The 54423-nt window shown below is 65.6% G+C and carries 45 protein-coding genes and 1 tRNA gene (1 of these 46 running past the window's edge); 16 read left to right on the top strand and 30 right to left on the bottom strand.

Annotated features, from left to right (window positions below):
* Positions 1-1016 precede the first annotated feature (1016 nt).
* Positions 1017-1901, top strand: coding sequence for a basic secretory family protein (locus tag N2652_12495; GenBank protein ID MCX7820005.1), 885 nt, complete (start codon positions 1017-1019; stop codon positions 1899-1901).
* A gap of 146 nt (positions 1902-2047) precedes the next feature.
* On the opposite strand, the gene N2652_12490 is transcribed toward N2652_12495, so the two are convergent.
* Genes N2652_12490 through N2652_12470 form a run of 5 tightly spaced genes read right to left on the bottom strand, consistent with a single transcriptional unit; the run spans position 2048 to position 8894 of the window.
* On the bottom strand, positions 2048-5494 hold the full coding sequence (locus N2652_12490; GenBank protein ID MCX7820004.1) for an FAD-dependent oxidoreductase: 3447 nt from the start codon (positions 5492-5494) through the stop codon (positions 2048-2050).
* Between the two features lie 40 nt (positions 5495-5534).
* Complete coding sequence (locus N2652_12485; GenBank protein ID MCX7820003.1) at positions 5535-6293, bottom strand: hypothetical protein; 759 nt, start codon at positions 6291-6293, stop codon at positions 5535-5537.
* Positions 6294-6337: 44 nt separating this feature from the next.
* Positions 6338-7630 carry a Gfo/Idh/MocA family oxidoreductase gene (locus tag N2652_12480; GenBank protein ID MCX7820002.1) on the bottom strand — a complete coding sequence of 431 codons (1293 nt, stop codon included), beginning with the start codon at positions 7628-7630 and terminating at the stop codon, positions 6338-6340.
* On the bottom strand, positions 7627-8136 hold the full coding sequence (locus N2652_12475; protein MCX7820001.1) for a hypothetical protein: 510 nt from the start codon (positions 8134-8136) through the stop codon (positions 7627-7629). The genes N2652_12480 and N2652_12475 overlap by 4 nt, the downstream gene beginning before the upstream one ends.
* 32 nt (positions 8137-8168) lie before the next feature.
* The gene (locus tag N2652_12470) at positions 8169-8894 is read right to left on the bottom strand and encodes a DUF1080 domain-containing protein (protein MCX7820000.1); all 726 of its coding nucleotides are present in this window, start codon (positions 8892-8894) and stop codon (positions 8169-8171) included.
* 146 nt (positions 8895-9040) lie between these two features.
* Here N2652_12470 and N2652_12465 point away from each other — a divergent pair, with 146 nt between their 5' ends.
* The gene (locus N2652_12465) at positions 9041-9790 is read left to right on the top strand and encodes a metallopeptidase (GenBank protein ID MCX7819999.1); all 750 of its coding nucleotides are present in this window, start codon (positions 9041-9043) and stop codon (positions 9788-9790) included.
* 24 nt (positions 9791-9814) lie between these two features.
* Here N2652_12465 and N2652_12460 read toward each other — a convergent pair whose 3' ends face one another.
* From N2652_12460 to N2652_12450, 3 genes are all read right to left on the bottom strand, one after another.
* Positions 9815-10909 (bottom strand): hypothetical protein, encoded by a 1095-nt coding sequence (locus N2652_12460; protein ID MCX7819998.1) that lies wholly within the window; start codon positions 10907-10909, stop codon positions 9815-9817.
* 255 nt (positions 10910-11164) lie between these two features.
* Positions 11165-14014 carry a glycosyl hydrolase gene (locus N2652_12455; GenBank protein ID MCX7819997.1) on the bottom strand — a complete coding sequence of 950 codons (2850 nt, stop codon included), beginning with the start codon at positions 14012-14014 and terminating at the stop codon, positions 11165-11167.
* A 443-nt stretch (positions 14015-14457) separates the two neighbouring features.
* On the bottom strand, positions 14458-15840 hold the full coding sequence (locus N2652_12450) for an MBL fold metallo-hydrolase (GenBank protein MCX7819996.1): 1383 nt from the start codon (positions 15838-15840) through the stop codon (positions 14458-14460).
* A gap of 55 nt (positions 15841-15895) precedes the next feature.
* Between N2652_12450 and N2652_12445 the strand changes: the two genes are divergently transcribed.
* The 4 genes from N2652_12445 to N2652_12430 all read left to right on the top strand — a co-directional run bounded on the left by N2652_12445 (position 15896) and on the right by N2652_12430 (position 18981).
* The gene (locus N2652_12445) at positions 15896-16597 is read left to right on the top strand and encodes a hypothetical protein (protein ID MCX7819995.1); all 702 of its coding nucleotides are present in this window, start codon (positions 15896-15898) and stop codon (positions 16595-16597) included.
* A gap of 354 nt (positions 16598-16951) precedes the next feature.
* Positions 16952-17179 carry a twin-arginine translocase TatA/TatE family subunit gene (gene tatA, locus N2652_12440; protein ID MCX7819994.1) on the top strand — a complete coding sequence of 76 codons (228 nt, stop codon included), beginning with the start codon at positions 16952-16954 and terminating at the stop codon, positions 17177-17179.
* Between the two features lie 147 nt (positions 17180-17326).
* Positions 17327-18064 (top strand): prolipoprotein diacylglyceryl transferase, encoded by a 738-nt coding sequence (locus N2652_12435; GenBank protein ID MCX7819993.1) that lies wholly within the window; start codon positions 17327-17329, stop codon positions 18062-18064.
* On the top strand, positions 18028-18981 hold the full coding sequence (locus tag N2652_12430) for an RluA family pseudouridine synthase (GenBank protein ID MCX7819992.1): 954 nt from the start codon (positions 18028-18030) through the stop codon (positions 18979-18981). The genes N2652_12435 and N2652_12430 overlap by 37 nt, the downstream gene beginning before the upstream one ends.
* Here N2652_12430 and N2652_12425 read toward each other — a convergent pair.
* Together N2652_12425 and mnmE are read right to left on the bottom strand one after the other, a co-directional pair.
* Positions 18973-20859 (bottom strand): tRNA uridine-5-carboxymethylaminomethyl(34) synthesis enzyme MnmG, encoded by a 1887-nt coding sequence (locus N2652_12425; GenBank protein ID MCX7819991.1) that lies wholly within the window; start codon positions 20857-20859, stop codon positions 18973-18975. The two genes, N2652_12430 and N2652_12425, sit on opposite strands and share 9 nt — an antisense overlap.
* Positions 20856-22421, bottom strand: a complete 1566-nt coding sequence (gene mnmE, locus N2652_12420) for a tRNA uridine-5-carboxymethylaminomethyl(34) synthesis GTPase MnmE (GenBank protein ID MCX7819990.1) — start codon at positions 22419-22421, stop codon at positions 20856-20858. Before mnmE ends, N2652_12425 begins: the two co-directional genes overlap by 4 nt.
* 37 nt (positions 22422-22458) lie before the next feature.
* On the opposite strand from mnmE, the gene N2652_12415 reads away from it, so the two are divergent.
* From N2652_12415 to N2652_12405, 3 genes are all read left to right on the top strand, one after another.
* Positions 22459-23547 carry a hypothetical protein gene (locus N2652_12415; GenBank protein ID MCX7819989.1) on the top strand — a complete coding sequence of 363 codons (1089 nt, stop codon included), beginning with the start codon at positions 22459-22461 and terminating at the stop codon, positions 23545-23547.
* Positions 23548-23601: 54 nt separating this feature from the next.
* Positions 23602-24894, top strand: a complete 1293-nt coding sequence (purB, locus tag N2652_12410; GenBank protein MCX7819988.1) for an adenylosuccinate lyase — start codon at positions 23602-23604, stop codon at positions 24892-24894.
* 233 nt (positions 24895-25127) lie between these two features.
* Positions 25128-25592, top strand: coding sequence for a hypothetical protein (locus N2652_12405; GenBank protein ID MCX7819987.1), 465 nt, complete (start codon positions 25128-25130; stop codon positions 25590-25592).
* Between the two features lie 210 nt (positions 25593-25802).
* Here N2652_12405 and N2652_12400 read toward each other — a convergent pair whose 3' ends face one another.
* Both N2652_12400 and N2652_12395 read right to left on the bottom strand, forming a co-directional pair.
* Positions 25803-26975 (bottom strand): MFS transporter, encoded by a 1173-nt coding sequence (locus N2652_12400; protein MCX7819986.1) that lies wholly within the window; start codon positions 26973-26975, stop codon positions 25803-25805.
* Positions 26975-27946 carry an NAD-dependent epimerase/dehydratase family protein gene (locus tag N2652_12395; protein MCX7819985.1) on the bottom strand — a complete coding sequence of 324 codons (972 nt, stop codon included), beginning with the start codon at positions 27944-27946 and terminating at the stop codon, positions 26975-26977. Before N2652_12395 ends, N2652_12400 begins: the two co-directional genes overlap by 1 nt.
* A 97-nt stretch (positions 27947-28043) precedes the next feature.
* Here N2652_12395 and N2652_12390 point away from each other — a divergent pair, with 97 nt between their 5' ends.
* The gene (locus N2652_12390) at positions 28044-29627 is read left to right on the top strand and encodes an FGGY-family carbohydrate kinase (GenBank protein MCX7819984.1); all 1584 of its coding nucleotides are present in this window, start codon (positions 28044-28046) and stop codon (positions 29625-29627) included.
* Between the two features lie 610 nt (positions 29628-30237).
* On the opposite strand, the gene N2652_12385 is transcribed toward N2652_12390, so the two are convergent.
* The 15 genes from N2652_12385 to N2652_12315 form a co-directional block, all read right to left on the bottom strand.
* Entirely contained in the window at positions 30238-30591 is a 354-nt protein-coding gene (locus tag N2652_12385) for a hypothetical protein (GenBank protein MCX7819983.1), read from the bottom strand.
* A gap of 142 nt (positions 30592-30733) precedes the next feature.
* The gene (locus tag N2652_12380; GenBank protein ID MCX7819982.1) at positions 30734-32242 is read right to left on the bottom strand and encodes a sulfatase; all 1509 of its coding nucleotides are present in this window, start codon (positions 32240-32242) and stop codon (positions 30734-30736) included.
* Positions 32243-32305: 63 nt separating this feature from the next.
* Positions 32306-33094: a TIGR03915 family putative DNA repair protein gene (locus N2652_12375; GenBank protein ID MCX7819981.1), complete on the bottom strand. Its 789-nt coding sequence runs from the start codon at positions 33092-33094 to the stop codon at positions 32306-32308.
* Positions 33091-34314 (bottom strand): putative DNA modification/repair radical SAM protein, encoded by a 1224-nt coding sequence (locus N2652_12370; protein MCX7819980.1) that lies wholly within the window; start codon positions 34312-34314, stop codon positions 33091-33093. The genes N2652_12375 and N2652_12370 overlap by 4 nt, the downstream gene beginning before the upstream one ends.
* 9 nt (positions 34315-34323) lie before the next feature.
* Positions 34324-35277: a GTP-binding protein gene (locus N2652_12365; protein ID MCX7819979.1), complete on the bottom strand. Its 954-nt coding sequence runs from the start codon at positions 35275-35277 to the stop codon at positions 34324-34326.
* Positions 35278-35461: 184 nt separating this feature from the next.
* The gene (locus N2652_12360; GenBank protein ID MCX7819978.1) at positions 35462-36856 is read right to left on the bottom strand and encodes a thioredoxin family protein; all 1395 of its coding nucleotides are present in this window, start codon (positions 36854-36856) and stop codon (positions 35462-35464) included.
* Between the two features lie 45 nt (positions 36857-36901).
* Complete coding sequence (gene ilvC / locus N2652_12355) at positions 36902-37999, bottom strand: ketol-acid reductoisomerase (protein MCX7819977.1); 1098 nt, start codon at positions 37997-37999, stop codon at positions 36902-36904.
* Positions 38000-38133: 134 nt separating this feature from the next.
* Positions 38134-38550, bottom strand: a complete 417-nt coding sequence (locus N2652_12350; GenBank protein MCX7819976.1) for a secondary thiamine-phosphate synthase enzyme YjbQ — start codon at positions 38548-38550, stop codon at positions 38134-38136.
* A gap of 64 nt (positions 38551-38614) precedes the next feature.
* Positions 38615-39259: a pyridoxamine 5'-phosphate oxidase gene (pdxH, locus tag N2652_12345; protein MCX7819975.1), complete on the bottom strand. Its 645-nt coding sequence runs from the start codon at positions 39257-39259 to the stop codon at positions 38615-38617.
* A 52-nt stretch (positions 39260-39311) separates the two neighbouring features.
* Positions 39312-39800, bottom strand: coding sequence for a preprotein translocase subunit SecG (gene secG, locus N2652_12340; GenBank protein ID MCX7819974.1), 489 nt, complete (start codon positions 39798-39800; stop codon positions 39312-39314).
* 33 nt (positions 39801-39833) lie between these two features.
* A complete protein-coding gene (gene tpiA / locus N2652_12335) occupies positions 39834-40598 on the bottom strand; it encodes a triose-phosphate isomerase (GenBank protein ID MCX7819973.1) in 765 nt (254 codons plus the stop codon).
* 107 nt (positions 40599-40705) lie between these two features.
* Positions 40706-43855: a non-lysosomal glucosylceramidase gene (locus N2652_12330; GenBank protein MCX7819972.1), complete on the bottom strand. Its 3150-nt coding sequence runs from the start codon at positions 43853-43855 to the stop codon at positions 40706-40708.
* A gap of 176 nt (positions 43856-44031) precedes the next feature.
* The gene (locus tag N2652_12325) at positions 44032-45072 is read right to left on the bottom strand and encodes a glycosyltransferase (protein ID MCX7819971.1); all 1041 of its coding nucleotides are present in this window, start codon (positions 45070-45072) and stop codon (positions 44032-44034) included.
* A gap of 13 nt (positions 45073-45085) precedes the next feature.
* Positions 45086-46237, bottom strand: a complete 1152-nt coding sequence (locus tag N2652_12320) for a hypothetical protein (GenBank protein MCX7819970.1) — start codon at positions 46235-46237, stop codon at positions 45086-45088.
* Positions 46237-46575 carry a BON domain-containing protein gene (locus tag N2652_12315; GenBank protein ID MCX7819969.1) on the bottom strand — a complete coding sequence of 113 codons (339 nt, stop codon included), beginning with the start codon at positions 46573-46575 and terminating at the stop codon, positions 46237-46239. The genes N2652_12320 and N2652_12315 overlap by 1 nt, the downstream gene beginning before the upstream one ends.
* Positions 46576-46730: 155 nt before the next feature.
* On the opposite strand from N2652_12315, the gene N2652_12310 reads away from it, so the two are divergent.
* From N2652_12310 to N2652_12290, 5 genes are all read left to right on the top strand, one after another.
* On the top strand, positions 46731-47498 hold the full coding sequence (locus N2652_12310) for a hypothetical protein (protein ID MCX7819968.1): 768 nt from the start codon (positions 46731-46733) through the stop codon (positions 47496-47498).
* 18 nt (positions 47499-47516) lie between these two features.
* Positions 47517-48164, top strand: coding sequence for an RNA 2',3'-cyclic phosphodiesterase (thpR, locus tag N2652_12305; GenBank protein MCX7819967.1), 648 nt, complete (start codon positions 47517-47519; stop codon positions 48162-48164).
* The gene (recA, locus tag N2652_12300; protein MCX7819966.1) at positions 48136-49197 is read left to right on the top strand and encodes a recombinase RecA; all 1062 of its coding nucleotides are present in this window, start codon (positions 48136-48138) and stop codon (positions 49195-49197) included. Before thpR ends, recA begins: the two co-directional genes overlap by 29 nt.
* A gap of 103 nt (positions 49198-49300) precedes the next feature.
* A complete protein-coding gene (locus N2652_12295; protein MCX7819965.1) occupies positions 49301-49840 on the top strand; it encodes a hypothetical protein in 540 nt (179 codons plus the stop codon).
* Between the two features lie 15 nt (positions 49841-49855).
* Entirely contained in the window at positions 49856-50803 is a 948-nt protein-coding gene (locus N2652_12290) for a glycosyltransferase family 9 protein (GenBank protein MCX7819964.1), read from the top strand.
* A gap of 132 nt (positions 50804-50935) precedes the next feature.
* Here the strand turns inward: N2652_12290 and N2652_12285 are convergent.
* Positions 50936-51010: transfer RNA gene (locus N2652_12285), tRNA-Val, on the bottom strand.
* 96 nt (positions 51011-51106) lie between these two features.
* On the opposite strand from N2652_12285, the gene N2652_12280 reads away from it, so the two are divergent.
* Positions 51107-52129: a thiamine-phosphate kinase gene (locus N2652_12280; protein ID MCX7819963.1), complete on the top strand. Its 1023-nt coding sequence runs from the start codon at positions 51107-51109 to the stop codon at positions 52127-52129.
* Here the strand turns inward: N2652_12280 and N2652_12275 are convergent.
* Positions 52089-53093: a hypothetical protein gene (locus N2652_12275; GenBank protein ID MCX7819962.1), complete on the bottom strand. Its 1005-nt coding sequence runs from the start codon at positions 53091-53093 to the stop codon at positions 52089-52091. The two genes, N2652_12280 and N2652_12275, sit on opposite strands and share 41 nt — an antisense overlap.
* 16 nt (positions 53094-53109) lie before the next feature.
* A protein-coding gene (locus N2652_12270) for an MBOAT family protein (protein MCX7819961.1) crosses the window boundary here: on the bottom strand, positions 53110-54423 show its 3' portion. 126 nt of this gene lie beyond the right edge of the window; only the last 1314 of its 1440 coding nucleotides appear in the window; its start codon lies beyond the right edge, outside the window; it ends in the stop codon at positions 53110-53112.

Here is a 54423-nt window from a genome sequence, read left to right as displayed (position 1 = left end):
TCCCCGACCGCGTGGCGAGCCCGGCCGAATGTGCCCGCAGGCACGGGGAGTGCCGGCGTGGGAGCGAACCCTCCACGTGTGGTCGTGGAGGTCTACGGATGGCCCGTCCGTATGGAGGGTCGGCTTCCACGCCGACCGGGCGCCCCCTCATGGGTATCTTACCCGTGGAATAGAGAGGGACAGAGACGCAAACCTCGTTCGTGTCTCCAACGCCAGGAAGCGACCTCCGAGCCCGAAGGCACCTGTAGCACGATGAACAGCCTCCATCAGCATGGAAGCGAATGACTCGGCACGAAGCCAACGGTCAGGGTCAGATCGCTTCCACCGCTTCCCCCGGATTTCTCCCGCAAGGGAGGGCTGTTCTCCCTTGCGAAGGACCATCATCCTCCGTGGCTAGGACTTCCCATAATCACGCATGGGATTCAAGCGGTCAGGGTATCCTTGACCGTCTTGCATGATTTCGCCACTCGGACGAAGATGCGGCAAACCGCATTTCTGCTTGAAGCGAGGAAGCGATGCGCCTACATCTGAAATCTCGCGGACTGTGCCGCATCACTTCCTGTGCCCTTGCGTGTTGCTGCGCCTCAGCAGGAGAAGGTGTCCGGGTAGTCGCCGAACGACAGGCCGAAGCATCCGGATCAACTCCCTTCACCTTTCAACAGGTGCCGCGGCCATCCCGCCAGGACTCCGCCACCCACGCTTCCTTTAGGATTTTGCAGGGAGAGCAGGACGACAACAGCGGGCCTTTGGAGGTCCTCCAGGACGGCAAGACGCCGACTCAGCCGGACGAGCCACCCGCGAACTTCTTTTTTGCTGCAGGGACGCCGGGCGGCCAGATCGTTGTGGATTTGGGGCGGCCTACCCCGATTTCGTACGTGGCCACATTCTCCCGCCATCCCGACATGCGGGGGCCTCAAGTCTACACGCTATACGGCGCCACGGGAGACGAATCCAGAGTTCAGCTTTCAAAGGATCCGGGTTCCACCAACCGACCAGGATGGATCCTCATCGCCTCTGTGGATACGCGGGGCGTCGGCGCCCAAAAAGGTGGAATTTACGGCGTACTCGTCACCAATATGTCAGGCGGACCGCTGGGACGTTATCGGTACCTCCTGTTTGATGTTCGAGCCACGCAAGCACATCACCCCTTTGCGAACACCTTTTACAGCGAAATCGATGTTCAGAGTGCGGAACCCGACTTTAGAGCCGAGTTTCCAGCAGGGGTCCGCGGGCCAGATCCTTTCAGCGTCCGAACGCCGGACGGCCAGTTCACATTCGCGTTCGATGTCCGGCACGCTCCGGAGTTGGAATCTTGGGTGCGCAAACGTTTGAGCCCCGCAGTTGTGGAGTGGTACCCGAAACTGGCGGAGATTTTACACGTCGAGAATCTGGCGCCTCCCGGCCATGTGCAAATCATCCTGCGCCCGGGGCGCGGTGTCGCAGCCACCAGCGGGTCCCGGATCACGGCCAATTCGAGATGGATTGACCGCGAGCGCAATCGTGAAGCCGTAGGGGCGATCGTGCACGAGCTGGTGCATGTTCTGCAGCAATACGATCATCGTCCGCCTGGTACGCCGCCACCGCCGGGATGGCTGGTCGAAGGCATTGCGGACTATCTCCGATGGTTTGTTGTTGAGCCGGAAAGCCATGGAGCCGATCTGATCTGGCTGCGGCGGCAGCAGGGCGTTCAGCTCCGGCACGATGCAGGTTACCGGATCAGCGCCAACTTTCTCGATTGGGTTATCCGGCGGCATGACCCAGAACTGATACGGCACCTCAATGCCGCCCTCCGGATGGGACGGTACGAAGAGACGCTTTGGGAAAAGTGGACCGGCCGAACCTTAGAGGACTTGGCCCGAGCTTGGCGTGCGGAGACGGAGCAGGCGCTCCGTGCCCAATGAGGTGTTGGCGTTCCGCGCATCAAAGTCGGCCGAGCGGGATGTGCAACACCGCGCTCCTTTGCGCGCGCAGCGGCTCAAAGGGTTGGCTTCCACGCCGACCGTCCGAACTGAACCGGCACCCTGACTCCCCGCATCAGTGATGGGCCTTAGGGCGCCGCTCGGGTACGCCCAAGTACCGTCCGAGCGTGCCGCGCATAATGACCGTGCAAATCATCCGCATACCGTTCGAGAATGGAGCGGCCAAGTCCCTCGTGATCGCCGCACCGATAGAGTGCTCGTGCCAGCGAGATCTCCCGCAACGCATCGCGCCGCACGCGGGTATCGGTACCGCCGGAGAGCCGTCGCGTTTTTGCTTCGGTCGCGGTGGTCACCCAATGACCGCTCATCCCCGGCCGTCGGAGCACCTCCGCCAGCACGGGTGCCGCCCGGGGATCGCCGAGGCATTCCAGCGCAAGTGCGACCGCTCGGTGATGGGAAAACGCGACATTCGCGTCCAGCGTCCTAGCCTTTTCCAGCAGCGGTTCCAGGGCCGCGGCCGCCCGAGTACGACCCAACGCGATGATCATCGCATCCAGGGGTGCGAGGCTGGGCCCGAACTGCCCCATCGCGCGATACTCCCAACCGCCCTCCCACGATCGCGCCCGTACCGCGGCGATGAGTGTGTCGACACCAGTGGGGTCGCCGAGCATGCCGAGCGTCATCGCATACACCAGCCGAACATCATCATTCGTCGCCGCAGCCCACGCCGTGCGCAGTCGCGGAAGAGAGCGGTTGGTGTCGGAGAGCACCACCTCCAGACCCGTCCAGTCCTCCGGCAGCGCACGCACGGCCCACTCGAGCCGGCTGTCGGGCACCGGTGGGGAGTCCAGATCGGTCAGCGCCGTGTCCGGTACGATTCCCTTGTCGATGAGATGACGCTGCAGCACGCGGATGTCCAGCGCTCGAAGCGGCCGGTTTTCGCGGGCGCACCACGCCGCGGCGACGCCGGCTGCGTAACCGTGATTTTGGATGTCGGGCTGCATGCGCAGGACCGGTAGCGCATCGCGATGCGCGCTGATGGCCAGCCCAATGACCAGCAGCCGTTCGAGATCTCTCGGCAGCAATGCGCGGAATGGTACCGGCACGGTGATCGAACTGCGGTCGGGTGGGCGCAGCGCGAAGATGGGATGTACGGTGAAGCCGTGGGTATCGAAATTGCTTTGCGCCAGCGCGATCGTGTCCCGCCAAGTCCGCCCGAGGTAGAGGTCAAGCGGCGAGATCTCCACCTCGCCGACAATGCGCCGCCGCTCCCGCGTATCAATGAGCCTCGAAAGGTCCCACGCTTCCGAGAACAACTCACGGCCGACAATGAACGCGCGCCAGATGTCAACGATGTCAGTGTCGTCCACAAAGGTGTAGTCGGTGTTGATGTACTGGCGGGTCAAACTGCGGGGCGAGAGTCCGGTGCCCTGTACCGCAACCTCCGCCTCGTCGCTCCAGACACAGCGCGCGCCGGCCGCGGCGGCGATGTCGGCGTTCCCGGTCGCATCGACCACACATCGTGCAAGGGCAAGAAGGGGGCCCTCGGGCGTCACCACGACGACGCCGCGCACCTCGTCGCCATTCACAATCGCGCCCACCCCCCGGCAACCGAACCAGATCGCCGCACCGGCCTCCCGGAGCGCACGCCGGAGCCACTCGCTTTTGTGTTCGACGTTCCACTTGTGGGCGGGAGAGGTCTGACCGGCAAGCGCTGCGACCCCCGCATCGATTTCGGCGGTGAAGCCCTGCCGGTAACCGTGGTAGTACGAGGCGATTTGGCCCCAGGTGCCGACACCGCCGAGGCCGTACAGCGACTCAATCACCAGAGTCCGCGCTTCCTGGCGCGCCGCCCCGATGCCGGCCGGCGCCCCACCGGTGCCGCCACCGACGACGATCACGTCGTATTCCGCCGCCGCCTCGCGCGCATGTGCATCGAGCTCGATTCTTTCCAGCCCGGCCCAACGCGGGTGGGTATCGGCCGGAACGAAGCGAGCCATGGGTGAGTCGGCCGCTGGGGGTTCCCTCTGCGCGGACCGCAGCCGCAGGCGGCCCGGGGCCGGAACCATGCGGGCCTCCGCAGCTGCCACGTGGCCGATCCGTTCACCGACGCGGAGGAACTCGTCCGGACGCCGCAGGGCTGACAACGAAATCGGGGCAACAGCGATCCTTGATCCGAGCACCCACAGTCGCTCCACACCCACCGGACGTGCGACGTCGAGCGGCAGATTCGACGCACCCGGCCAGTCCCCCGTCACGGCTGCCCGCGCGACGATCGGCGGCGGCGACAGCTCCAGCAGCGTCTCGGACGCATCTCGTTGGTCCCGGCTCCAAGTGATGTCACGGGCCGACTGTTCCAGTTCGGCACGCACTGGCCAACCGGTGTCTGCGAACGGCATCACCAGACGGTACTCGATCACCGGCAGCTCGGTCCCGTCCTCTGCACGCACGAGTAACGGAAGGGGGTGTTCCACCGGCGAGGCCACCGCGGATGTCACCGCCTGACCCCCAATCACCACACGGCGAAACTCGCGCGGCCCCGGCGGAACGGACTCGAACGCGGCGCCGGCCAGCCGGGCGACAACGGCATGGGGAGTCGCGTCCACGATCACGCGCGCCCGAATCGCCTGCAAGCCGGACCGGTTCGCAACGAGCAATCCGGCTGGATGACCGTCGTCACCGATCAGCACATCGAAGGGATCTGAGAGAAACAGGAATGGAACATCCGCCGCAATCAAGGCGTCGTCGAGCGTCCGCTGAATCCGCAGCGGACGGGTCACACGCGCGATGGTGCCGGCCGGGGGGGATGGCGCGGACTCTGGCGGCGCTTCGATCGCAAGCTCCGCCAGCAGCACGCGGGATGCGCCGATCACCGGCACAACTTCGACCCGGACGTACCGCTGCGTGACCGCCAGCTCGACCCCAATGGGCAGCGACGCATCCTCGGCCGGGATCTCCACGTCCGAATTTCGGCCAGTCACCACGGCGCTCCACGCGTCGGCGTCCATGCTGGTGGCGACGCGGATCTCCGCCACACCAAAATCGCCGGGTCGTTGGTACGCGCGCAGCTCGACGCGCCCAATCGGCCGCGGTTGGCCGAGGTCCGCAAAAATCGTCACCGGACCGTTGTACTGGACACTGTCCCTCGCCGCGCTGCGGTGGCGGCTATCGGTGAGCCGTCCTGGCGGAGAAGAATCGCGATGCCGCGGGTCGTCGACGCGGTCCGTACGGTACCGAAATGTCCACGCGCGGCCGGACCGTCGCTCAGTCTCGGGAGGAAACATCGCCCGAAGCCAGGGGTGGTCCGGCTCCTGTTTGTCTTCGCGCCAGAGCCGCAACGTTGCACAGAGATCCTCCCCCAGATAAGGCCAGGACGTGACCAGAAACGCACTTGCGCCGGCCCGGCGCGCCTCAACTGCGGCGGCAACCGCACCGAGCGACCCGCCGACGACCAGCACGTCCACGTTCGTCAGCACGGGTACTTCCATCCGTGGGAACGCCACCACCATTGCGGCGGGCGCCACGGCGGCCCACGTTGCGCATACGCATGTTGCTAGACCGACTGTCGCTTTCATCCGGCATCGCCTTTTCGTGTTTTTGACTGTTCGCACACCGTCAAAGCGCGGCGGAGACTTTCACACCCCACACCCACCACTCGGCGCCGCCGTACCGCTCATGTGCGGCCGATCGAACGGTGTGCTCGAGCAACATCTGGTACTGCAGCATCAGCGCGGCGCGCCAGCGGGGACCAAGGGGACGCCCCAGTTCTGCGGTTGCCGCGAAGTCGCTCCAGCCGCGCCGATCCGGTACCGCCTCGGGCGGTGTGCCGTGCGGGGTGAAGAAGAACGCGTGATAGTCGCCCCCGCCATAGCCGACGGTCGTCCGCCACAAGAGTTCGAGTCCGGCTACCAACGGGAGGTGCCGCTCTGCCGCAAGTTCGAGGTAGGCATCATCATATTCGAGCACTTCATGCCACAGCGTTGCGGACAGGGACGGCGCCCAGCGCGCGCACCATTCCGGCGGGTCCCACCGCAAGGCCGCCATTAGTTCCGCGGTGGTGCCAGCCGCGGCGGTCGGCATCGAGACGACATAGGTGGCGCATCCCAGCGAGGGCCGAATCGGCCAACGAAGCTGCGGCGACCACAGGCCGATCACGTCCACCTCCGTCGGTCGGCCTCGCGCCTCCCGCCCGGCAACCGAGTTCGCATCGCTGAGGTCCACGTTCATCCATGTCGTGACGGACCACGCATCGCCGGCCGAGAGCGTCAACGCCGGCTGCAGCACGGGACCATCGGTGTAGATCTGACCTCGGAACAGATATTTGGACCAGAACGCCGTTTCCACCCGGCCCTGAATCTCGGCGGTGGCGCCCATCGCTGCGCAGCACAGCGCAGCAGTGGTCGCAGCGGCACGCGCATTTAGCCGAGCAGCGACCACGGGCTGCGGTAGGGTCGGCCGAGGAGCCGGTTCGCTTGCGCGTCGCCGACGAACTTTTCGGCCACCGGATCCCATTTCAGCGGCCGGCGCAGCAGCATCGCAATGTTGCCGAGGTTGCAAACCGTGGTGGAGCGATGGCCGATCGCCAGATCCGCGACCGGCCGCGCCCGTGAGCGGATGCACTCGAGAAAGTCAGCCATGTGCGCAACGCCGCTGTCGCCCCGCGCGCCGGGCCCGCCGCCGATCTTCAACAGCGCGTCGTCGCTCGCGCGCAGCCGCGACCTGGAAACATCAATCCACCCCTTTTCACCGAAGAAGCGGACATTGCCGTCGAAGACGCCGTCGGTGCGGGTGCGCACACGCAGCGTGACACCGTTCGCGTAGGTGGCGGTGAAGTCCACACGGGTTGGCGCGGTGAACAGACCGGAGGAGGGAAACTCGCCGAATCCCTCCACCGCGACGGGGCCAGATTCGTCCATGCCGAGCGCCCACTGCGCAATGTCGATGTAGTGGGCACCCCAGTTGGTTGTTTGGCCGCCGGCATAGTCGAGGATGAAGCGAAACTGATAGTGAGTGCGCTGCGAGGTGTACGGCGCCCAGGGTGCGGGCCCGAGCCAGAAGTCATAGTCCAGCCCCTCGGGAACCGGCTCGGGGGACCAGGTCGCACCACAGTACATGTTGTTGGCGGGGATCCGCACCTCGATGCGCTCGACGCGGCCGAGTCCGCCGCTGCGGATCAGCTCGGCGACGTAGCGGAACGAGCCGTCCGAGCGCTGCATCGTACCGGTTTGGCCCACGCGGTTGTGCGCGCGCAACTCCGCGACAAGCAGGCGGCCCTCCTCGATGCTGTGCGTCAGCGGCTTCTCCACGAAGACATCCTTGCCGTGCCGAATCGCGTCCAGCGCCGGCAGCGCGTGCCAGTGGTCCGGCGTGGAAATCACGACCGCGTCCACGCCCTCGCGGCGTGTGACCTCGCGGAAGTCGCCGGTGACGAACACACCCCGGTCGTGCTGCGCGGCCTCCACCTTCGCCGCCGCGGCGCGCGCGTGGACACGATCCACGTCGCACACCGCCACGACACGGGCGCCGCGATCGCGAAGCTTCAGCACTCGGTCGATGTTGGCCAACCCCATGCCACCGACGCCGACGAATGCAAATGTGATCTGGCGGCTCGGCGCATCGGCGCCCAGTACGCTTGCAGGAATCACCAACGGCGCCCCCGCCAGCCACCCGGAACGCGCCAGAAAGGAGCGGCGGCTGCAACTTTGCTTCATGAGAGCACCCCCCGAAGGCGGGCCTCCCGGATGCGCAGCGTGCCGAGCAAACCCTCGAGCGCGGCGCCCGACAGCTTCTTGCGCGCCGCTTCCAGTGCGGCGTCCGCCTCAGGTCCCGGAATCATTTCGAGCGCATAGCGCGCCAGGTCGCTCGTCTCGGCGCGCTCCAGCAGCGCCGCCAGCACGGGCACCGACGCGGCCGAGCCGATCAACGCGAGCATCCGAACAATAAAGTCGCGGCCTTGTTCGCCCAGGTCGGGCCGGTTCAGCAGCGCCAGCAGCTTCGCTTCCAACGCGGGATACTGGGAGGGGTCCGCGTCGAGGATCAGCGTTTGAATCTGCGACGCCAGCGTCCGATCCGCGCCGAACCGCATGCGGGCGGTCTCCACCCACGGATCGGGCGACCGTTTGAATTCCTGCATTCGACGATCGCTGTCTTGGCCGCGCAGCGGGTCGCTCGCAGCGCGCTGCTCGCCGCCCGGCGCGGGGGTTGGCACGGTGTTCATGCGCTGCGCCTCCTGTCGCCGTGAACCGACGCTCACTCAGGTGAGAGCACGCGGATCTTCAGGTTGCGATACGAAACCTCATCGTTGTGATCCTGCAACAGTAGGTGCCCGTCGGCCCATTCGGCGAAATCCGCCATTTTTGAGAACTTGCTTTTCGCGACCGCGGCGCGGAAGGCCTCCGAGCCGCGCTCGTACTCGAGCACTTTCACGCCGTTCAACCAGTGTTCCACATGCCGGCCCTTGACGACGATGCGGCCCTCGTTCCACTCGCCTGGCGGCCGCAGCGGCTTGTCCTTCGCGGCGGGCAGCACATCGTAGAGCGCCGCGGTGGTGCGGGAGCCGTCTGCGCGGAGCTTCGCGTCCGGGTGCCGCTGGTCGTCCAGCACCTGATACTCGGGGCCGACGCCGTGGCCGCCCTGCGCGCGGGACGGATCGATCAGGTACTTCACCCCGCTGTTGGCGCCGGGCGTGAGCCGGAATTCGAAGCAAAACTCGAAATTCGAGAAGCGCTCCTTCGTGATCAGGTCACCCGCCTTGGAGCTCTTCAAAATCGTGAGCGTCCCGTTCGTGACGACCCAGCCAGGTGGAATCTCGGGCTTGTGCAGGCTCTTCCAAGCGTCGAGCGAGCGGCCGTCAAAAAGCAGTCGCCAGCCCTGCGCCTGTTCTTCGGGCGTCAATTGGTTCGGTTCGCCCGCGAATAGGCCCTGCAGGCCCACCAAGCAGAGGACCGTCATCGCGCCGCACCGGATCGAAGTCATGGACGTCATCTCCCTTACTCATGGGCGAACGTAGCAAGCGCCGCCACGCGGCGCAAACCGGCCGGCTTGATCGAGAGCCGCCCGTTCGCGCGCACGGCCGGCGCGGCGGCTCGCGTTGGCCACGACAGTTGCGGTAGAAGAGCACTGTGAGCTCCGTAGGTCTGGCCTTGACGATCGCGGTCGGATGGTGCATCGCCGCGGTGGGGCACAGCGCCGAGGTGCCGATCGACCGGGCGGCGCCGTTGGCCCACGTGGTCACCAACCTGGAAGGCTGGCAGGTCCGGGTGGACGTGCGACTGCTCGATGGTTCCTCGGCAGAACTCGGCCGCCGGGCCCTGGCATTGCTGCAAAACCGCCTCTTATCGGTTGCACTGGTTGTGCCGACCGACAAGCTGGTACGGCTGCGGGGCATCCCCATCCAGCTCGATCTCCACCACGGACGGATGCGTGCGATGGGCTACCATCCGTCCGCGGAATGGCTGCGCCAGAACGGCTACGACACCAACCTCGCCGGCTGTGTGCACATTCCCGACGCTGCGGCATTTCTAGAACCGGAACACTACGTGAAGCAGCCGTGGGCAATCCTGCACGAGCTGGCCCACGCGGTCCACCATCAGGTGCTCTCTCACGAACACCCCGGCATTCGGGCGGCGTGGGAGCGTGTTCGCGCCGCTGGACGGTGGGAGCGCTGCCTGCATATCTACGGCCACGACGCGCGACATTACGCGCTGACGAGCCCACAGGAGTTCTTCGCCGAAATGACCGAGGCCTACTTCGGCGTGAACGATTTCTTCCCATTCAACCGTGGTGAACTCCGGCGGTACGAACCGGACATCCACCAGCTGATGGAAGACATCTGGGAACGGCCCTGGCCGGAGCCCGCCGCAGACCCCTGAGGCGTCCGTCGCCCAGCCAGAACTTTAGAGCAGCAGCTGTATGCCGAGCAGCCACTGGCTCGGACTGTCGCCCCACCGATACTCGAGACCGCCGCGGATATTGTGGCCCTTCCCGAACAGATGGAGGCCGATCGTGTAGTCCTCCGCGGTCGCACCGGCGTCGGGGTCCTGCCAGCTGTACTTTGCGACGGGCATCAGCTTGCCGACCAGCACGCCCGCCTCTGCGAAGGCAGTGTTGCCGCGGAACAACGCGTTGTCCCAGTCGTACCAGCCCGCGTTCAGCGTGAGCCCCACACCGCCGAGATCGAAACCGGACTGCACGTCCACCACCCAGTTCTCGGAGTCTACAATTTCTGGTGGCGGTTCCGGACCGGTCGCTCCCGCGACCACCGGCGCACGACGGAGGGTCGCCTTGTCCTGCCGGTCAATCCCGGCGCCGATGGAGAGATAGTCGCCGCTCTTGCCGAGACGGCACTGGTTGAAGAACCATCCGGATTCCGCTTCCCCCACGACGTTTAAGGCCACGTGCCCCGTGAGGCGAAGGTCCGCGTCGGGATTCTTGCTGCTGTCACGCTCGTCGTACCCATCGAACACGCCCACAAAGTAGGCGATGCGCTTCTCCCAGAACGTGCCGTGCAGCTCTGCGCCAATGTCGCGCCAGACGAACGTGTTCGGAAGCTTCAACACTTCGAAGTTGTAGTCGTGCCCCAAGAGCGTGGTCGCACCGGAGCGACTCTCGAACGAGAATGGCAGCAGAATCAGACCGGCCTTGAACCAGTGATTCTCGACGTACGGAAGGCGCAGATCCACGAAGATGTCCTGCATCTTGATCTCGTTCGGCGCGCCGTTGCGGCCCGCGTTGGGGCTGTCAGTCTCCGCAAAGAACTGAACGCCGTCCATCACCTGGCCCGAGAGAATGATGCGCGCCCGGCGGAGGAAGAAGTCCGTTTCCGGCGACGCGTCCTCCGTGTGCGTGGCCTGCACCTGCCCCAGCACGCCCGCCTGCAACCAGCTGTCCGGCCCGATCTCGAGCTTGGGTCCGGCGCGCACCACCGACATCGCCAGTAGGATCACCGCAACGCCCACTGCCACGCGAACGAATCCACGCGGGAACTTCATTGGCATGCCTTTCCTCCAAACGGCGTCGCGCCGGGGCACCGCCTGTCCCTCGTCGCCGACACCATGATTGCGGCGCAAGTATGCGCGGACTATTTCTGCTGCTCAAGATCACCCGCAGCCGGGTTCGCATAGTAGGCGGAAACACCGTCCCGCGCCGGGCCACTCGATCCAGCGGGGGCGGAGACCACCGCCCTCATTGCCCAGTGTCGCCGGCGGCGCTGAGCAGAACACACCGACGCAGCGGCCGATGGAAACTCAGGCCCTAAGCGGCCGTCGCGGATACAGCCGCACAGGTCCGAGCAGTCCCATTGGACGGGCAGGCAGCTTCGCGGTCCACCGCTGTGCGGTCCAATTGTCTTTCAGCGACTGCATCCAGTTGCCAAGCACCGTCGTCACCCGGATCTCGATGTGGTGGCGACCGGGCGCCAGCGGTGCCGGCAGCGGATACCGATGCCGGCCGTACCAGCGGACCCCGAGCGGGCGGCCGTCGAGGATGACTTCTGAAATCTCGTGGACCGTACCCAAATCGAGGAACTCAAAGGCTCCGTCTGGCGGCACTTCGAACGCGCAATCGTACACTGCGGTGCCGGCAAATCCCGTCTGTCCGGGAAGGGTCCCGATATTTGCGAGGTGGGTCAGCTCCACCTTATGGCGTTCGCCATTTACGTGCCGCAGCTCCACCCGCCAGAGAGCCGGAGAGGGCAACCAAGCGCGGGATTCATCCGGCTGCGGTTCCGGTGGAACGTTCGGCGCCGGTCCAGGCTCGAACACGATCAAACGGGACTCCCCCGGATCAAGCTCAAGCTCCAAGATATTGGGCTTTTCGGTCCACGGATGCGGCCGACGGTCACCGGTTTCTGGGTTCCACAACCAGGGAAGACGCTCTCCAACGGTGCGGAACTCGGCGCGGAATCGCGCAACGCGCTCGCGGTGAGTGTTCGCAAAGAAAAACACCTCGCGACGATCCCAGCGGTGATGGGTCTGCCGCAGCGTCCAATGCGCGGGTTCAATGCGCACATCTGGTTCCAGACCACAGCGCAGCTGCACACCGCGGAACCATTCGACGAGATCACCGCCCTCGCGCGGTGGTTCCACCACATGACACCGCGCCGGGTGATTGGCGCGCAGCCGCTCCATGGTTTCGCGCACCGTGCGGTCCCCTTCGCCCCGCCCCTTCAGGCCCGGCGCGCGCGACGGGGGCCGACCGATCATCACAAGACGGCCACCGGCGGCACAGAATCGTTCCAGCGCGGCCGCCGCATCGGGCCGGAGGGTGTCGACCTCCATCAGGATGATGGTTTCGTACCGTCGCGGACCGATGTGTGCGGCACCGTCGCGCATCTCCGCCCGCACAAGGCCGGTTTCGTTCGCGTAGTCGCAGTTGTGGCCCAGCGCATGCAAGGCGCGCCAGAGCAGGTGCGAATATTTCGGATGCCACACGCGGGGAAACGGATCCCGCTGCATTCCCCAGCGGCTCCAGAGGTCGGCGAGCGGATGGACAATCGCGACCGAGGCCTGCGGCTCGGCCTGTTCGAAGAGCCAGGTGAGTCGCGCCTTGTAGTCGGTCCACCGCCGCAGAAACGGCCACCATGTATTGTGCTCGCTGAAGTAGGTGCCGTATCGCACCCAGCCCGGTACGCCCGCCTCCGGCGGCGAATAGTTGAAACCGTGCAGAACGGGGTGAGTGACGCCGGTCAGATAGCTTTCATCCCCCGCGATCTTCACGAGCGAGAGGGGCGTGAAGAAAACATATTGCGTGTTGGTGATCTCCTCGCAGCTCACCCGCCGCCGGCCCGCAAGCCGCGCACCCGAGGAGGTGAACTTGTTGTTCACTTGGCCAGGGCCGGTCCACTCGTCAGTGCCGATCTGCCGGTTGAGCCACGTCTCACACTCCGGAATGTCCACCAGCGTGCTGCTGTCGAGCGGCTCATAGCCGTGCCCGTACGCCTGCACCCGGGACTTCACTTCCTCGCGCCGACACCATTCGACAAACGGCTCGATAAATCGCTCCCGAAAGAGTTCGATCAACGTGATCCAGTAGTCGTAGCGCACCCGCGCGACGAGGTCCTCCATCTCACCGCGCAGCTGCACCGCCGAGGCGTCCTCCACCGTCTCCCCCATGTGGCCCGTACGCGGCAACAGATAGGCGAGCCACAGACGCAAATCGTAGCCGCGACGGCGCGCAAACTCGTCGAAGAGATCCGGGTTCCAGTTCGCGCCCTCCAGCTCGAGGCTGTCGCAGAAGACCGCGCGAAACCAGCGGCCCAGCTTCCCTGCATAGGGCCGCAACCCCTCCGACATGTGGTTCAGGTAGAATTCCACCGCCTCGCGGTTGAAATGGTTCAGCACGGGGCCGTCGGAGCCCGGCGCGCCGTTGATCACCGCCTGAAAACCGGTCTGGACCACAAACCAGTGCACTACGTGCGGGCCGGGGGGAATCTCCAGCCGCAATCGGTCGTCACGGTACCGATCAGTGACCTCTACCGGCGCGACGAATTGATCCACCGCCGCCGGCGTCAAATGCACCATCAGGACGGACTTTTCGATATCGTCATGTTTCGAGTGGAGCTTCAATTCCACTTCCGCCAGGAGCTCCTCCCTGCTGAGCTCCAGCATCGTCGGTCCCTCAACGCGACGACGTCCGACCGATAGAATCTGGGTCTGATACTTGCGGGGCAGAAAGCGGCCACCAAACGGCCAGCCGGAGCCGACGATGATGTCCGGCGTCAGACCCCGCGCGCGAGCCCCTTCGACCGCCACGCGGACCAGTTCGCACCACTCCGGTCCCAACCATTCGACCGCCGGCACGTTGAGCGGATCCTGCGGTGCGGGGAACCGAATCGAATTGATCTCCACGCCGCCGATGCCGGCTGCGCGCAACAAGTCCAGCTCACGCAGCAGTTCTTCCGCCCGAACCTTGTTGCCATTCCACCACCATCGCACAAACGGCCGGGCGTCGGTGGGAGGATTTCGAAACGCCGCAAGGTCCGCATCGCTCGTGGCAGCCACCGACGGCGCCGATTGTCCACGTTCCGCACGGCCTCCCGCCAAGATGCCCACCGTCGCGCCAACGGACCGCAAAAAATCGCGACGCGTGAATCGCATGAGTCTCACGGTGCTCTCCTCGGGCCCGCCCCACATGTTCTGTCCCGAGCCACTCTCAGTATAGGTGAGCTCCCAAACCGGCGCAACGACGGGACGCGGGAACAGATCCGATTCTCGTTCCCAGCGCGAGAGCCCGCCCCAACTCCGACCGAGCGTGGTCGCTCCACCGCGGGAGGATCCACCCCTACCGCATGCATTCTTCTGAACAGATCGCGAATGTCAGGGGGCTCGGGTGGGGAACTGCTCCATGTGATTCCCGCCGACAGGGTCACAAGCCGCGCGGAACCGCGAAGCCTGGGCGTGATCGGGCGCGATCGTCTGGAGTTCACGTCGTTCGGCGGGCCATCGCACCAGCTGTCGACAGCAACAAGAACGGATGGCCGCCGGATGCCGTGCGGAACTGATCGTGGGCCACCTTTCGCGGGCGGCTCCGGCCGACCCGCTCAAAGCTCAATCACATCGCCGGCGGCCGGCAGCCCAACGGGGGCAGGCTGAGCGGCGCGGAGAGCTTCCGCCAGAGCAGCGCGGGCGCGTTCCTCGCCATGGACCAACACAATTCTCCGCGGTCGGGCGGCCCGGACGTACTCCAGCAGCTCGCGCTGGTCCGCGTGGGCACTGAACGCGTTCAACACGTGCACCTCGGCGCGAACCTCGAACTCGTCGCCGAACACGCGCACACGCCGCTCACCCTCGACCAGCCGGCGCCCCAGCGTGTGCGCGGCCTGAAAGCCCACGATCGCGATCGCGTTGCGTGGATTTTCGATGCCGTGTTTCAGGTGGTGAAGGATTCGCCCGTGTTCACACATACCGGAGCCGGCCAGCACGATGCAGGGGGCGTTGGAGGCGGTGATTTGTTTGGACTCCTCCACCGTTGAGGTGAACCGCACCCATGGCGGAAACAGCGAGCCCATTCGACGGTGGAGATCGCGTGCTTCCTCGTCGAACAGCTCCAGGTGCCGTTCGAACACCCTCGTGACAGCGCCGGCCATCGGGCTGTCCACGTACACGCACGGCGGTTGGATCTGGCCATCCACCTGCAGCATGTACAGGTGGTAGAGAATTTCCTGCGTGCGCTCCAGTGCAAACGACGGGATGAACAATTTGCCACCACGGCCCAGCGTGGTCCGCACCACCGCGCCGAGACGCTCCCGCGCTGTGCGCGCATCGGCGTGGTCGCGGTCGCCATAGGTGCTCTCGAGCACGAGCAAGTCCGCCTCCACAATCACCTCCGGGTCACGCAGCAGCGGCAGATTGCGGCGGCCAAGGTCCACCGCAAACGCGACGCGCAATCGTCGGCCGTGTTCCTCAAAACGAAGCAGTGAGAGCTCGGCGCCCAGCACATGCCCGGCCTCCACACCCGTGAGCTCCACACCCGGGACGATTTCGACGGTCTGCCCGTAAGCATGTCCGTGAAGCAAGCGCAGTGTTTTCTCCGCGTCAGCTGTGGTGTAGAGCGGTTCGACGGGGGGGAGCCCCCGCCGGTTGGTTTTCTGGTTCAGATAGGCGGCGTCCTGCTCTTGAATGTGCGCCGCATCCCGCAACATGATGCCACACAGGTCCGCGGTCGCGTGTGTGGCGTGGATGGGGCCTTCAAAGCCCGCCCGGACCAGCGAGGGGAGGTTGCCGCAGTGGTCAATGTGCGCATGCGAGAGCACCACCCCGGCGAGGTCTGCGGGCTTAAATCCGAACGAGCGGTTGCGCTCAAACGCCGCGCGCCGCGGCCCTTGAAACAGACCACAGTCCCGAAGCAGACGATGACCGTTGGCTTCGATCCAGACGGTTGACCCGGTCACGGTGTCGGCACCGCCGTCGAACCGCAGTCTCATTGCGCATGCTCCTCTGGCCGGCCATGGGTTACCATCGAACGGGTGCCGCCATTCAATGCGATCGCGACGACCAAGTCAAAAATTGCGACCGTTCCCTGCCGCCGAGGTGTACGAGACGCTCTACCGCGTCTTCGGCCCTCAGCACTGGTGGCCGGGCCGCACACCGTTCGAGGTGATGGCCGGCGCAGTGCTGACGCAGAGCACCGCCTGGAGCAACGTCGAGCGGGCGATTGCGAACCTTCGGCGCGCAGGGGCGTTGTCCGCCCCGAGGATCCTCGCGCTGCGGGTACAGCGGTTGGTGTCGCTGATCCGGCCGGCCGGCTACCCGCGGGTGAAGGCCCGTCGTCTACGGGCGCTGGCCCGTTGGTTGTGCGGCCGTGCCGGCGGTCGAGTTGCTTCGCTACGGCGCGTGAACCCTGGCGATCTTCGGCGCGAGCTGCTCAGTATCCATGGAATCGGTCCTGAAACGGCCGATAGCATTCTCCTCTACGCACTGCAGCATCCCACCTTCGTGGTCGACGCGTACACCCGTCGCTTCATGACTCGCCATCAGTGGGCCGGCCCGGCGGAAAGCTACGATGCATTGGCCCGCCGTTTCACCACGCTGCTGCCTCGTGACACTCGGCTTTACAAAGAGTATCATGCGCTCGTGGTCGCGCTGGGCAAACGGTGGTGCCGGCCTCTGCCGAGATGCGACGACTGCCCGCTGCGGGGGTTGCTCCCCGGAGGGAGCAGCCCACAGGCCAAACGGCAATGAGTAACCGGTGCTCCAAGCAGTGGTTGTGTGCGACCGCGGTGGCCGCAATGGCGGGGGGCGCCACGCCGAGGCAGGATTCGGCTGCGGCAACCGCCAGCGTCGTTGTGTGGCAACCCGCCGGCCGTGTGATACGATCACGGCCCGACCAGGGGTGGGTGGTCCTCGATTGCGTGCTCGCTCCGCCCGTGGGCACAACGGTCAGCTTGGGCCATGGAGCGGGCAACGAGACCGGACGAGTGAAAATCACTCGACGCGGCGAAGGCAGTCTTGTCATAGGGGAAATCGTGGACGGCCGGCCTGAGCCGGGCGACTGGATTGTCGCTCGCCCTTGACCGGCGATCGGGAGAGATCGCGATGCAAGAGATGGCGTTTATCAGTCCGAGCAACGTCGGACCATGGCAGGTTCTGGTGATTGTGCTGTTGATCGTGTTCTTGTTCGGCGGCAAGAAAATCCCCGAAATTTCGCGCGCACTCGGCCGCAGTCTGAGTGAGTTCAAGAAAGGTCGCGAGGAAGGAGAGCGAGAGCTGTCGAAGTCGGACAACTCCGGCGAGGAAACCGGGGCGCCGGAAAAGAAAAGCTGAACGCGTTACCGCAGGGAAGTGGGAGAAGGTTTTTCCTTGCGCCGTCCGAGCTCCCATCGAACAGCCGAGCGGCGCGCAGCCTAAAAGAAACGGTGCGGCTCGGAGCACCGGTTTGTTCATCGCGTCCACGCGGCGTACCATTCGCGTATGGACCGCGTTTGCTGCCACATCGGTGGAAAACCGATCTACTGGTACGGTGTGCTCGTGGCGGCGGGTCTGGCAGCTGCCTGGGCACATCTTCGGCGGCTGGCACGACGGGCCGGTTTCAGCGAGGAGCTGGTCTCGAATATGGTGCTCTTCGCGATGCTCGGCGGTCTGGGTGGGGCACGGCTCGTGTATGTTGTGGCGAACTGGCCCGACTACGCAAGTCAGTGGATCGAAATTCTCCGAATTGATCATGGGGGCCTGGTGTTTTATGGCGGGGTCGCCGGTGCTGCAGCAGCACTCAGCCTGCACGCCTGCTTTGCTCGGATTCTTTGGAGGGACTACGCCGATTTCATCATCACAGGTCTGCCGCTCGGACACGCAATCGGCCGGGTGGGCTGCTTTCTTAATGGTTGCTGCCAGGGCCGCGAGCTGAGCGGCGGTCCATTGTGGTGGGACGGCCGCTGGCCCGTACAGCTTATGGAAGCAGCCTCGAACGTGATTATTTTTTTCATAGTCAACTCTTTGTACAAAAACCGAAGATTCCGCGGCCAGGTGTTTTCGGCTTATCTTCTTCTGTACCCTCCGGTCCGGTTTATTCTGGAGTTTCTGCGCGGCGATCAGCGGGTGAGCTGGGGTGGACTGCACGTCGCGCAGTGGGTGAGCCTTGTTCTGTTTGCGGTGGGCTTGTGTCTCGCATGGGTATGGAGATCACCGCGCCTGACTCCGCCGGCCGTCTGATTGTTCCCCCTGAGCTCAGCGGCCACCGTCTGGACACCGTTCTAGCCAAGTTGGCGCCTCAACACTCTCGCGCCCGGTGGCAGGCGCTGATTGATCAGGGACGAGTGCGGGTCAACGGCCGACCCGCCCTGAGGACGCGCCAGAAGACCTTCGCTGGCGACTCGATTGAGTGGCAGGAGCCCGAGCCGCGGCCCACCGAGTTGATCCCCGAGGCGAAACCCCTCAACGTTCTTTTTGAGGACCGCCATCTGATCGTCCTCGACAAGCCACCCGGCTTGGTGATCCATCCTGCTCCTGGGCACGAATCCGGCACTCTGGTGCACGCCCTCCTTCACCACTGTCCGGACTTGCGAGGCGTCGGAGGCGAACTACGGCCCGGTATTGTGCACCGGCTGGACCGGGACACGAGCGGTGTCTTGGTCGTGGCCAAAGACGAGCGCTCCCACAGGTCTTTGGCAGAACAATTCCGGTCGCGCCAAGTGCAAAAAGAGTACCTTGCACTGGTCCATGGTCAACCCGAGCCTCCCTCGGGAACGATTGAAACTCTCATCGGCCGGAATCCCAGCCGACGCGACAAGATGAGCGCGAAGGTAATTCATGGCCGGCTTGCGCGCACCCACTACCAAACGCTCGCCACTTCAGAACTCGCTAGCTTGCTCCGAGTCCAGATCGAAACCGGTCGGACTCACCAGATTCGCGTCCACATGGCCCATATCGGACATCCTGTGATTGGCGACCCTCTGTATGGACCGAAGAGCGCGATCAACAAAAAGCTGGGGGCGGTCCGTCAGATGCTCCACGCATGGCGTATCCGGTTCTTGCACCCGTGCAGCCTTGAGCCGATGGAGTTTGAGTGCCCGATCCCTTCTGATTTTAAAGCTACCACAAAATCTTCGGGGATAACTTATTTATTGTAAGCTTCTTATGTAAACTTCAATGGCTGCTAGATCAGTCGGATTCACACCCGGGATGCGTGAAGCCTGGCCCATATTCGAAGGCCGAACACGCGACAGCTTCTCGGCGCTTTCCCTTCTCAGGGATGGAATCATGTAGAAGTTCAGTTCCTCAGGGATTTTCAAGTCTTCCAAGCAGCGCATACGTTCCGCTCTAGCATTTTCGATCCTGATATATCCGCTGTACTTCACTTCCGCCTCGATGTACTCCCGCTCTTGCTCGGTTAGATCGCTCCGCGCCCCTGGCAAGTCTTCATATCTTGCGCCGGGCATGCAGAGGAGACGATCCAGAGACTGTCCTTTAGACTTCGTGTTGCGCAACCTCTCGATTTCGCTCTTGACCTTCTGAAACGATGTTGAAATTCTGTTGAGAACATCTTTGCTAACAATGCCAATTTCCTGCGCTTTTTCCAGCAATCGAAAGCTGGCGTTATCTTGGCGCAGTATGAGCCGGAACTCCGACCTCGATGTAAACATCCTGTACGGCTCGTCCGTCCCACGAGTTGTCAAGTCGTCCACGAGGACGCCGATGTAGGCTTCATCTCTCGACAGCGTTACGCCGGGAAGACCAGCCGAAGCGCGCGCTGCGTTTACGCCCGCCAAGAAGCCCTGCGCAGCGGCTTCCTCATAGCCCGTCGTTCCATTCAGCTGCCCGGCCAGGAAAAGGCCTTCCACAATTTTCGACTCTAAAGTTGCCCGTAGATCCCTCGGATCGAAGAAATCGTACTCGATCGCGTATCCAGGTCGAATGATCACGGCTTTCTCGAAACATGGGATGCTCCGCACCATCGCTTCCTGCACATCCCACGGGAGAGAGTTTGATATCCCGTTAGGATACACGCGGACCGTGTTTCTTCCCTCGGGCTCGATAAAGACGTGGTGTTGAGCCTTATCTGGAAATTTGACAAATTTATCCTCGATGGACGGGCAATATCGGACTCCTGTGCCGGAAATCATTCCGCCATACAGTGAGCTCTGTTTAAGATTCTTCAGAACTATGTCCTTTGTTTGTTCTGTGGTGTGAGTCGTGAAGCAAGAGACGTGCCCGACCCCCGGCACCCAATAAACGCCCCTCTGCAGAATGTGTTCCACGTGGAACGAGCCGCATTTGTCCACACATGGGTGTTCCACGTGGAACGACTGCCAAAGTTCCCGAGCCTCTGCCGAAAAGAATCGCGGTGGATTCTCCGGTGGCTGTTCTGCTGCCCTCGAGTAGTCCACAGACTCACGGTGAAGTCTGGGAGGCGTCCCGGTTTTCAGCCTCTCAGCGCGGTGGCCGAGAGCGGCAATCGAGCGGCTCAGCCTGCATGAAGCTTGGTCTCCCGCGCGTCCGGCCGGTAGCGAGTGCCTGCCCACAAAGACGCGCCCGTTCAGAGAGGTACCTCCGCAAACAACGACCCCCTTGCAGCCGATTTTAGTGCCGTCGGACAGCTCGATTCCCCGCACCCGTCCGGACCTCGTCCAAATATCAACAACCTCTCCCTCGAAAACGTCCAGCGTGGGGACGGAGCTGACGACCTTCTGCATGTAGTTGCGGTATGCCGCCTTGTCACATTGAACTCTGGTTGCCTGGACCGCAGGCCCCTTCCTTGTGTTGAGGGTTTTTGAGTGAATTGAGGTGAAATCCGCCGCCCTTGCCATTTCTCCGCCCAGGGCATCAAGTTCATAGACCATATGCGACTTTGCCATACCGCCAACCGAAGGATTGCAGGACATCCTTCCGATGTGTTCGAATTTTAGGGTCAAGAGGAGAGTACGCACGCCGATCCTCGCCGAGGCGAGCGCTGCCTCCACACCGGCATGGCCGCCGCCGACTACAACAACGTCGTATGATCCTTTCATTTGCCTATGCAGAACCGGCTGAAGATTTCGTCCAGAAGGTCGCTGTCATAGATCCGGCCGTTGATTCTGGCGACAGACTCGGCGGCCTGCTTCATGAGCTCGGACGCGAGAACAACCGCATCTGGCCTGCCAGACTCCAGCAGGGAAAGTGCTTGACCTAGCGCCGCTCTTGCATCCTCTAGGCAGCAGCGGTGACGCTCGGAGACCACGGCATCGCATGATTCTACGCTACGTTGCATATCCAGAATGCGGCTTGAAATCAGGTCACGAACCCGATCTGCGGAGCCCTTCGGATCGCAGATAGATGTCTGAGCACATGGAAACTTTATGGAATCGATTTGACCAGGAGCGCAAAGATCAGACTTTGTTAGCACCACGGCGATCTTCTCCGCGGGCAAAGAATTCAGGACATCTCTGGCAGAATTATCTTCTAAGTCGTTGCAGGGCAAGCAGAAAAGTATAAGGTCTGCCCTGTCTGCCTCGAGTTTCGCCCGAAGAACACCTTCACTTTCCACGGGGCAAGCTGTCTCGGTGAAGCCCGCTGTATCCACGAGACAAACGGGAAAACCGCGTATTTGTGTCCAGTGTTCGATCGTATCTCTCGTTGTACCAGGAAGATGGGAGACGATGGCGCGATTTTGCTCGGCGAGCATGTTGAATAGAGTGGACTTCCCTGCATTCGGACGGCCGGCGATCACCACACGGAAGCCTTCGCCCAGGGCTTTACCGTATCGCCACGAAGAAATAAGCCGAGCGCATGAACCAAGCGCATCTCGGATGGTATCCTGTGCAGATTCTGCAACATTCTCTGGGATATCCTCTTCTGGGAAGTCGAGACTTGCATCTAGACTAGCGGCGGCCGAGACGACGGCCTCGTAGATCCGGTTGATTTCACGCCCAAGAGAACCTTGGAGGAGACGGAGCGCAACATCCGCCGCGCGTTCGGTCGAGGCTTCGATGAGACGCAGCACTCCCTCCGCCTGTGTGAGATCGAGCCGGCCGTTGAGAAACGCCCTCTTTGTAAATTCACCCGGTTCCGCGACTCGGCAGCCGACCTCAATGGCCCGACGCAAAATACGTGCGGCGGGGACACTCCCCCCGTGGCACTGAAACTCCACGACATCTTCGCCCGTGTAGGAATGTGGCGCGCGCATGACGAGAAGAAGAGCTTCATCCAACGTCTCGTCTGCAGGGCCGCACACCCGACCGTGGACAATCGTATGCGTTGGACGCTGTGACGGTGGTGCCCCGCGGCAACGGAACATGCGGTCCGCCACCGACAGCGCGGCGGGGCCGGAAACGCGGACAATCGCGATGCCAGCAGCGCCAGGGGCGGTGGCAATCGCTGCGATCGTATCAGCGCACGCCCGCATCATGTTCGCCCTGTTATCACAATTCGGCTTGGAATCAAGGGTGGGGCGTGATAAGCTGACGTGTCGGACAATGCGTCGCAGATGTTCCATTTTGGCGTCCGTCGTCGGCCTTGCAGTGGTGGCCGCCACACCGGCCGGCGAACCAGCCGCACCGAACGGAAACGCTTCAACGAATGAGTTGATTTTCAAGAAGCGGATCCGCCGGCGGTACGAAGCCTCCCTGGTAATGGACTCCAACACGCAGACAGCACCATCACTGCCGGCGGTTGAGCAGAGTCCCGGCGTTGACTCCTCCGCGGAGCTGAAAACGGAACGTCCGGATGTGCTGGACATTTCCCGGGTGAGAACTCTACCGCCCACGCCGGTACGGACTGATCGAGTACGACGCGCTGCGAAGGAGGAGGAAGACTGGGCATTGACACCGGAGGAACGTCTGGCCCGGGAATTGAAGCGCATCAGCGGCGTGGATGAAGAGGAAGACGAGGAGAGCGCTGACAACTGGATGGCGCGAGGACTGGCCGCGCTCGAGAAAGAGAAGAAAAAAGCACGTGAGAAGGCGGAGGAGGAGCAGCGGGCGGAGGAGGAAGCGGAGCAGATCGCTGAAATCATGGGGCGAGACTTGTTCGCAGGCCTCCGGAATGACCACACCACGACGGCCATTTTCGCGGGCGACGAACGGGGCTTTCGTGCCACCAAGCCGACGATCAGCACATCTCCGGCACCCGCGACCGCCGTGGGAGCGAGGGAGCTGGCCGCCCGGACCGATGCGCCGGTGGCCGAACGGCCGTCGGCGGCCGGACGCACCGCGCCTGTGAAGCCGGACTCCGAACGCATGGAGGTTACGTCCGCGCTGGCTCGCCCCGCCTCCGGCGTCGACGCTTCCCCGGCCACCGATGCGCCGGGTGCTGGCGAACACGGCGTGCGACGGAGCACACCTGGCCCAGAGCCCGCGCCATTGGCCCCGCAACTGTTTCAATGGTCCTCCTCGGCGGGTTCCGGTTACGCAGGCCTGCCGTCATCCTTGGCACCATCGGTGGCGCCGTCTCTCAAGGCGCCACCGCCGGCGTCGCTCATGAGCGGCACGTCAGGACGTGATCGATCGGTGCCGTCGTGGCTTTCCACGGCGCCGGGCTCTTCGGCATGGTCACCGGGGAGGCCGACGGGTGGTTCGGTTGGAGCGCCGGAGCCTGCGGTGTCCGCTCCGCCGCCGCGCGCAGGGCCGCCGCTGGAAGTGATGCGGACACCGTTTTTGAACAGCTCTCCCGCAGTGCTACCCTCTCGTGTGTGGCCCGCGGAGAGCCTGCGCCGACCGTGAACCCGGCGGGCCGCCGCGGATGCGTCAATCGGGAATCTGCAAGGAGGTGCCGCAGTGATCCCCCGATACACGCGGCCGGAAATGGCCGAAATCTGGTCCGATGAAAACCGCTTTCGCATCTGGCTGCGGATCGAGATTCTCGCATGCGAGGCGATGGCCAAGAGGGGCGAAATCCCGGCGAGGGATCTCGCGCTCATCCGGCGGCGTGCGAAATTTGACGTGCATCGCATCGCCAAAATCGAGGCAACCACTAACCACGATGTCATCGCATTCCTCACGAACGTCGCGGAAAACGTCGGCCCCGCTGCGCGGCATATTCATCGCGGTCTGACCAGCAGCGACATTCTCGATACCGCGCTTGCGGTGCAGATGGTGCAGGCCGCCGACTTGCTGATCCGCGGAGCGCGGGCGGTGCGCGCTGCGGCAGCAAGGCAGGCGCGTCGCCACAAGTTCACCCCGATGATCGGCCGCACGCACGGTGTTCACGCCGAGCCAATCACCTTCGGGCTCAAAATGGCACTCATGTATGACGAGTTCGGGCGAGCGGTCGAGCGGCTTGAGCGCGCGCGGGAAATTGTGCGAGTCGGCAAGCTCTCCGGTGCGGTGGGCACCCACGCGCACATCGATCCGGCGGTCGAGTCGTACGTATGCCACAAGCTAGGCCTCCGCCCGGACCGCATTTCCACGCAGATTGTTCAGCGCGATCGGCACGCCGAATACGTCGCCCAGCTGGCGCTGGTTGCGACGTCGGTGGAACGATGGGCGCAGGAGTTTCGGCACCTGCAGCGTACCGAGGTGCACGAGGTGGAAGAGTTTTTTGGCCGCGGTCAGAAAGGCTCCTCCGCGATGCCGCACAAAAAGAACCCCATTCTCGCAGAGCGATTGTGCGGCATGGCACGGCTCATTCGGGGCTACGCGCTGGCCGCGTATGAGAATGTGGCGCTGTGGCATGAGCGGGACATTTCACACTCGTCGGCAGAGCGCGTGCTGCTGCCCGACGCGACCATCGCACTCGATTACATGCTCGCCAAGCTCGCAGATTTTGTCGAAAACATGCGGGTGTTCCCGGACCGCATGATCTCGAATCTGAACCTGTTGCACGGGCTGATCCACTCGCAGCCGGTGATGCTGCGGCTGACCGAGCGCGGAATGTCGCGAGAGGACGCCTACCGGGTCGTGCAACAGGCCGCCATGGAGGTGTGGGAGAGCGGTCGCGAGTTCCGCGAGGTGATTGCGTCGAAACCCGAGGTCCGCGCGCATCTGCAAGCCGACGAGCTCGACGAATTGTTCGACTTGCGCCGGCATTTTCGTGATGTGAACCGGAAATTCCGAAAGCTGGGTCTGTAGCCCGAGGCGGGAATTCCGTCCCCCATTGTAGTCCCCCGTTGCATGGCATCTCCAACCGATGACTGCAGAACAGTTGTGCTGGCGGTAGCCTCGTGCAGGCCGGAACGCGCGGTTGTCTCCAGCACTGTCGAGTGGTATTGTGGAGGTACAGCGCTAAGCGTCGGTGCGCTGCCCAACGGGCATGTCTGGAAGATCCGACGCGTCGTATCGCATCCGGAGAACGACAACCGAAGATGACATTCAAGATTCCTGGTCCGAAAGCAGCGGCATTGGGCCCATACAAGCCGCGGTGTGAAGCATGGGTGGAGGCCTGGCTGGCGGGCGACAAGGCCACATGTGAGCAGGTGTTTGGTGCGATTGAGTCAGACCCCCCCAGTCCCCAGCGCGACGAAGCTCTGGCCTACCTACGTAAGAAGCAAAAAGAGGGAATCAAGTCGAAACCCGTGACGCCGTCGGCGTCGAGGACGGAAACCGCGCCCGTTAAAAAGACACCGATTGACACGATGCGATTGGCCGTGAATCTGCTCACCATCAGCCGTCGCCCCTTTGCCGAGGCGCTGTTGGAGGCAATTAAAGCGGACAAAATGACCGAGGCTGTCCTCATTGAACTAAAGGCGGTTATTGAGTCCGCGATCACTGCCTTGAAGCGGCAGAACGAGTTTCGCGATCTGTACAAAATCCCGGATCACGTGAAGTAAATTTCGGCATATTGCCGGAGGCGACCCTGTCAGCCGTCTCGTGCAGTTCGCGAAGGGTGGGGGGGGTCATTGCTGTTTCTTGCGGCGGTTGCCTGTGCGGTTGCTCCCTGGCCGGAGCTGCAAAGCATACTCGGGGGGTAGCTGGTGGAACGCACGGAACTGCTGGCCGGCGACCGGCCAGCGCCAAGGGCAGGAGGCGCCTCTCGAGAGTCAATCCCGCGGAGCGGCAAGGGCGTGCCGCCCGTACCAGGCGACGAGAGACGTCAAAGCCGTCAACACTGCTAACCCAGCGAAGAAAAGCTGAAAGGTGCCGGTGCGGTCATAGACCCAACCGGCGGCACTGGGGGCCCAGGCGGCGATGACGTGGGCGGCGGCGAGCCAGCCATAAATGCGCATGAACTCCCGCCGTCCCCAACGGAAGGTGACGGCGGCCGGATGCGTCACAAGTACGCCCCCGTAGAGCAGCCCTGCCAGTGCGGCAAACAACCGGAGGCTGCCCGCGGAGGCGGTCCACAAGACGCCGCACAGCAGCAGCAGGGACCATGCGGCGAGGTTGGCCGCCAAGAGTGGACCTGGAGCGGTACGATCGGCCAGCGCCCCCCAACCGATTCGTCCCGCCGCATTGCCGAGCGCGAAGAGCGGAACGAGAGACACCTCGTTGGCCGCTGAGCCGCCCAGTTGTCGGAGGTTGCCGTTTACCGCAAGGCCGGCCGAGAGTCCGGCTGTGAACGTGAGCGCCAGCAGGCGAAATGCGCTCGAGCTGAGAACCTCGCGCAGCTCCGCGCGCTCACCGGGTGGAGAGTCTGCACCGTCCGCGGGCGTCCGCATTGCGCACGCGGCGACCGGTACAATTGCGAGGAACACAAAGCCGAAGACCCGCAGGGTTTGCTGGGGGGACCAGGCCAGTGCGCTCATCACAAGGTCAGCGAGTCGGCCGAGCAACGCGGCACCGCCGCCGAAACCGGCGACCGTAACGCCGGTTACCAGTGCCCGATGGCGGGGGAACCACGCCATCGCGGTGGAGACCGGCACCAGGTACGCCAGGCCAACCCCGGTACCCCCTGCCACTCCGATCGTGGCCGCCAGCCAGCCGGCGGACACTGGTCCGCTGCCTGCCAGCACCCACGCCGCGCCGAACAAGACCCCCCCGAGCATGGCGGAGCGATGGGGTGCGGGCCGGCTCCCCACGGACGCCAGCACGGTCATCGTCAGCGGAAACACATAGTAAAAAACGGTGAACGGCAATTGTGCCGCAGCCTGGGACAGAGCGCCGGCGCGCCGCAGCGGCGCCACAAACACCGCCCACGAGTAGGTTGCGCCGAGGCACAGCTGCATCGCGACCGCTGCGGTCAGCACACCCCAGCGGCGCACGCTTGCCGGCATCAATCCCGTACCAGACCGGCCTTGCGGCACTGGTCGAGGATCCACGGGTAAGTGCGCTCGATGCCGCTGCGCAGGTCGAACCGCGAGCGCCAGCCAATCGACTCAATTCTGGCGTTGCTGAAGTTGCGCGACATCACGCCCACCGGCCCCGGTACCGAACGGATGCGCACTCGTTTCCCCGCCACCTCCGCCACCGTCTGGACAAGCTCGCGGACACTCACATATTGCGGGCAGCCGATGTTCACCGGCCCCTCGAGATCGGACTGCATCAGCCGAACGATGCCGTCAATCATGTCATCAATATATGTGTAGGATCGGACCGCGGTGCCATCGCCCCAGATCTCGATCTCGCCGCCATCCGGTGCGCAGGCGACCTTGCGGCAGATCGCGGCCGGCGCTTTTTCCCGCCCCCCTCGCCATGTTCCTTCCGGACCGTAGCAGTTCTGAAAACGCGCAATGCGTACAGTCATTCCGTACTTTCGGCCATAGGCCATCGCCATGCGCTCGGAATAGAGCTTTTCCCAGCCGTACTCGTTGTCCGGCATCGCGGGATAGGCGCCGGATTCGTCCATCTCTGGCTCTCCAATCTGCATGTTCCGATATACGCACGCGGACGAGGAGAAGAAGTACCGCTTCACGCCAAGCGTCGCGGCAGCATGAGTCATGTGCACGTTGATCAGCATGCTGTTGTGCATGATTTCACACTCGGCGGAGTGGATGAACCCCATCCCGCCCATGTCGGCCGCCAGCTGATAGACCTCGTCCACGACCTGGCCGTTGGCGAGCGTAACCGCTTTCACACAGTTTTTCGGCTCACGGAGATCGAGCAGCCGGAACTCGTCCGCGGCGGTCTTCGAAAACTCCGGCCGTTTGATGTCCACGCCGCGCACCCACGCGCCTTCGGCTTTCAGCCGGCGCACGAGGTGGTGACCGATGAATCCGCCCGCGCCGCACACGACAACTGTCTTCATGCAAAGTCTCTCCGCCGTCCGGCCTTGCGCTGGTTGACCGGAGCGGGCGGGGATGCTAGCACAGCCCAGGAAAAATCGGAACCGGTGGAGACGCGCGATGTCACGATGGTTTCTCGGATTGGATTCCAGCACCCAGAGCCTGACCGCGATTCTGATCGATCCGGACGCTCGAGCAATCGTTGCGGAACGGTCGCTAAATTTTGATACGGAGCTTCCCGAGTACGGCACCCGCAATGGTGTGTTGCGCGCGGCGGACCCAACGGTCGTCCACGCTCCGCCGCTGATGTGGGCGGCCGCGCTCGACCGAATGTTCGAGCGACTGGTCTCGGAAGGGCTGGCGCTTTCGAACGTTGCGGCGGTCGCTGTCTCAGGTCAGCAGCACGGATCGGTGTACCTCACCGCCGGCGCACCCGCGGCGCTCGCAGAGCTCGATCCGGCAAAGGGACTGGCAGCATCCCTCCGGCCGGTGCTCGCGCGCGCCACCTCGCCGATCTGGATGGACTCCTCGACCTCCGTCGAGTGCGACGAGATCACCGCCGCCCTCGGTGGTGCGGCCGCGGTCGCGCGGCGGACCGGCTCCGCCGCGTTCGAACGGTTCACCGGCCCGCAGATCCGCAAGTTCTGGAAAACCGATCCCGCCGGTTATGCTCGGACCGCTCACATTGCGCTGGTTTCGTCGTTCATTCCTTCGATTCTCGCCGGCCGGATTGCGCCGATCGATCCGGGCGACGGTGCAGGGATGAATCTCATGGACATCGCCACCAAGCGGTGGGACCCCGCGGCGCTCGAGGCAACCGCGCCGGACCTCGCACGTCGCTTGCCTCCCATCGTGCCGTCTCACACGGTGGTGGGGCCGGTCTCGCCGTATTTTGTCCGCCGCTATGGCTTTTCGCCCTCCGCCCAGATCGTGGTCGGCTCAGGCGACAATCCCTGCAGCCTTGTCGGCCTGGGGCTGGTCCGCGCCGGCATGGTGGCGATCAGCCTCGGCACCAGCGACACGTACTTCGGCGCGATGGACCATTGTCGGGTTTCCGAACGTGGCGAAGGCCACGTGTTCGGCTCCCCCACCGGCGGCTACATGACGTTGGTCTGCTTCAAAAACGGTTCCCTCGCCCGTGAGCGAGTACGCGACGAGCTCGGCCTGGACTGGGCCGGTTTTTCCCGCGCGATTCGTGAAACTCCGCCCGCGCTGGACGGCCGTGCACTCGTACTGCCCTGGTACGAACCGGAGATCACACCCCGCGTGCTGAAGCCCGGCGTCTGGCGGCGCGGTATTCAGCCGGGCGACCCAGCGATGTGTCGCGCGGTTGTCGAGGCGCAGATGATGGCGATGCGCATCCACACCCGCTGGATGGGAATTCGACCGGCCTGCATCTATGCGACCGGTGGTGCCTCCGCAAACACCGAGATCCTGCAGATCATGGCCGATGTGCACGCCTGTCCAGTGCACCGCTTTGAAACCACCGCAAGTGCAGCGCTCGGCGCTGCGCTGCGCGCGTATCACGCCGCAGAGATGGCCGCGGGCCGCTCACCGGACTGGACGCAGATCGTACACGGCTTCGCCGAGCCGGTGGCCGGCTCACGCGTGGACCCGAAGCCAGAAGCAATCGCGGCCTACGACGCGATGGAGTCCGCCTACGTGGCATTCGAACAGGAGGCTCTGAAGACCGCCGGCGCGTGAGACGGCGACGCTCGCGTCGGACACACCTGTCGCTGCCGGTGACGGAAACGCTGCGCGTTCAAACACCGTCCAGGAGCGGTCGGGTTGACGTCGCTTTTTTCCACATCTTGGACGGCGCGGGCTCGAAGTCGTCCAACGATGGGACGCCGCGACCGCCTCCTTGCTCCGCCCCGAGAGCGATATGCCGCGGCCGGCTCGATCCCCGAAAGAGCCGGCGTCGCGCACACTTCTGCAGCGACAACACAAGCGTTCGCGGCGGAGATCCCCCGCGGGGGGTCGGAGCTCCGCACGTTCATGTCATCCGGGAGGGCCGCGCCTTCGAGCACGTCGCCAGCAGATAGGTCGCGAGTTCGACCGAATCAGTGCTGAAGAACGTTGGTGGCACTGAAATCCGCGCTCTACTTGCACACAGTCTCTTAAGGGGTGGGAGCCAGGGACCGCAAAATTCGATTGCCGGCCGACGAAAAGCCGAAAGATCGCCACGTTCCGGCTTGCGCACCTTTGCGATCAGGGGATGGTGGCGGGGCCGGAATCACTGCATCGCCTGGGTGGGACACGCAGGCACGGGCGGCATACCAACGCCCAAATCTGCGGAGACATCACCGCGCTCTCAATGCTCGGTACCGGTGGCCCGCCCATCCGCACTGGTGAGCGTAGTTGGGAAGTGGTAGAGCAAGCGTTCCCGAAGTACCGCCATGGGCCGATGAACATTCAGCAGCGCCTCACCCTCGGCTCTCGGCACACGGTGGACGCGCCACGCGGCGCCCGATTCCCGAAGAACATCGAGCCGGCCGGCGACCGGATGATAGACGAACTTCATTCCGCGGGACTCGCGCACCATCGGCCCCGCCGCGGGAGGTGCCAGATGCAGTGCGGTGAGCACCAGCGTGAGGGCAGTTCCCGCCAGCACGGCCACGGCCGGGCGCAACCACCAGCAGCTACGAGACGTTCGGTCGGTGACCATGGTCCGATTCCTTTCCGTCTCAAAGAAGGCGGCGGCGGGCGACATTTCCGCGCTGTGGAGTTGCGCACCATTGGTTGTGCGCTCGAGGACGGCTCCCACGAGCTGGCGTCCCGCAAACGAAGCGGGGGAGACGCTGCGGGCGCTACGGCAAGGTCCCGCCGGCTGCCGGCGGAACCGCGACACCGGCGGGGAGCGCGGCGCGCCAACCAGCTCTAAGCAGCGAGGCCATCTCCGCGCGGATTTGGGCGTACGCCGGGTCGTCGGCCACGTTATTCGTTTCCCAGGGGTCGCGTTCGAGATCGAACAGCGCGGCGGTCATCTCACCTTTCTCAAACTCCAGATAGCGGTACTTCGCAGTCCGCACGCCATCGCCCCGCTCCGAGTCGCCCTCTGTGATGAAGACCGCCGTCTTCCAGGGTCGGTCGGGGTCCGCCAGCAACGGCGCGAAACTGATGCCCTCGAGATTCGGCGGCAGCCGCACGCCGGCCAGCTCACAGAGAGTGGGCATCAGGTCAATGAATTCCACGAAGCTCCGGCAGGGCCGACCGTTGCCGGGCGCACCGGGCACACGGACGATCAGCGGCGCGCGGTGAGTGGCTTCGAGCATGGAGTACTTCGACCAGAACCCGTGATCGCCAAGGTGGAAGCCGTGGTCGGCCAGGAACACCACGATCGTGTTCGTCGCCAGTCCGGTCTGGTCCAGAGCGTCCAGCAGGAGACCGACGTTCGCGTCCACCATGGAAAGACATGCGTAGTAGGCCGCGATGGCCTCGCGCGCTTCGCGGGGGCTTGGCTGACGCTGCGTGAAGATATCCGGATTGCCGCCCGTCGCGCGCCTCATATACGGAAAATGCCGGAGCGCGGAGGGTGGCGCGGGAGGATCAGGGATTTTCTCCGAGTCATACATCTGGAGGAACCGTTTGGGAGCAAGCAGTGGTGTGTGCGGGCGGGATTGTGCGACCGACAGAAAAAAGCGCTGGCCGGTCTTTGCGTACTCGCGGATCAGCGCCGCGGCGGTGGCGGCCATGCGGTAGTCGCCCTCCTCCTCCCAGTCGAGGCCGGAATCGCCGTAACGATCGGACATGCGCCGTTTCCACTCACGGTACTCGGCGCTGTTGGTGTCTCGAGGTGGCGGGTTCTGCGCTACCGAGCGGTTACGCGCCGGGAACGAGAGGATTGGCGGTGGGCCACTCCAGCCCGGGGGGCGCTGGCAGTGTTCGAGACGATCGAACGCGGCGAGGCGGCGTAGGCCGTAGTCACCGTGAAACAGTTTGCCGACGTTCGCGAGCTGGAAGCCCGCCGCCTTCAGCGCCTCTGGCAGGGTGATCGTGCCCGGTGGCAGATGCTTCTCCATGACGTCCTGATTGGATAGCACGCCGGTGGTGCGCGGTCGCAGGCCGGTGAGGAACGATGTGCGCGAGGGATTGCAGGCGATCCCCTGCACGTAGGCCGCGTCGAAGCGAACCCCACTGGCGCAGAGGCGGTCCAGATTGGGTGTGCGGCAGATCGGATTTCCGTAGCAGCCGAGTGCGGCGGCATTACAGTCCTCGATGTCAATCAGCAGAATGTTCATCCGGCTGGTGTCGGGCAGACCGGGAGCGCCGCGCGCGACCACTGCCAGCAGCAGAAACAATAGCATCGGTCGGTTCACGAGATCCTCTCCTTGGTGGCGGTATTGTGGAAAAACCGCGCGGAAAAACAAACGGCTCCCCGTTCAGCGCGTGGCGGTCGCCTCACCGCCCTCGCCGGGCTGCTCCACGAGATGGCGCCAGTAACGTACCGGCATGCAGCGGCGCTGCAGACGCGGCGAACGGCGCGCCGCGATCGAGACGGAGCGGTAGAACGTCCGCCAAAGCGATTGATACGCGAGTTCGGAAGCGTGCAGTCCGCCGGCAAGCTCCCTCTCAATTTCAGCGGCCGTCCAGCCGCGCAATTCCAGCGCGGGGGGTGTCCAGCCAATGCCGTAGCCGCGCCGGACATCATGGATCAGCCACGCTTCCGCGCCGAGGCGGTGGCGGAAAAAGGGGGCCAACAGCGGCACAATGTCATGATCCGGTTCAATCGGCCCCCAGAGGCGGCCGGTCGCGAGCCGTCGGAACCGGAGGAGGCCCTGAAACCGGTGAGTTTCCAGCGAAACGCGCCGCTCCAGCCGCCGCGCCGCACGGACGACCGGATGCGCATGGTATCCATCCACGTCCGCTCCGTACCGTTGCGCGAGCCGAAGCCATTCCAGCAAAAGCCGATCGCGGCTGGGATCCTCCGCACAGCAAAGCCGCAACACGCGCCGCACCCAGCGGTCGCCGAGCTGCTGCCGCAGCTCCCGCAGGAACGTCTCCGCAGTACCGGAGTCCGCGGGTACCGACGTTTCGCCCAGCGGGAGCTGCTCTGCGACGCCACCCGAGGGGCCCTCGACGATGGTGGTTTCACCGCTCCGCAGCGCAGCGGCGAGTGCGCAGAGGAGACCGTCAGCCGAACCGTCATGGCGGATCGTCGTTGTTGTCACAGCGACGTGAACAGCTCGGGCTGCAGAAACCGGTGTGGGCCGAGCGCCTCCGTCGCCGCGCCCGGCGGTGGTGGCACGCGGCGGCCGCCGCACTCGATGAACGGCCACGCGCGCCGCAGCACGACACCGAGCGCCGCGAGGTCCTCGGGCCGCAACGGTGCGAAGCGGCGGGTCTGCAGAATTCGCGCGGCGGACTTGATGCCGATGCCCGGCACGCGCAGCAGCTCTTCGCGATCGGCGTGGTTGATCTCCACCGGAAACCGCTCGGGGTGCCGCAGCGCCCATGCAAGTTTCGGATCTCGCTCCCGATCCAGATTCGGCGCCGACTCGTCCACCAGTTCCTCAGGTTCAAACCCGTAGAGCCGGACGAGCCAGTCGGCCTCATATAACCGATGTTCCCGCACGCGGTCGGGAGGCTGATCCGGCGACGGTAGGCGGGGATCGTCGCCGACCGGCTCATAGGCGGAGTAATAGACGCGGCGCAGCCCGTAGCGCCGGTACAGCGCACGTGAAAGCCGCAAAATCTGCAGGTCCGGCTCGGGCGATGCGCCAATGACGATCTGGGTGCTCTGGCCGGCCGGCGCGAATGCCGGCACGCACCGGATCCGCCGCCGATCTTCACGGTTTTCCGCAATGCATTCGGCGATCCGCTCCATCGGGCCGAGGATGTCCGCGCGAGATTTGTCCGGGGCCAGCCGCCGCAGCGACGCCTCGCTGGGCAGCTCGATGTTCACGCTCAACCGGTCCGCAAACAGGCCCGCCCGCCTGACCCACTCGGGGCTGGCGCCGGGGATCGTCTTCAGATGGATGTAGCCGCGGAACCCTTCGTCGCGGCGCAGCCGTTCCACGACGCGCACGAGCTGTTCCATCGTCGCATCCGGGCTGCCCACCACGGCGGAGCTCAGGAACAGTCCCTCGATGTAGTTGCGGCGGTAGAATTCCATCGTGAGCCGCACGACTTCGTCCACCGTGAACGTCGCGCGGGGTCCGGGCCGGCTGGCCCGGCAGGCGCAGTACGCGCAGTCGTAGGCACAGCGGTTCGAAAACAGAATCTTCAGCAGCGAAATGCAGCGGCCGTCGTCCGACCACGTGTGGCAAATCCCGCCCGCGATGGTCGACCCGATTCCGCTGCGGGCGGTGCGGCGGCTACCGCTCGATGCACAGGAGACATCGTGTTTCGCCGCCGCGGAGAGCAGCGCAAGCTTGGTTTCGAGGTCCATCACCGGCTCCTAGGTGGCAGCCGGCCGCAACACCGCCTCCAGCTGCCGCCGTACACTGTCCGCGGTGCCGCCGCGGACCACTGCGGCCAGCGGCGCAACCGGCGCGCCGGGCGCGGGCTCGGCCGAAAATGTTTCACCATCCCACTGGACCAGCAGGGGGCGCCCCCCGCACCGGACGAACCCCTTCAGTCGGAGCAGAGCCGGGGCGCACAGCCGAAGAGCGGCGGCGAGCGCCTCGAGGTTGATGTCATCGGCGGGGGAGAACTCGATCGCATCGAACGCGGGGTCGCGACAGCTCGCGAGCGTACCGCGGACCTCCGGCACTGCGGGAGGGGTGGCCAGCAGATCGGCATCCGTTTCCGCACGCACACAGCGGCGCACGTCGGCGTCCGGCCGCACTTCGCGGATCCAGCGCTCGGCGGCCTCAACTTCCACAGGCGTCGCCAGGTCGCATTTATTGAGCAGAACAAGGTCGGCCGCCTCGATCTGGGAGCGGAGCACCGGCAGTGTGCGCGAAAGGCGAACCAGCCGCCGAGCATCGGCGACCGCGACGATCCGCCGCAGCTCATACCGGGCATCCAGGCCGGTCTCCTGCAGCAGTTCGCGGGTGACGCGAGGGTCGGCCATGCCACTGGCCTCGATCACCAGCCCGTCCACCGTGCGTTCGCTAGCGAGGTCGGCCAGGCGCTGCAGCGCGGACACAAACGCGGAGACCAGACATCGGCAGAAGATGCTGCCACCGGGCAGTTCGATCACCTCGCCACCGTCCATTCGCACAATCCGGCCATCCACGTCCGCGGCGGAGAACTCGTTGACGAGGAACAGCAACCGGTGCCCGCCCGGACGGCTGGCGATCCGCCGCAGCAGCGTCGTTTTCCCGCTGCCGAGGAAGCCCACGACGAGCGCTGCGGGGACGCGCCGCCCGCCGTGCGACGTCATCGGACAACCCTCGTGTTCAGCCATCGGCCGACGATCCTAGTGGGTTTTTTGATTCACCGCGATCGAACCCAATCACAGCCCGGTCCCCGGTCCTGCCACACGGGCTCGCATTCGATTTCGGTGCCTCGCCTGAACCGTACCGCGGCGTGGCGGACTCCGGAGAGCACACGCCGGCGAGCACCGCGAGGTGTCGCTGCCGAGGGCTGCGTCAGCGCGACGCCGGCGCGTCGCCCCTCGCGGACACTGCGCGGCGCGCGGCGGCGTCCCGGATCGCAGCGATGAGCTGGTTCGGGTCGGGGATGATCGAGGCAAACCGCACCTCGCCGTCAATACAGACGGTCGGCAGGTTGCGTACGCCGAGCTTTTTCATCACGCCGAGGCCCTCGCGGACCTTGATCTTGTGCTCGTTGATGAAGCATCGGCAGCCGCTCGCCTCGGCCGCTCGACGGACCGCTTCCATCATGTACTGGCAGGGCGCGCACGAAGTGGAATCGAGCGTGATCACGTCCAGAACCACCCCGTCAACTGCCGCGTAGTCGGGCAGCGCGACGTCGTCGAAGTCCTCATCGGGGCGGGTGCCGAGCGTCGCGCGGGCGGTTTCCCGCGCATAGGGGTCGTGCACCATTTCGGCGACCGCGCGGAGGTTCGCGGGCGGGGTCGCGTAGGGCAGATCGCAGCCCGGCGCCAGCACGAAGCCCGTCGGGCCGGCGGCATCCATCACCTCGAGCGCCTCCCGCCGTGCGTCGTCCGGTCGGCCAAGCAGCAGCACCGATGTGAGGCGCAGGTTGCCGCCGAACGATTTGCCGGCCGCCGCGCACAATTGCCGGAGCCGGGGTATGGAGATCTGCTCATCCACCGCGATGTGGTCGGCTCGGGTCCGGCACATCGCCTCGAGGTTGCGCGAGACGTCACCACAGACGAACAACGAAACCGGCCGGGCGCGCGCGCGGACCGCGTCGAACACCTCGTTCAGGGGCGGCACGACAAACCGCTCAAAATCCTCGCTGGAGATCTGGCTGACCATCGGGTCCACGATCGCGATCACATCGGCGCCGGCGGCAATCCACGCGGTGGCGGAGCGGATCGCGATGTCCCGGCAGAACGCCATCAGCTCGTCCACGCGGGCGGGCTCATCACAGATGTCGAAAAACAGCGAGTGGCCGCGCAAGTGGTTGGCGAGGGTGAATGGGCCGCAGACGAGGCCGTACCAGCCGATTTCGTCGCCGAAGCGCTCGCGGAGCGTGGCGAGCGCGTCGAACGCGACCGCCAGACGACCACTGGCGGCATCGAACGGCGGCAACGAGTTCAGTGGCCGGGTTTCCAGCGGGTGATCCACCACCGAGGGTGGCACGTCTGGCGCCCAGTGGAGCCGGCAGCCGAGCAGCTCCGCCTCGAGCTGCAGGTCAAACATCACCGGCAGTCCGTCGGGACGGTAGAGCGCGGCGGCGGTAGTGAGACCCTGCACAATGAGATCGGCGCTGCGCAGGTACTCGTCGGCGGGGCGGCCGATCAGCCGTCCGCCGTGGCAGCCCACGTACGGAACCCAGGCTGGACGAGGAGTGGTACGGCCGGCGATCGCCTCCAACAGTACGGCCCGGCTCACGCGATGGTTCCTCCGTGTTCGGCGCGGAGGGCGCCGGGCGGCGGCTCAGTACGAGCGGCCGCCGACGCCTTTCGTGCCCTTAGTGATTGGACGGGCGGGCTCCTTTGGGCGCAGCGCACGGACGGCCGCGCCAGCGCGCCACATCTCCGAGTCGCGGAGTGCGGCCAGTTCTTTTGCAACTCGCTCTGCGTAGCCGGGCCGGCTGCAGGTGCGGATCACATGCAGCGCCTCCGCGCCGCTCTTCACACGCCGGTAAAGCTCGCGGAACACCGGCAGCGTCGCTTTTTTGAAGCGGGGTTTCCAGTCGAGCGCGCCGCGCTGCGCGGTCGCGGAGCAGTTCACAAACATCCAGTCCATGCCCTTTTCGTCCACGAGCCGGATCAGGCTCTGGGTGAGCTCTTCGACGGTTTCGTTGAACGCCTCGCTGGGGGAGTGGCCGTTCGCGCGCAGCACCTCGTACTGCGCCTCCATGATGCCGGCGAGCGCGCCCATCAGCACTCCTCGTTCGCCGGTCAGATCGCTGACCGTCTCGTGCTCGAACGTGGTCGGAAAGAGGTAGCCGGAGCCGATCGCGATGCCAATCGCCAGACAACGTTCTTCCGCACGGCCGGTCGCATCCTGGAAGATCGCGTAGCTCGAGTTGATGCCCGCGCCGGTGAGGAAGTTTCGCCGCACATTCAGCCCGGAGCCTTTCGGCGCGACCATGATCACATCCACGTCCCGGGGCGGCACGACCCCGGTGTACTTCCGATAGGTGATCGAGAAGCCGTGGGAGAAATACAGCGCCTTTCCCGGCGTCAGATGGGGCCGGACCGTCGGCCACACGACGCGCTGCGCCGCGTCGGACACGAGCAGCTGAATGATCGTGCCGCGCGCGCAGGCTTCCTCGACATCGAACAGCGTCTCCCCGGGCTTCCAGCCGTCCGCGACCGCGCGGTCCCAGTCCTTCGGGAACTGGCGCGACTGGCCGACGATCACGCGGATGCCGTTGTCTTTCATGTTCAGCGCCTGGGCGGGGCCTTGCACGCCATAGCCGATTACGGCCACCGTTTCCTCGCGCAGCACACGCCGGGCGCGGGAAAGGGGAAACTCTTTGCGAGTCACGACCGTTTCCTTCACGCCGCCGAAATCAATCACTGCCATGACGGGTATCCTTTCGCGCCGTGCGGGGGTTACAGCGGCCTGCGCCGCAGGCCCGCACGAAAGGGCGATGTTACGCGGGGAACCACGCGACCGCAAACGCTTGGCGGTCTGCCCTGCGTCGGCGTGGCCTGCGGTTACTCCCCAATGATCTTGATCAGCACGCGCTTCGGGCGACGACCGTCAAATTCACCGTAGAAAATCTGCTCCCACGGGCCGAAATCCAGCCGGCCGTTGGTGATCGCGACAACGACTTCGCGCCCCATGATCTGGCGCTTCAGGTGCGCGTCGGCATTGTCCTCCGCACCGTTATGGGCGTACTGGTCATAGGGTTTCTCCGGCGCGAGACGTTCGAGCCAGCGCTCGAAGTCCTGGTGGAGGCCGCGCTCGTCGTCGTTGATGAACACGCTGGCGGTGATGTGCATCGCGTTGACGAGGCACAGTCCTTCCCGCACGCCGCTGGCGCGCACCGCCTCCTCGACCTGTGGTGTGATGTTCAGAAAGGCGCGGCGGGTTGGGGTGTGGAAGGTCAGTTCGTGACGGTAGCTTTTCATCGTGGTCCGAACTCTCCAGGGTTTTGTTGTGCGGCGCGGGAGTGCAGCATCAGGCAAAAAAGGCTCACGGGTAGAGCCGTTCGATCGTCCAGGTGCCACCGCCCGTCCGCGTATATCGGAAACGGTCGTGCAGCCGATTGGGTCGGCCCTGCCAGAACTCGATCGTCGCCGGCACCACGCGGTAGCCGCCCCAGTGGGGCGGCAACGGTATCTCGCGGCCGCGGAAGCGACGGCCGATCTCGCGGCACCGTTCGAGAAACTCGCGACGCGACGCGAGCGGCTGGCTCTGGCGCGAGGCCCATGCACCGATCTGACTCATGCGAGGACGAGTGGCGAAGTACGCCTCGGCCTCCTCCCGGGGGATGGGCTCTACTCGGCCCTCGACACGGACTTGCCGAATGAGTTCGTTCCAGTGGAAGGTCATTGCGGCGTGGGGGACTTGGCGGAGCTCTTCCGCCTTGCGACCGACCACATGCGTGTAGAAGGCGAATCCGCGCTCGTCAGCTCCTTTCAGCAGCATCATGCGGCCGGCCGGGCGTCCGTCCAGACCGACGGTGGACAGGCAGAACGAGGTGGGCCAGAAACAGCCGGCGCGACGCGCAAAGGCCAGCCAGCGGTGAAACTGACGGATCGGATTCGGATCCAGCGCGCGCTCGTGGAGGCCGAACACTACGCCCGGCAGGCCGGCGATTCTGGCGATCACGGACATGGCCGGATCTTTCTGCCGCGTATCTCCAGGTGGAACGCGGCCCCGCTGGTTCCTACGGAGTTGGCGGCGCCGGTTGAGGCGACGGCGGCGGGGTGGACGCCGCAGCATCTGGGGATGAGGCCGGGGCCGGCGAAACCGTGGGCGCCGGCACGGTCACTGGCACGGTAATCGGCGTTCCAGCGGCGGGTGCAGTCGGCGCAGGGGCGGTGCCCGGCTGCGCCGGTGCCGGGGTGGCGGAGGCCGGTCGTGCGGGTTGCTCGGTGGTTGCGCGTGCTCCCTCGGCTTTTTCCAACAGGCTTTCGCGCCGCCCGCTGAAGAGGATCGCCAGCACAACCGTGTTGATCATGAACAGGGAGGCGAGCCAGATCGTCGCGCGCGTCAGCACATTGCCGGCCCGGGAACCGAAGATCGTCTCGCCGATGTTCGCGCCGAACGCGAGGCCAAGCCCCTGCTCCCGCGATTTCTGCAGCAGGATCACACCAATCACCATCAGGCTCAGTAGCGCCTCGATCACCACCAGCAAACCTCTCAGAACCTCCATGACTCGAGTCTCCCGTCTGCACCCGCCGCCGGTTCAACGCGCCGCCGCGCGCACGATCGCGGCGAACGAGGCGGCCTGCAATGAGGCGCCACCGATCAACCCGCCGTCCACATCGGGCTGGCGGAACAGTTCCGCCGCATTTTCCGGCTTCACGCTACCGCCGTACTGAATGCGGACCCTCGACGCCGCCCCGCCGGCCAGATCGCCCAGCAACCGGCGGATGAGCGCATGCACTTCTTGTGCCTGCGCGGCGGTTGCGGTGCGGCCAGTGCCGATCGCCCAGACCGGTTCGTACGCGATCACCAACCGGTCCCAATCCGCGCCCACTAGCCCTGCCAGGCCCGCGCGCACCTGGCGTTCAATCACCGAGAGCGTCTGGCCGGCTTCACGCTCCGCGAGCGTTTCGCCGACACACACGATCGGGCACAGCCCCGCCGCCAGCGCCGCGCGCGCGCGGCGGTTCACCGTGTCATCCGTTTCTCCAAAGTACTGCCGGCGCTCGCTGTGGCCGACGATCACATATCGGCATCCTTCCTCCACCAGCATGGCCGCGGAGATTTCCCCCGTGAACGCGCCTGAGTTCTCCCAGTGCACGTTCTGCGCGCCAAGCCGGATCGGGGTATCCGCAATCACCTCGCGCACCGCCCGAAGGCTCGTGAACGGCGGGCAGAGCACACATTCCACGGCGGCAAAGCCTGCCAGCGCGCCCCGGATCTCCGCGGCGAGCGCGGCGGCCTCACGGGCGGTTTTATGCATCTTCCAATTGCCGGCCACAATCGGCGTACGCATCGCGGTCATCCTTTCTCAAACACGAGCGCAGCAGTCTATCCCAGGCGGTTCGATGCCACAACCCCGGCCCTCCATCACGACAGTCCTGCCCTTCGTGCGTCCTCTACCGCGGTCGGTCAGCCAGCAATTTCTACCTCGAGCGGTCCATCGGGTCCCACCTCTAGCGGCTCCACCCAGCGCAGTGCGAGTCGCCCGTCGGGCATTGCCGAACTCTGCGTCACAACCGCCCGGCCCGCCAGACGCACCTCCACTGGCGCGCGGCGGGGCGGCGACAATCGCAATTCCGAAAGGCGGAGACGCCCGTACCGCACGGTGATGCGCGCGCGCCATCGTCCATTTTCTCGGCGCTGTTCGTATGTCCCCCAACCTCCGGCCGCGGTGAATGGCGCGCGAAAGCTGTCCGGCGTCAGACGCGGCGCAAAGCCGAGCAGACCGGCGGGGCCGTCGTGCTCGAAACCCGACAACGCCAGCAGCACTGCCCAACTTGCCAGGGCACGTGCGTAGTGGTCGCCGCACTCGATTTCGTTGTATGGATTGCGCTTCGCCGGCGCGTAGCGGTCGTGCACTGCGCGCACGATCGCAAGGCCCTCGGTGACCAGACCCTCAAAAATCATGTGCGCCGCCAACTGGTACTCCGACCCCGTCCAACATTCGTTGAAATATTGCGCGTGAGACGCAGGTCGATCCGGACCGCCCTTCGCACGTTGGAAGTCCCAATCCTCCCTTGGAAAGGTGCACATGACCACGCCCGCCTCGCCGTCCATCGCAAAGTAACGCCCGTCCGGATTTGCTCGCCGCCAGGGGCCGACATCGGGCACAAAGTTGTAGCGCCAGATCGCCCGCAGTGCGGACAATGTTTCCCGCTGGGGAATCACACGAGGCAAACCGAGCTGCCAGGCCCAGCACTGGCCGTAGACTTGGTCGATCAGACAGCCGGTGCCGGAGTTCACCGCGGTCGGATGCGCCGGATCGGGAATGTTAATGAAGTACTCGCCATCGAACAGCTCTCGAACCAGCGTTTCGCTGCCGCGCTCGGCCAGCGCGCGATAACGCTCTGCCGTGGCGGCATCGCCGACGATCCGAGCCATTGCCTCGGCCGCCCGCAGCGCGGCGAGATACATCCCGCTCAACCATGCCACGGGGCCGAACCAGTCTTCGTCCAGCGTGTTGTGCTGTCGCCCCGCGAGCAACCCGTCACCATCGCCGTCCTGCCCGATGAGAAACTCGATTGCGCGTCGCACCCGTGGCCAGAGGCGGCGAAGGAACGTGTCGTCAACGCTCATTCGATGTTCGCGGAGGACACGAAGAATGGTGCCCGCCTGTCCGTCCACTGCCCAGCCTCGGTGGTGCTCACCACGAAACCAGATTGCGCCTGTCGTCGGATCCCACCCATGCCCGAAATCGGCAATCTCGCGGGCGCTGCGTTCCAGCTCCGGAAACAAGCGGCTCACCGCCTGCGCATACTGCCAGACATGGGTGCAAGTACCCGCGCAGCAGCCGACACCTTCCCACGCGTAGAAGCGGCCGTCATCAAACCAGATGCAGGTGTTGGTCGCGAGATTGCAGACCGTGGCACCGATGCGGTCCATCAACCAGCGGGGCAGTGTGGTGTCATACCACGTGTCCCGCCATGACCGCGTCAGGCCTGTCAATTCTTCGAGCCGCGTCGCAACATGGGCGGCCACCTCAGCGGCATCGCGGAAACGCGATGCATACCAGCGCCGTCGTGAGGTCGCCAGACTGCCGAACGCGGGCACCTCCTCGAGATGGGGGAAGTACCACGCAAGCACCGCCACAATCTCCTGGCGATCACCCGGCGGCAGCTCGAAGCGGCGTACCAGGGCACCTACCAGCGGCTCGACGATCGAAACCGCCTCAGCTGTCCCACCGGCATCGAACGCGGCGGCCGGAAGCTCCCCTGCCACCTTTGCGGCCGAACGGTCTGCACCGCCGATCAACGCGAGTGCAACGCTGCCGTGGTCCGGTCGGCGTGCCATTTCCGCGGGTGTGGGACCTGCGTCCGTGAAGACAATATGGTCCACCCCGATCTGTCCCCACCCCTCGCTGGCACGGTCCACGATCCGAATGCGCGCCTCGCGGCCGGCCCACTCGCGCACATCCCAAACCACCGGCTCCATCCGATTCACGTTCCGGCCGGTCGCGGACCGCACCACCTGCCCATCCACCAACAGTTCCGCACAGGTTCGCCCCGTATGGGCACCGCCACCGATTCGCAGCCGGATGTAGTGCCGCTCGATCCGGAAGGGAGGGCTGAGCAAAACACCAGTCGCCCGGTCTCGTTCGGCTACTGAGCCGGATCCCGCCGCATGTGAATTGACCGCCCTCTCACCATGAATCCCGAGCAGCCCCATATAGGGGGGCACATCCGCCTGCCGCACCGGGCCTTGACCAAACGCTGTCCCCTCGACATGCCAAGGTGCATAGGTCTCCCGCTCAAAATCCTCAAACACGATGTCCGGTCGCTCCGCTTGGGCTGCACCAGCAGGCCGTTCACTGACACCGCCGAGCAAGCAATGACCCCATTCCGTCGTTACTACGCGATTGACCCGCACTTCGTCCCGCCCCAATCCGCTACGCCGACGGACCATGTTCTCCAGCCAGCCCGCAAACTCGAACCGAACCGGCTTCGAGCCCCGGTTGACGACGGTAAATCGCAGAACGGTGGCGGGCAGCGCGGAGTCCATCGCATTCAAGGGCACGAACGGGCTGAACGCCTCCAGGCGGACTTCGAGCGGCGATGCACCATCACGGTACACCACCTGCGCAATCGGGTACTCGCCCGTGAATTCCACCGTCTCCCAACCTGTATGATCGAGCGGGCGAAGATGGGGCGGTTCGTCAAGCAAACGAATCGCAAACCCCTGCCGCACCGGCGAGCGAGGCTCCTTCGGACTCCGATAGCTTTCTGTCGCGGTCGGCCGATGTTCATTGGTAATATCCCAGAGCCACAACCGGCCATCCCCGCTCAAATACAACTGTCCGGCGCAGATACCCCCAACTGGCATGCCGATCCACTTCGACTCCGGCCATGTGGCCCGAAGCGGCTCGGAATGAGCGGTGAGTCCTGCGATCCAGCTGGGATCCAAGCCTTTCAGCGCGGGTACCAGTCGCTCAAAGTCCGGCCGAATTTGCCGCGACGCGGCCGATACCGTTGAGCCCAACCACGTCGCTGCCACGGTATAGGCGTTGAGCGCCAAGAACCGACGCCGGTGAAGATTACTGCTTCCAGTTGGTTTGCGTACCATTGGCCAGCGCCTCCATCGCAACCAATGAGACCGCTGTTTGCGAGTATAGGACACGAAGGACGCACACCGCAATGAGCGGTCCCGCAGGGTCCTTGCATCGCACAACCCACGCATCATTGGGGGCCCTGTCCGCGGGAAAAACGGAGACCACCCGCCGCTCCTCCGATTGTGGACATTCAGGCGACGGCCCACCAGTCACGGCCTTCGCGCAATCCCAGCGCACGAAGACGCGCGCGAATCTGCGCACGGCCGCCTGGTGCGCCGACGGCGGCCAGCACGATCGCGCGACGGCCCGCGATCGCATCGGGCAGCTCGTGCGGCGCCAGCACCGGCCGACCACGGCGAAGTCGCCCGATTTTGCGCGGATCAATATCCACAAATGCGGCAGGCGGACGACCGGCGTGCTCCAGCTCGCGGGCCAGCCGGCGCCCAATCCGCCCCGCTCCCCAAATGATCACCGCATCGGCGGTGCCCAGCGGCCCCTCGACCAGCGCCTGCGCTTTCAACCGCAAGAACTGTTCCGGAGAATAGCGCGGGTCCGTTCGGGTGAGCCGTCCCGGCCAGTCCCACCAGTCGAGCAGCACGTCGGGCAGCCGCGCAAACTTCGCACCGGCCCGCCACATCCGCAGCCACAAATCGTAATCCTCGGGCCCGTCGAACTCGCGGTAACCACCCACGCGCTGATACCAACGGCGGCGGACCATCACGGACGGATGCGGCAGCGGGCTCTCGATCAGCAGGTTTCGGACGATCGCGCCGTGGTGCAGCGGCCGGTTCACCCAGCTCACATAGCGCCGCCACCCGGGGCCAGGCGGATCGCCGGCAGCGCGAACACGCGCGGCGACCACGGCGACCTCCGGATGCGCGTCGAGGAATGCGGCCTGCAGCTCCAACCGCCGCGGGTGCGCGATGTCGTCGGCGTCCATGCGGGCCACGTAGGGGGCGCGGCAGCGGGACAGACCCTCGTTCAGCGCTGCGACAAGTCCGGGGCGCGATTTGGAACGCATCACACGGAACCGGTGATCGCGCCGTGCATACTCGCGCAGCCACGCGCCGGTGCCGTCCGTGGAGCCGTCGTCCACTACAACGACCTCAAAGTCCGCGAGCGTCTGTCGGCGGAGGCTTTCGACGGCGCGTTCGATCGTCGAACGCGCATTGCGGCACGGCATCAGCACCGAGACGCGCGGGCTGTCGGCTCCGGGCAGCGCCGGCACCATGCGACGAACCGACTCAGCGCTCCACCCGCCGGCGCGTCCAGATCGCCTCGCTCGGCGGTGCGAGACCGAGCGTTAGCTCGCCCGCCCCGGGTCCGCTCGGCCGCTCCGGCATCCGCAGCGAGAGCGCCGGCGTGGTGGCGCTGATCAGGTGTTCCATGAACGCCATCACCCTCGAGTCGTCCCGCAGCTGAGCAAAGTCGGGGCGCGCAAACCACTGCACGACCGTCTTCGGGGAGAGCCGCTGGGCCGCATCGCCAAAGACGCGCGTCACGTCGCCCGATTGCCGCAGCGCGGCGTACACCAGCGCCAGGTTGAGGAAAGTCGCCTCGGTTGCGGCGGGCTCGCGCGCGAGATCCTCCAGCACGAACGCCGCCTTGCCATACTCGCCACTGCGTAGGTAGGCCAGTCCGAGCAGATCGCGCGCGACCGCCAGACCGGGTCGCAGCTCGAGCCAGCGGCGGAGGTGCACGATCGCATCGGGATACAGCCCACCCTCGATCGCGGCACGCGCGGCAATTTCGAGCGCGGACGTGCGCCCGGGATCGTCCTCCAAGACCCACCGCGCCGCCGCGTAGGCGGGCGCCGGCCGCGACTGCATCAGCAGCGACATCGCGAGCGTCTCCCGCGCCTCGACGTTCCGGGGCTGCGCCGCCAGCACGGCCAGACAGTCCTCCTCCGCTTCGCGCAGCTGCTCCAGCTGCAGCCGCACGCGTGCCCGCGCCGCGCGCCAGGCGATGCTCTCTGGCGCAGCTTCGAGCGCGCGGTCGGCCAGCGCGCCGGCTTTTGCAACCAGCCCGCGATCGAGCAGCCGGTGAAACTCCGGCAGATCCGCGCTCTCGCGCCGGCTCTGCTCCCGCAATCGCTCGATGGTGGTCAGAAGGCTTGCGTCCGCGGCGCCTCCCACTCGCGCAGCGGCGGTGGCCGGCGGGGATGCCGGCGCCGGCGTCGCCGGTGCCTCCCGCCGGCGAACCATCACATAGACCAGACCTCCGCCCGCATACAGTACGGCGACGATCACCAGCGCGGACACCCAGCGGCGGGCGCGGCGCCGCCGCTCCCGGACGGGTCGAGGAGAGCGGAACAGCGGGCGGACCGCCCGATCCCGTGTCTCGTAGATGTCGTGGGCGAGATCGGCGGCGGAGACGGCGTCGCGCGAGTCCGTCATCAATTTCGCGTTGGGGTCAATGTGGACGACCAGGGCCGATCCGACATCCGGTCCTCCACCGCCCGGACGCCCTCCGTGCCGCGCGCGATCGACAGTGCGCGCGCGCGCGCCTCGATGGGCACGGCGCCGCTGAGAGTGACGAAGCCCCGCACACTTGACACACCGATGGAGTAGCGCTGCGTGATCGGGTCGGCGGCCAGACGTTCACGCACCGCGACGACAATCGCATCGTCGTCGGTACCCGCGGTGGGCTGAATGTTCCCCGTTGCGCAGCCCGCCATCACCGACAGCATCAACGCCGCACTGCCGAGCCAAACACCGGAAATCCAACGGTTCATTGCGAGGGCCCTCTCAGTTATGTCCACGAGCGCAGCATAGCTGATCAGCGGAGCCGATTCAAACACCGCCTGGCCGGCCCACTCGGCATGCGCGCGGTCGTTGTTCCACCGCCGCCCTGTGCGGCGGAGCGGGAATCTGGTAAAATCTGTGAATCATGAAGTTTGTGACGATCGGATTGCTCGCGGGACTGGGGATTGCAGGCTGGAGCGCACAGGCCGATGCGCCGCCGGTGCCGCAGCCTGTGCTCTCTCCGCCCGAGGTGTCCTCAGCGCCTGCGGCCGCGGAGCCGCCCGTTGCGGAGGGAGAGGTGCGCGCGGTTCCCGCCGAACCGCTGAGCGCGCAGCCGTCGCGAGAAGAGGCGGTGCTGGCGAGACTGCGCGTGGTGTTGCCACGTCACAAGGATTACCGCCACGCGCTCGGGCTGGAACTGCAGTGGTCGTTGTGGTGGACCCGCTCGTTCGGGCTGGCGGTGGGGGTAGGCGTGGAACGCTGGTCGGCCGAGGAGCGGGAGTACTTCGAGGACATTGAAGCGGTGCTCCGACCTCACTTGGGGGGGTCTGCGCTTGCGCTGCCCGTCGGCGCGTCGCTGATCTACCGTGCCGAACGAGCCGGGCAGCGGCTTCGGCTGAACGGCGAAGTGGGTTTGCGGTTCGTGTACGTCAGTTCCGAGGTCACGATGACGTATGAGTTTGTCGATCATTACGGCCGGCCGACGCGTGTACAAGACACGGTGGATCTCGATCCCCGTCTGGTGGGAATCGCCCGGCTTGAGCTGACCGGCCCACTGGAGGAACGGTGGGAGTGGTTTCTCGGCGGCGGCTACCAGCTAGACTTTGCGGGCGGCGAGAACTGGCTGTACGAGGAGGTTGCCAACGATCTGTCCGGGATTGAGATCGCGGCCGGCCTTCGGCGCCGGTTGTGAGATTCGCCCCGGCGGAGGGTGAGCGCGGCGGTGGATGGTCCGCGGCCCGAGAGCGGGGCAGAAGCCTTCTGGCGGCTGTTCATTGCGATTGCGCTGGACGAGCCGACCCGTCGGCAGCTGCTGACGCTGCAGCACCGCTGGCGCGCGGTCGGCGCGGACGTCGGCTGGGTACGGACGGAGGGGTTGCACTTAACGTTGATTTTTCTTGGCGAAACCCCCGTCGAACGCGTGCCGGAGGTGGCGGCGCGGATGGAGGAGTGCGCGGGCACGTGCGGCCCGTTCGAGTTCGAGGTGATCGGATGGGGGGTGTTTGGCCGGCCGGAGCGTCCCCGCGTGCTGTGGGCCGGAGTGCGCGCGCCGCCGCAACTGGCCGAACTGCAAGGCGCGCTCGTCAGCTCGCTGCGCGCCGCGGGATTCCCGATTGAGTCGCGGCCGTTCGTACCGCACATCACGCTCGGCCGGGTGCGGTCCGGGCGCGGGCTTGCGGCGTTGACTTCGGCGCTACGGTCCACTATGAACGACACCGTCTGGGGACGTGTGGTGGCGGACCGCGTGCTGTTGATGCGCAGCCGGCTGAACGCCCACGGCCCCGTGTACACCGTGGCGCACGAGTCGGCGCTGAAAGGACGCGTTCGCGATGGCGAGGACCACGAAATCCCCCGCTGACAGCGGCGGCAAGCCGGCCGGCCGCGATCTGCCACCCGCGCTGGCCAGCGTGCTGGCGCAGATCCAGAAGGAGTACGGCGACGGCTCGATCATGCGGCTCGGCAGCGAGGAGTCGCTCGTCCGCGTGCCGAGCATCTCCACCGGCGCCCTCACACTGGACTTGGCGCTCGGCATCGGTGGCGTTCCGCGCGGACGTATCATCGAGGTGTTCGGCCCCGAATCCTCCGGCAAGACGACGCTCGTGCTGCACGTGATCGCGAACGCACAGAAGGCCGGCGGTCTGGCGGCGTTCATCGACACCGAGCACGCGCTCGATCCGAACTACGCCAAACGCATCGGCGTGGACCTTGATGCGCTGCTGGTGTCGCAGCCCGACTCGGGGGAGGAGGCGTTGAACATCGCCGACCAGCTGGTCCGGAGCAACTCGCTGGACGTGGTGGTGGTGGACTCCGTGGCCGCATTGGCACCGAAGGCGGAACTGGAAGGTCAGATGGGCGAGAGCTTTGTCGGCCTGCAGGCGCGGCTGATGTCGCAAGCGATGCGCAAGCTCACCGGCGCGATCAGTCGCTCGAAGACCTGCTGCATCTTTACCAATCAGATCCGCGAGAAAATCGGTGTGATGTTTGGCAATCCGGAGACCACGCCGGGCGGCCGCGCGCTGAAGTTCTATGCCTCCGTCCGGCTCGACATCCGTCGGATTGGCGCGATCAAGGACGGCTCCGGCGCCGCGATCGGCAGCCGTACGAAGGTGAAAGTGGTGAAGAACAAGCTTGCGCCACCCTTCGCGGAGGCCGAGTTTGACATCCTTTACAATGAGGGCATCTCGTGGGAGGGCTCGATCATGGACGCCGCGATCGCGGCCGGCCTGATCGAGAAGCGGGGCGCGTGGCTGTCGTTCGAGGGCCAGCAAATCGGCCAGGGCCGCGAGGCGGCGGTCGCGGAGTTGAAACGACAGCCCGAGCTTGCCGCGAAGCTCGTCGAGCGCATTCGCGCAAAGGCCGCTCCCCTCGCCGCCGCGCCGCCCGCGGAGTGAACGGGCCGGCCTCCTTTCGCGTGCGCGCCTCGAGTCGGGCCCGTTCGCTCGGGGGCAAGACGTGTTTGAACCGGTCGGCGCAGAGCGATAGGCTGCCAGGCCGATGAGCAGTCTCGCGATCATGACGCTGGCGCTGGGCGGTGGCACGCTTGCGCTGGCCGCGGTCTCTTTCGTGAGGCCGGCCGTCATCCGGGCGACGTTCGCCCGCTTTCCCCGTCATCGCGGTTGGGCGTGGGCGCTGAGCGCGGTGGCATTGTTCTGGGTGGCGTGGATCGTGGGCCACGCCCGGCTCGGCCGCTTCGAGCACTTGAAGGTGTGGCTGTGGCCCGGATACGTAGTGTCGGTCGCCGCGGTCGGGTTTCTGATGGACGAGCTGCTCGCGGTGCGTGCGCTCGGCGGGCTGGTGCTACTGGCCGCAAATCCGTTGCTGCGCGCGGCGCGACTGCACCCCTCGCCATGGAGCGTGGCCATGTCCCTGTTCGCGTACGCCGCCGTCATTGCTGGGATCGCCTGGGTGCTCGGCCCCTATCGGTTCCGACGATGGACGGCGTGGCTTTGGGACGAGAGGCGCGTGCGCCACACTGCCTCCGCCATCGCGGCGCTCGGTGTGGTCTTCGTGGCGCTCGCGCTCACAGCCTACTGACCCCGGCGGCCCAGTGTGACCCGACCTCCCAGAATCCTCATCCTGCGGGGCGGCGCGATCGGCGATTTCATTTTCACGCTTCCCGTGCTGCAGGCGCTGCGGCGGCAGTGGCCGGCCGCCTACATCGAGCTGATCGGCTATCCCCACATCACCCGCCTCGCGGAAGCCGCCGGCCTCGCCGACCGACTGCGCGGCCTCGACACCGCCGGGATTGCTCGCTTCTTCGGCCTGCGGCCACAAATTGACGACGAAACCCGCCGGCATCTTGCCTCGTTCGATTTTGTGATCAGCTTCCTACACGATCCCGACGGCGTCGTCCGTGACAACCTCCTCGCGCACGGCGTCCGGCGACTGCTCTACCGATCACCGGTCGGTCCCGCCGGCCACATCGTGGACCACCTGGTGCAGCCGCTGGAATCGCTTGCGCTCTACGAGGCCGGCGCGGTGCCGGCACTCCGACTGAAGCCGGAGTTTCTCGAACAGGGGCGCACGCGGCTTGATCAGCTCGGTGTTCGGACGCCGCCGGTCGCCATCCACTGCGGCAGCGGCAGTCCGCGAAAAAACTGGCCGCTCAACCGGTTTGCCGATGTGGCCCGGGCAATCGCCGCGGAAAGGCCTTTGGTCTTTGTGATTGGCGAGGCCGACCATGCGATCGCACCTTCCATCCGCGAGCTCGCGCGTGAAACAGAGGGCCGTCTCCTGGAGGGCCTTGACCTGCTGAGCCTGGCCGGTGTGCTCTCCCATTGCGCCGCATTTCTAGGCAACGATTCGGGCGTCACTCACATCGCCGCCGCGCTCGGCCGGCCGGTCGTTGCGCTGTTCGGTCCCACTGACCCGACCGTCTGGGGGCCCCGCGGCGCGCAGGTGCGCATCGTTCGATCGCCAACGGAACGGATGGACGATCTTCCGCCCGGGCAGGTCCTTCAAGCGCTGCGCGAGCTGCTCGCAGCTGCGGAGCGCTGAGCAGACCGTCCATGGCAGCCGGGTTGTATGGGGGCCGTCCGCCGAGGAGCCGCTTCCAATGCTTGGATGAAGATCCCGGCGGCCCTTCCAAGCCTCGGACCCCTGGGGGAGCGGTGCTGCTACGGCATGGGATGGTGGGCGCTACAGGATTTGAACCTGTGACCTCTTGCGTGTGAAGCAAGCGCTCTCCCACTAAGCTAAGCGCCCACACCGTCGCACTCGCCTAGATACCCGCGGTGCCGCAGGCGGTCAAGTCCGTCTGTTTGCCGCTGCCTGCGGTGCACGGTATCGTGAGCTTGGTCGATGAGTCGGGCAGTTCCAACGCCAAGCGGACGGGCACTTCGTCATCGCATTCGGAGCGTTCGCGACGCGGGTGAGCGCGGCCTGATCCGGCTCCTTGCCCGCCTGGTCGACGATGGCCGCCACGTGATCCGCGGCATCGGCGACGACTGCGCGGTGGTGCGGATTCCCGGCTCCCACGACGACTGGCTCTTGACCACCGACCCGGTGATCGAGGGGGTCCATTTCCTGCCGGGGACGCCCGGCCGTCGCATCGGCCACAAGGCGGCCGGCCGCGTGATCAGCGACATCGCCGCGATGGGCGGCACGCCGTTGTACGTGCTCTTTGACCTCGTCGCGCCACCCACCGCACCGCTACGCCAGATTGAGGACGCCTACCGGGGCGCCACTGCGCTCTGCCGACGGTGGGGCGCGGCGGTGATCGGCGGCGATGTGGCAAAAGGTGACCGGCTGGAGCTGCACGCGTTTGCGGTTGGACGGGTTCCCCGAGGCGGGGCGGTGCTCCGATGCGGCGCCCGACCGGGTCATCGGATCTTCGTCACCGGCGAGCTCGGCGGCAGCATCCTGGGGCACCACCTGACGTTCGAGCCCCGCGTCGCGGAAGGCGCGTGGCTCGCGCGCCGTCGATTGGCGACCTCAATGATGGACCTGAGCGACGGGCTTGCCTCCGATTTGCGCCGGTTGATGGAAGAAAGCGGTGTGGGCGCGCGGATCCGCGCGGATGCGGTGCCGATTTCCGCCGCCGCCCGACGTCTGCGCGACGGCCGCTCCGCGCTCGATCACGCGCTCGGGGACGGCGAGGACTTCGAGCTGCTCTTCACGGTGCACCCGCAGGACGTCTCCGCCCTCCGTCGCGCATGGCCGCGCCGGTTTTCGAAGCTGCGGCTCTCCGAAATCGGCGTGATCACCGCCGAGACGGGCCGGTTGGATCTGCTCAGCGGTGAGCGGCACATCCCGATCGCCGCCCGCGGCTACGAGCATTTCGTCAGCGAGCCGGGCGCGTCGCCGCATGTGCGGCGCCGATAGCGCGACGCGCCGGCGGGTTCGTCACGAGCGCTGCGAGCCGGTCTGCCACGCGGTTCCGCCCCCGCTCGTTCAAGTGTTCGTTCGGATACGGCGATGGGATGAAGTGGTCCGCCCCCAGCTCACACGACATGTCGACCACCTCTCCCCCCGCCGGTTCGACCGCCTTTCGCACCGCGGCGACTTTCTCCGACAGCACCACCTCAATCTCCGGCGCGACGCGTGCGCACCGCTCCACATCCACCGGCACCACGAAGAAAATCGCGCGGTGGCGATGGCGGGTGAGCCGTTCCGCTGCACGCGCCGCAAGTCTCAGCAGTCGGTTGTTTGGCGCCAGCGGCTGCAGGTAGCGCACAACCACGTGATCGCGCAGCGAGGCGGCATTGGTCGCCGCAAACCGCGGAGCGCCCGGCTCAAACTCACCGCGGCGGCCCAGCACCTGACCGCGGTAGATCACCGGCTGCGCGAGATACTCCGCCAGTGAGATGCCCGGCCGCACAGCGGGACCCCGAAACACACGCAGCGGCTGTGCCAGCGCCGCCCACATCACACTGTCGGTGCGGCGCAGATCCAGCGCAAGATTCGCATGAGTGGTGTACGGGCTGCGGCCGTCTCCCCATAGCGAAGCAGGGTTCACTGTGATCAGCACCGTGCGAGGAGACGTTGCCACGCGCGCGATGTGTGTCGATGCCGCCTCAAACACCTCCATGTCCCACCCCCCCCGCGACGCCGCGCCCACCCGCGCCACCAGTCGCCGCCCGAGCATCTGAGAGATCCAGGCGCGGTCGTGGTCGCTCGGGTCTACCGTGTGGTTCACGCTGTCGCCGAGGAAGACCACCGGCCGGCGGGCCGCGGCGCGCAGCTCGCGGACCGCCAGCGGTGGCCGACGGACCTGTCGGAGACCGAGCCCCGTCTGCGCGACGAGCACCAGCGCCACCATCACGCCCATTTTAAGTGTCAGGTTCACGGGTTCGCCCGCGGTCTCAGAACTGAAAATAGATGAACGGGATTTCCTTTGCCGCGCCCAGATTCATGACCGTCAACGCGCCAATCCCGTAAACCGCCCACCGCACCACCGCCGGCCACATCTCGAACCGCCACCGCGGCGGCAGCCACTCCGCTCCCGCCTCAAACACCATCAGCGCGGCCGCCGCCGCCCACGCAATAGGATCCACACCGGCCAAAACGCCGTCGAACCACGCCCGCTCATCCAGGCCCAAGATCCCCCGCAGAACTGCCGCCGCATCCGCCACCGAGGGCGCCCGAAACAACACCCAGCCCAGCGACACCAGCGCCCACGTCGCCCCGATCGCGGCGGGGCGCCGCAGCACCGCCAACGGCCCCATCATCCTCCATCCCCACTCCCGCGCCGGTTGCAGCAGCCGCCCCCCGATCAGATAGCCCGCATGCAGCAGCCCCCACAGCACGAACGTCCAGTTCGCGCCGTGCCAGAGGCCGCTCAGCGCAAACACCGTCACCACGTTCAGCGCCCATCGAACTCGGCCCCGCCGGTTCCCGCCGAGCGGGATGTACACGTAGTCGCGGAACCAGGAGGAGAGCGAAATGTGCCAGCGGCTCCAGAATTGCCGGATGTCCGCGGCCAGATACGGCCGCCGGAAGTTCTCCATCAGATCAAACCCGAGCAACCGCGCCGCGCCCCGCGCAATGTCGCTGTATCCGGAAAAATCCCCGTAGATCTGAACTCCGAACGCGCAGGTCGCCAGCAGCAGCCGCGCGCCGTAGGCGGTGGTCGGCTGCGCGTAGACCGCATCCACAAACGCCGCGAGCCGGTCCGCCACCACGACCTTCTTCCACAGCCCCAGCAGCATCCACCGCAGACCCGTCACCACGTCGGCCTCGCGAACATCGCGACGCTGCAGGAACTGCGGCAGCAGGCTCCCCGCACGCTCAATGGGTCCGGCCACCAGTTGCGGAAAAAAACTCACAAACGTGAAGAACGCGAGCGGATCGCGCACCGGCAGCATCCGTCCGGCCGCAACCTCAAGCACGTAGCCCAGCTTTTGAAACGTGTAGAAGCTGATGCCGACCGGCAGCACCAGCTCGAGCGTCCCCGTCTCGATCTCAACGCCCAACGCGGCGAGCGCCACCCGCAGACTAGAGAGGAAGAAATCCGCATATTTGAACACGCCGAGCACGCCGAGGTTGCCCATCAGGCTGACCGCCAGCAACGCGCGCCGCGCGCCGGCGGAGCGCCACCGCTCCAGCCCCAGCCCCACGCCGTAGTCGAGCGCCGAGCCGACCGCGATCAGCGACAGAAACCGCCAGTCCCACCAGCC

It is taken from the genome of Kiritimatiellia bacterium, from assembly GCA_026417735.1.
GTDB lineage: Bacteria > Verrucomicrobiota > Kiritimatiellia > PWTM01 > PWTM01 > CAACVY01.
This window is presented reverse-complemented; position numbering and strand designations above follow the sequence as displayed.

What these genes read in the sequence shown, in the direction of transcription:
- N2652_12310 (MCX7819968.1), top strand. Translation starts at nt 46,731, where the DNA reads ATGAAGTTTGTGACGATCGGATTGCTCGCGGGACTGGGGATTGCAGGC.
- pdxH (MCX7819975.1), bottom strand. Translation starts at nt 39,259, where the DNA reads ATGTCCGTGATCGCCAGAATCGCCGGCCTGCCGGGCGTAGTGTTCGGC.
- N2652_12365 (MCX7819979.1), bottom strand. Translation starts at nt 35,277, where the DNA reads ATGGCTGAACACGAGGGTTGTCCGATGACGTCGCACGGCGGGCGGCGC.
- N2652_12320 (MCX7819970.1), bottom strand. Translation starts at nt 46,237, where the DNA reads ATGACGGACTCGCGCGACGCCGTCTCCGCCGCCGATCTCGCCCACGAC.
- N2652_12490 (MCX7820004.1), bottom strand. Translation starts at nt 5,494, where the DNA reads ATGAAAGCGACAGTCGGTCTAGCAACATGCGTATGCGCAACGTGGGCC.
- N2652_12385 (MCX7819983.1), bottom strand. Translation starts at nt 30,591, where the DNA reads ATGGTCACCGACCGAACGTCTCGTAGCTGCTGGTGGTTGCGCCCGGCC.
- N2652_12295 (MCX7819965.1), top strand. Translation starts at nt 49,301, where the DNA reads ATGAGCAGTCTCGCGATCATGACGCTGGCGCTGGGCGGTGGCACGCTT.
- N2652_12430 (MCX7819992.1), top strand. Translation starts at nt 18,028, where the DNA reads ATGGAGATCACCGCGCCTGACTCCGCCGGCCGTCTGATTGTTCCCCCT.
- N2652_12370 (MCX7819980.1), bottom strand. Translation starts at nt 34,314, where the DNA reads ATGGACCTCGAAACCAAGCTTGCGCTGCTCTCCGCGGCGGCGAAACAC.
- N2652_12325 (MCX7819971.1), bottom strand. Translation starts at nt 45,072, where the DNA reads ATGGTGCCGGCGCTGCCCGGAGCCGACAGCCCGCGCGTCTCGGTGCTG.
- N2652_12405 (MCX7819987.1), top strand. Translation starts at nt 25,128, where the DNA reads ATGACATTCAAGATTCCTGGTCCGAAAGCAGCGGCATTGGGCCCATAC.
- N2652_12445 (MCX7819995.1), top strand. Translation starts at nt 15,896, where the DNA reads ATGCGATCGCGACGACCAAGTCAAAAATTGCGACCGTTCCCTGCCGCC.
- tpiA (MCX7819973.1), bottom strand. Translation starts at nt 40,598, where the DNA reads ATGACCGCGATGCGTACGCCGATTGTGGCCGGCAATTGGAAGATGCAT.
- N2652_12390 (MCX7819984.1), top strand. Translation starts at nt 28,044, where the DNA reads ATGTCACGATGGTTTCTCGGATTGGATTCCAGCACCCAGAGCCTGACC.
- N2652_12485 (MCX7820003.1), bottom strand. Translation starts at nt 6,293, where the DNA reads ATGGGCGCCACCGCCGAGATTCAGGGCCGGGTGGAAACGGCGTTCTGG.
- N2652_12280 (MCX7819963.1), top strand. Translation starts at nt 51,107, where the DNA reads ATGAGTCGGGCAGTTCCAACGCCAAGCGGACGGGCACTTCGTCATCGC.
- N2652_12350 (MCX7819976.1), bottom strand. Translation starts at nt 38,550, where the DNA reads ATGAAAAGCTACCGTCACGAACTGACCTTCCACACCCCAACCCGCCGC.
- N2652_12425 (MCX7819991.1), bottom strand. Translation starts at nt 20,859, where the DNA reads ATGAAAGGATCATACGACGTTGTTGTAGTCGGCGGCGGCCATGCCGGT.
- N2652_12460 (MCX7819998.1), bottom strand. Translation starts at nt 10,909, where the DNA reads ATGAAGTTCCCGCGTGGATTCGTTCGCGTGGCAGTGGGCGTTGCGGTG.
- N2652_12395 (MCX7819985.1), bottom strand. Translation starts at nt 27,946, where the DNA reads ATGAAGACAGTTGTCGTGTGCGGCGCGGGCGGATTCATCGGTCACCAC.
- tatA (MCX7819994.1), top strand. Translation starts at nt 16,952, where the DNA reads ATGCAAGAGATGGCGTTTATCAGTCCGAGCAACGTCGGACCATGGCAG.
- N2652_12400 (MCX7819986.1), bottom strand. Translation starts at nt 26,975, where the DNA reads ATGCCGGCAAGCGTGCGCCGCTGGGGTGTGCTGACCGCAGCGGTCGCG.
- N2652_12480 (MCX7820002.1), bottom strand. Translation starts at nt 7,630, where the DNA reads ATGAAGCAAAGTTGCAGCCGCCGCTCCTTTCTGGCGCGTTCCGGGTGG.
- N2652_12455 (MCX7819997.1), bottom strand. Translation starts at nt 14,014, where the DNA reads ATGCGATTCACGCGTCGCGATTTTTTGCGGTCCGTTGGCGCGACGGTG.
- secG (MCX7819974.1), bottom strand. Translation starts at nt 39,800, where the DNA reads ATGGAGGTTCTGAGAGGTTTGCTGGTGGTGATCGAGGCGCTACTGAGC.
- N2652_12435 (MCX7819993.1), top strand. Translation starts at nt 17,327, where the DNA reads ATGGACCGCGTTTGCTGCCACATCGGTGGAAAACCGATCTACTGGTAC.
- ilvC (MCX7819977.1), bottom strand. Translation starts at nt 37,999, where the DNA reads ATGGCAGTGATTGATTTCGGCGGCGTGAAGGAAACGGTCGTGACTCGC.
- N2652_12315 (MCX7819969.1), bottom strand. Translation starts at nt 46,575, where the DNA reads ATGAACCGTTGGATTTCCGGTGTTTGGCTCGGCAGTGCGGCGTTGATG.
- N2652_12450 (MCX7819996.1), bottom strand. Translation starts at nt 15,840, where the DNA reads ATGAGACTGCGGTTCGACGGCGGTGCCGACACCGTGACCGGGTCAACC.
- N2652_12470 (MCX7820000.1), bottom strand. Translation starts at nt 8,894, where the DNA reads ATGACTTCGATCCGGTGCGGCGCGATGACGGTCCTCTGCTTGGTGGGC.
- N2652_12415 (MCX7819989.1), top strand. Translation starts at nt 22,459, where the DNA reads ATGGACTCCAACACGCAGACAGCACCATCACTGCCGGCGGTTGAGCAG.
- recA (MCX7819966.1), top strand. Translation starts at nt 48,136, where the DNA reads ATGGCGAGGACCACGAAATCCCCCGCTGACAGCGGCGGCAAGCCGGCC.
- N2652_12330 (MCX7819972.1), bottom strand. Translation starts at nt 43,855, where the DNA reads ATGGTACGCAAACCAACTGGAAGCAGTAATCTTCACCGGCGTCGGTTC.
- N2652_12475 (MCX7820001.1), bottom strand. Translation starts at nt 8,136, where the DNA reads ATGAACACCGTGCCAACCCCCGCGCCGGGCGGCGAGCAGCGCGCTGCG.